Below are 56,164 nucleotides of genomic sequence, written 5' to 3' on the forward strand. Positions count from 1 at the left end.
CCGGCGGGCGCACCCGCCCGACACGCCCGCCGACATGCCCATCGGTACGGCTCCCGCACCGCCGACCGGGCGCTTAACCGCCTCTGCAACGTCCCCGGCCGGCCGGTTAAGCGCCGCGCGGCGCCTCCTTGAGGAGATATTTAAGAGGTGAGCGCCACTTAATTGGATTTAAAAGAGCCTTAATCTTGATTAACCGCGCGAACCACCCCTAAAATGGGACTTTGGTTTATACATTTCGTAAGGAGAAACGCCATTTCACGTGCAGACGCATCGCCGCTGGTGGTATCGGTTACTAACCTGATTCACCGCCCCGGCACCATGGAAACCCTCACCGAGGTCGTGCCCGCACCGGCAGACCTGGGTAACACGCTCATCGGCGTGGAAGAGGGTTCGGATATTGACCTCGATATTCGTATGGAGTCTGTTGTTGATGGTATCCTAGTTACCGGCTCCGTTGTCGTGGATGTACACGGCGAGTGTAGCCTCTGCTTGGATCCGATTGATTACGAGATGTCGGCCAATATTCAAGAGCTTTTCGTCTTTGAGAAGGCCCCGGCTGGCGGCCCCGAAGATGAAGTAGATGAGCAGTACGCCGTTGAGGATGATTCGATCGACCTTGAACCGGCTCTGCGGGACGCAGTAATCCTTCAACTGCCGTTCCAGCCTGTTTGTAGGGACACCTGCCAGGGTCTGTGCGCCGATTGCGGTGCGCGCCTGGAGGATGACCCCGGGCATCATCACGAGGTGTTGGATCCGCGCTGGTCGGCCCTGCAGGGCCTGCTCGGCGCAGATACCGAAAACTAAATTGTTGTTACTAGAGATTGTGAGATAGCTGTGGCTGTTCCCAAGCGCAAGATGTCCCGCGCTAACACCCGCGCACGCCGTTCCCAGTGGAAGGCATCCGTGCCCCAGCTGGTTAAGACCGTTGAGAACGGTCGCGTGACCTACAGCCTGCCCCACCAGGCAAAGGTTGTAACCGACGCTGCAGGCAACGCCCTGTTCCTGGAGTACAAGGGCCGTAAGGTTGCAGACGCCTAAGAAGCGGTGAATCCTTATGACTGAATTTCCTAGTGTTGATACTAGGGAGTTGCGTAAACGTCTCGGAGTCGATATCGACGCCGAGACGTTTTTGCTATCCCTAACCCACCGCTCCTACGCCTTCGAGAACCCCGGGGTGGAGCACAACGAACGCCTGGAGTTCCTGGGCGACTCCGTGCTCTCCCTGGCCATCGCCGAGGAGGTGTACCGCCGCTACCCCGAGCTACCCGAGGGTGAACTCGTGAAGCTGCACCACGTGGTGGTGTCCACCGTGGCGCTGGCGAAGGTAGCGCGCGACCTGGACCTGGGCCGGTACATTCGGCTCGGCAAGGGTGAGATTCACACCGGCGGCGCCGATAAGGACTCGATTCTTGCCGACACCATGGAAGCGATTTTTGGCCTGACCTACCTGCAGTGCGGTCGCGAGGCAGCCCGCGAGCTGGTTCTGCGGCTAATCGCGCCGCTGCTCGACGACGAGAAGGTGCTGAACTCCGGCCGCGATTGGAAGACCGACCTGCTGAACCTCGCCACCGCCCGCGGCTGGGGGGACGTCAGCTATGAAGTCACCGGTGAGGGTCCCGACCACGCGCGCGTGTACACCGCGGTCGCAATCGTGGCGAACCAGAAGACGGGCACCGGCGTGGGCCCGAGCAAGAAGGAAGCGGAACGCCTGGCCGCCGAGCAGGCCTACCGGGTTCTGGTGTAGGGTGCTCGTCTAAGTACCCTGTCTAGGCTTCTCGTTGAGTTATCTCAGCTGAGCCTGCCCCTGTTGAGCCTGTGCTGATTGGAGGGAACCATGCCCGAACTGCCCGAGGTAGAAACCGTTCGCGCAGGTCTAGCCGACCATTCGCTGGGCCGCCCCGTGCAGGCGGTGCGCGTGCTGGATGCACGTTCGCTACGTAGACACCTGCCCGGTCCCGCCCACTTCGAGGCGGCGCTCACCGGCAGGACGTTGCGCGGCGCCTACCGCCGCGGCAAGTACCTGTGGCTGACCCTGAGCGAGCCGGACGGTGCGCTCGCCGATGAGGCGCTCGTGGTGCATCTGGGCATGAGCGGTCAGCTGCTCGTGCGCGATGAGCCGGGCGATGGTTCCGGTAGCGACTCGGGTAATGATTCGGAGGCTCGCGCGGCCTTTGATGAGCAGCCGCGGCACCTGCGCGTGGCACTGGAACTGGGGCCCGCGGAAGCCAGGCCCGAAGAAACCTCCGAGGGGGAGGGACGCACCGGGCAGCGCTTGCTCTTCGTGGACCAGCGCATCTTCGGCGGCATGTTCCTCAGCCCGCTCGTGCCGGATGTCCCCGCGGCGGTTGCAACGAATGAAGTAGCGCCCGATGAAATGGGGCAGAGCGAAGTACCGGAGCGTTTTCTGGTCCCCGAGGCAGTCAAGCACATTGCCCGCGACCCGCTGGATGAGTTCTTCGACCCCGTGGCGGTGCGCCGCAAGTTTTTGCGCACCTCCAGCGGCATCAAGAAGGTGCTGCTGGACCAGTCGGTAATCTCCGGGGTGGGCAATATCTACGCCGACGAGGCGCTGTGGCGTGCGCGGCTGCACTACGCGAAGCCCGCACGCGCCCTCAGCGCCGCGCAGACCCGCGACCTGCTGGAGGCGGTCACCCAGGTGCTCCGCGAGTCCCTGGCGGCGGGCGGCACAAGCTTCGATGCCCTGTACGTGAACGTGCTCGGGGAGTCGGGGTACTTCGAGCGCTCGCTGAACGCCTACGGGCGGGCGGGGGAGCCCTGCCACCGTTGCGCGGAGGCGGGCCGCACCTCCCTGATCGTGCGAGAGCCGTTCCAGAACCGCTCATCCTACCGTTGCCCGCACTGCCAGCGGGCGCCGCGTTCTCGCTAACCCTGCACGTCCGATAGTCCTTTCTAAGACGGACGACATGGAAATGACGAGTACATATACACCAAAATATTAATTGGTGTACGCTAAATATAAACGGACGGCTGGCAGAGCATACCGCCCAGATTATCTAATATTTTTGAACTTCAGCGCCGAAAGGATGTGAAAACCATGCGCTCTGTTTTTGATGTCTCACTCGACATTCTAAAGGTCTCCGGACAGGAGAGCCTGCCGACGCTCACCCTGCAGAAGCTGGTCTTCTACACCTACGGGTGGTACGCTCACCTGACCGGTTCACGGCTTTTCGAGCAGTCTTTCTACGCAATGCCCAAGGGGCCCGTGGTAGGTGAGTTGCTGACCGCTCACGCTCGTCGGCTCGATGTTGACCGTGATGTTTTAGAGATGGGTCGGGAACTTTTGGAGGACGAGCCTCAGCCTGAAGATCCCTACTACATCCAGATTATTGAGGCCGTCTGGGGGTACTACGGTAAATTTTCGCGTTGGCAACTGGTCGATATGACCCATGAGGAGCAGGTTTGGCGGGACGCTTGGGATTCACGACGTGAAGGCTCCCGACGTGCTCCTCTGGAAGCGACGGATATTATTGATTACTTTGCCTTGAAGCGCGATATTCCTGAAGCCCTGCGTGCCCAGCTACCTGATCCCCTCGTTGAGCGTCTTACTGAGAGTGAATGGGAACATCTAGAAGCCGTTCCTGTCGTCGCTCACGCCCCCTTCTTTGAGCGTCTCATGGCGCGAGTTAACTAACGACGAGCGTCATGAACTACTCCGTTAGAAAGCTTGACGAGGAACACTATCTGGAATTTTTTGAGACTACCACGAGCTCGGGAGAAGGCACGGAATTAGGCGACTGGTTGCAAACCAAAGCTCGGGAGTACCAGAAACTCCACCGGAGCGTCGTATGGATCATGGGGGACGCAGATGATCCGGAGGACGTGATTGGATACTTTACGCTAAGTGGTTACCAGATTACAGGTGGGTCCCTCACGAAGCGTTTGCGCTCTGGCATTGAGCCGAGCCAGACCCATCCCGCACACCTTTTAGGAAAATTCGCCCTACGTACTGAGGGTCAAGGTAAAGGCATGGGGGAATTGCTCATGCTGGAGGTCTTCCGTAAATATCGTGATGTGGTTGCTATCTCTGGAAGCCGCTTCCTTTGCTTACACGTGCGGAATAAGGAACTCGAAAAGTACTACGACGAGCGCTATGGATTCAGCACGGTAAGTGATGGAGACGGATACCCGAAACTCATGGTGATAAGCACCGAAGCGGTGCTGGACCTACTTTGCAGGGTTGAAGAAGGTAGTAAAGAAAACTACCCGAGTTAACTAATACTGGCCGCGGGAGTAGCGGTCCCCGTAGAACAAGCCCAGGCGCTCGTAGCCCTCCTCAATCGACACGGCGGGCTCCCACTGTAGCAGCTCGCGGGTGCGGCGCTGATCGAACCAGTGTGCCGTCGAGAGCTGCTCGGCGAGGAACTCCGTCATGGGCGGCTCATCGCCGGCCGTCACGTTCTTCGGCAGACGCTCCCACACGCGCTCGATTACGCGCCCGGCCAGGGCCGCAACCTTCGCCGGCACCGAGAAGCGCGGGGCGGGAACGCCCACCGCCTCACAGAAACCACCGAGTAGCTCAGCGATAGTGCGCGGCTGACCGTTCGTGACCACCAGCGCCCGGCCCGCAAAGGCGTCGAGGCGCTGATAGCCGCGCACCAACGCATCCGCGGCGTTATCAATGTAGAGCGTGTCAATTAGGCCCGTACCGCCCGAAAGCAGCGGCAGGCGCCCGGCGGCGGAACGCTCCAGAATACGCTCCACCAGCTGGGTATCGCCCGGACCCCACATCAGGTGCGGGCGCAGCGCGCCGGTGTGCATGACCCCGCCCGAGGGCAGGGGCGTGCCGTTCGCCTCCAGAACCAGCAGCTCGGCGGCCGCCTTGGAACGGGCGTAGTTGCCGCGCGCGTGCTCCGGGGACGCCACGCCGGCGCCGTCACCCACGATGGAAGATCCCGCGTGCGCCACCGAGGGCGAAGAAATGTACAGGAAGGTGCGCACCGAGTGGTTCACGGCGGCCTGTAGCATGACGCGGGTTCCGCCAATATTAATGCGCTCGTAGTCGGCCCACTCGCCGCTGACCGAAACCTTCGCGGCCGCGTGCACCACGCCGTCCACGCCGGTCATGGCCTCGTCGACGACCTTTTCGTTCGTGATGTCGCCGCGCACCTGCTCAAAGCGGGGGCGAATCGAATCGGGTAGCAGGGCCGCGATGCCCGAGTCGCCGCGCTGCAGAACGCGCACATCGTAACCGACGCGCAGCAGCTCCAGCACGCTCTCACGACCCAGCAGGCCCGACGCGCCTGTGAAGAGGATGCGCTCGCCAATACGCGGCGCGAAGTCCGACTCCTCGACGGCGCGCAGGGAACGCGGCGCGGGGTCGCTGTAGCGGGCGGCCAGGGGGCGCGCCGGCTTACGGAAACGAGCCGTGGGGGAGGCCGCCGTGTGCGCGGTCGACAGGCGGGACGCAGCCTCGCGAGAAGAGGACCCGCGCGAAGAATGAGGGGACATCATGCTCCTTAGAAAGTAAAGACCCGGCGGATTTACGCCCCGGCGAGGACCTTTGCCGCCCACTCGCCCAGGGCGGGGCGGTCAATCTTCGAATTGTGGCGAATATCGGTCGGATGCTCGTGCACCACCAGCACAGCGGCCACCTCCACACCGGTATCCTCGGCGACCTTTCGGCGCACCAGCTGGGAGAGCTCGAAGGGTGCCACGCCCTCCGCGATGGGGAAGCGGCCCACGCCGGGCACGCGGTCGAGCAGGGCGCGCTTGAACGCGGAGGCCGACTGGCGCGCCTCCAGTACGGCAGTATTCGCGGACGCCTCAATGACCAGCACCGGGGCGGCAGTACCTGCAGGACCCACAGCGACCAGGGCGGCGCGGCGCACCTCCGGCAGCGACTCGGCGGACTGCTCGGCGGCCACCGGGGTCAGCACGCCCTGGGAGGTCAGCAGCACGTGGGCGAGGCGGCCCTCAACCCACAGGCGACCCGAAGCGTCCAGGTGACCGACATCACCGGTGTGATGCCAACCAGGGGTGCTAATGGACTGCTCCTCGGTGACCCACAGAGTGTCGTAGCGGTCCTTCACGTGCGGTGCCGAGACCAGAATCTCGCCGGTCACACCGGGCTCGTGGGTCATTTGCGAATCGACCGAACCGTCCTGCAGCAGCGGTGCAATAGCCACCGCCGCACCGTACACCGCGAAGCCCACGCACACGCCGTCGCGGGCGAACGGGTCGAGCACCTCACCGGCGGCGTTCGGGGTGCCCTCGGCAATCGCCTGGCGAATCATTTCGAAGGACACATCGGTCACCGGCAGGCCCTCGGTCATGCCGTACGGGGTGTGCAGGGAGGCGTTCGGCACCAGGGCGGACAGCGCCTCCAGCAGGGGCACGGGGATCGGGGCGCCAGCACTCAGCACCGTCTGAACCTTAGCCAGGGCCGCGCGCTGCTCAGCGTTCAGCTCGTCGGCGGTCGCCACCACGTTCACCAGGGCGGCGGGGGAGGCGAACACGACCGAAGCGTCGATGGCCGCCGCGGCCGAGGCCAGGGCAGAGGCCGTCAGGGTCTTCGGGCGGGTCACATCCATCGTCGGGGTCACGCTGGTAGCGCCCAGCGCCGGGCCCAGCAGGGCAAAGGGCGCGAAGCCGGCCACCAGGCCGCTACCGGGCGCGAAGCCGTAGGTGTTCGCGATGGCGTCGCGCATACCCGCCAGCTGCCGCTGCGTGTACACCACGCCCTTGGCCGGGCCGGTCGAACCGGAGGTGTACAGCACCGCCGCGTCAGCATCCGGCACGGGGGAGGGGAACTCCACCACGGTCGGGGTGGGGATGGGCTCGCCGAGTCGTCCCTCGGCGGAGGCGGCGAACACGGAACCGGCAACGCCCAGCAGCTTCTCCTGCGCGGCACCCAGCGGCTCCGCCGAGATGCGCTTGCCCGGCCAGAGCAGGGTGCGGGCGGCGGTCAACGCGGCGGGAATACCGATCAGGAAGCTCGGGTTGGCGCCCTTCAGCGCGCGGGTCAGGCCCGCCAGGCCCAGGCCGGTATCGGCCACGACGATGACCGCGCCGAGCTTCAGGCAGGCGTAGATCAGGGTGGTCAGGCGTGCACCGGGCGGCACCATGAGGTTCACGCGGTCGCCCGGGCGCACGCCCAGGGCGTGAAGGCGGGCCGCGGCGGCGTTGACCTGGCGGTTCAGCCCGGCCCAGGTGAGGGTCACGCTCACGGTGGTGCCATCGCCCTTGGGGTCCATGTCCACCACGGCCACGGAGGTGTCATCGGCGCGCTCGGTGAGGGCCGCGAGCATGGGGCGGAACGCCTCGGGAACAGCGCCCTCAGCAGCGGTACCCTCGCCGGCGGCTCCCGCCGAGATTTCGGCGTCCAGGCCGTGGCGGTGCGCGCGGGCGGCGCGGTGCTCGGCCTCAGCGTTGCGGGCCGGAACCAGGGAACCGTCCTCACCGCGGGTTCCGAAGGTTTGCGCGAGCCAGGACATGATCGGCGCGGCGATATCGTAATCCTCGGCCACCAGGTGCGAGGCCTTCTCGTAGCGGTGCACCTTCGCCTGCGGCATGCGCTCCATCAGGTCGAAGAGGTAGCGGCGCTGGAACACCGGATCCTTCGTGCCCCACTGGAAGAACGCGGGCACGTCCAGGTCACGAATCTGCTCGGCAATGCGCTGCATGGGCGCGTACGAGGGCACGTCGGTGCCGGTCGGAATATCGCCCACGAAGTTGCGCACGCCCTCGCGCCAGGCCGGGTGGGCGTAGGGGGCGCGGTAGGTGCGGTAAATCGCCTCGTTCAGCGGGCTCGGGTACAGGCGCTTGGGCTGCTTACCCATCGGCTGCGGCAGGGGACCGCCCGCGGGGCCGGCGCCGGGGGTTCCGGGCTCGGGCAGGCGACCCTCGTTCTGGGCCAGGCCCAGGGTCACATCAATAAACGCGGTGGAATCACGGGTGCCCAGCTCGTGCACGCCCAACGCCAGGCGCAGTGCGGCGGGAATGTTCTCAATGCCGTCGTGGTACACCGCGGTGTTGGTCAGCAGCACGCCCGAGAGAAGGTCGCGGTGCTCCAGGGCCCAGCCAAAGGAAATGAGGCCGCCCCAGTCGTGGGCGAGGGTCACGACCGGCTGATCGGTCTGATCCAGGCCGAGGGCCTTCGTAAAGTCGCCCAGGTCGGCGATGCGGTCCTCCAGGCTGCGGCGCTCGCCCTCCAGGTCCAGGTGGGTGCGCTCCGAGAAGCCCATGTCAATCTGGTCGACCGCCACCACGCGCCACGGGGTGCGCTCGTTCACGCCCGCATCCAGCACGGTGCGCCACAGGTATGACCAGGTCGGGTTGCCGTGCACGCACAGAATCGTGCCGATGGGCTCCAGGCCGCGTTCGGCGAGCACCGGTAGGTTGTCCAGGTAGTGCCAGCGGCGCGCGTCCGCCTGCTTTGCCCGCCGCTCAATGGGGGCGGTGGTGGGCACCTCCAGCCGGTGGGAGTAGCGCGGGTCCACGCCCGCCCACTCCTCCGGGTTGTAGGGAGGCTGGGTCTTGGGGAAGTTCAGGTGACGCATACTGGGGGTCCTTCCGGCCGAGGGCTTCGGCGGTTAGCGGAATCGGTGAGGGGATGCCGGGTTGGGGGCGGCGAACGGGCCGAAGCGCCCGCGGGGGTGAGTCGCTACCACTGAATCTCGAGCAGGGCGGTGTTCAGGCCCGAACCCACGCCCATGCACAGAATACGGTCGCCCTCCCTATAGGTGGGGGCGCACTCGGCCAGGGTCATCGGCAGCGCCGCGGCGGCCACGTTGCCCCACTTCGGGAAGGTCAGGGGGATACGGTCGCGCTCGATGCCGACCGCCTCGATAATGGCGTTCGTGTGGGCGTTCGAAATCTGGTGGGTCACGTAGGAGGTCATGTCGTTCCACTCCCAGCCGTCCTCGTGCGCCTGCTCCCAGGCCTGCGCCACGAGCTCCAGGCCGTGCCTGAGCAGCCCCTCGGCGTCGGTGTTCATGCCCTGATCGGCCTCGCCGCCGATGCACAGGTTGCGGTGCTCGGTGCCCGCGCGGGACACCGAACCGATGATGCGGTGGCCCTCCGGGTGGCGGTCAGCGCGACCAATCACGGCCGCCGCCGCACCCGAACCGAGGGTCAGGGTCGCGAACTGGGCCAGCACATCCTCGCGGGTCGAATCGGGGTTGTTCAGGATGCGCACCGCGGTACGGTGCCACGGGGAGGGGTCCTCACCAGCGACAATCAGGGCGTAGTCGATAGCGCCCGCATCAATCATGGTGGAGGCGACGGTCATCGCGTTCACGAAGCCCAGGCATGCGTTCGTAATATCGAAGTTTAGGGCGTGACGCGGCAGGTCCAGGCGGTCGTGCACACCCACCGATACGGCGGGCTCGAAGTTATCACGCGTGACCGAGGCGTTAATCAGCAGGCCAATCTGGGAGCGGTCAATACCCGCCTGTTCGATAGCCTTCTCTGCGGCGGCGACCACGCCGTCCTCGAAGGTCTGGCCCTCGGCCCAGCCGCGGCGGGTGCTAATGCCGGCAAGGCGCTCGAGCAGGCCCTTGGGCATCTTCAGGCGCTTGTAGGTACCGGCCAGCTGCTCATCGAAGTAATCGCTCGTGACGACCTCCGGAGGCAGCTCATGGGTAATAGACAGCAGAGCTGCATTAGCGTGGCGAATGTCAGAGTTCGTGCCGACCTTATCGGCGGATGCATTCAACAATGGTGTGGCCCTTGAAAATAGAAGTCAGTGGGATACATAGAAAAACGCGGGGATGCGAACAGCGGCCCCGCAGAATTCGTGATGCTCATTCCAATCTACCGCACCGACCGGGCGAACCCGTATCCGTAGACCCAATATGAACGCGCCCGTTCACCCCGCGCGTAAGATGATGCACAATGAGGAACTTTGAACCCTTTTCACCCCGTGCACGTTCACGCCGCCCGCCCGCCGCACCGCGTACACTAGAGGGATGCCGCCCACACACCCGAAAGGCCCGACCTGCGGGTTCGAGCTGCAGGTTCGAGCCGATGGGCTTCGCCGCGGCGGCGCTCCGATTCCGGCACCTTCCTCTGCAGAAAGGCCCCTTGTGCACCTGATGTCGCTGACCCTGCGCGGGTTCAAGTCTTTCGCCTCGGCCACGACCTTCGAGTTCGCCCCCGGCATTAACGCCGTGGTGGGTCCGAACGGCTCCGGCAAATCCAACGTGCTGGATGCGCTCGCCTGGGTCATGGGCGAGCAGGGCGCCAAGAGCCTGCGCGGCGGCAGCATGAAGGACGTCATCTTTGCCGGCTCGGGCGACGGCGTGCAGCGCGCGCCCCTGGGCCGTGCCAAGGTGACGCTGACCTTCGATAATTCGGACGGCACCCTCAGTATTCCCGCTGATCGGGTGCAGATTTCGCGCACCATGTTCCGTTCGGGCGGCAGCGAGTACGAGATTAACGGTTCCCCGGCGCGCCTGAGCGATATCCAGGACCTGCTGTCGGAGGCCGGCCTGGGTCAGGACATGCACGTGCTCGTGGGCCAGGGCCAGCTGGATGCGGTCCTGCACGCAACCTCGCAGCAACGCCGCGACATGATTGAGCAGGCGGCCGGAGTGGTGAAGTACCGCCGCCGCCAGGAGAAGACCAGCCGCAAACTGGAGTCGGTGGCCTCTAACCTGACGCGCCTGAGCGACCTGGCGAGCGAGCTGGACTCGCAGCTTCAGCCGCTGAGCGACCAGGCCGAGTCCGCCGCGACCGCGCGGCAGCTGCAGGGGCGCATCCGCCAGCTGGAGTCGGTGCTTTTGGCCCGTCAGCTGGGTGTTCTGCGCTCCGAACAGGAACAGGCCGCCACCGCCGAGGCGCAGGGCACCCGCCGCGCCGAGGGCCTGAGCGAACGACTGCAGGCGGCCCGCGAGGCGGCCGAGGCACACCGCGAGGGGCAGCTTCGGCTCACCGCAGAGGTGACGGCGGCCCAGGCCGCGGTGTCTTCCCTGCGCGAGTCTGCGGCGCGCACCCGCTCGGTGCAGTCCATCGCGGCCGAGCGCGTGCGCACCTACCGCGTGGAGCTGACGGAGGCGACCGCCGCCGCCCGCGCCGGGTACGAGCGCGCCCTGGAGGCGCTGGAGGAGCGCCGCGAGGAGTCCGAGCGCGCCACCGAGCAGTACGCCGGCTTTGAGGAGCGCTACGCGAAGGCCCTCGCCCGGGTGGAGCATGCCGCCGAGGCCGTGGAGCGTTGCGAGCGGAGCACCGGGGAGGCAGCGCACCGCCGGGCCCGCGCACAGGAACAGCTGGATGCGGCCCGCGCCGAGGCCGTGGAGGCGACCCGCGCCTACGCGGCGGCCTCCGAGCGTGCCGCGACCCTGCGTGAGGCGCTGGGGCAAAGCCTGGGGGAGGATCCTGCCGGGGATGCCGCGTCGAATGTTGTCGCTCCGGGCGAGGACGAGTTCGATCCCGAAACCGGCGAGCTACTGGAGCGCGCCGAACCGGCCGACTCCGGGGCGCCCGCCGCGGGTGCCCTGCGCGTGCTCAACGCCGTGCAGATTGACCCCGAGTACGCTCGCGCGGCGGCCTGCGCCCTGAGCGCCCTGGCCACGGCCGCGCTCACCGAGTCCTCCGCTGCCCCCGGCCGTTCCCACCTGCGCGGGGAGGCCCCCTCGCACGAGCGAGTCCCCGCCGCTTCGCTTCCCGAGCCTCACGCGGAGCGCCTGGCCGAGCTGGGCGTGCGCGCGGCCCTCGAGATCGTCGAGCCCCTGAACGAGGAGGCCGCCGCGCTGAGTGGCATTGACGGCGAGACCCTGCGGGTTGTGGTTGCCGCCCTGCGTGAGCGCCTGGCCGGGACCCTCTTCGCCCCGAGCCCCAAGGCGGCCGAGGCCGCCCTGCGCCTGCTGACCGCCGAGTACCCCGAAACCCCCGAAGACTCCAACGACTCCGAAAACCTCGAAAGCTCCGAGAGTGACACCTCGACCCCCGAGGGAGAAACCGCTGGTCGGGACGTTTTCTGGCGCGTCTTTGACGCGCGCGGAGTCGAGTACACCCGCTACAGCCTGCTCTACCCGGCCGAGGGCGTGAGCGCCCTGGAGCTGGCCGCGGCCCACCGGGAGGCCGAGCGCGCAGTGGCCCTCACCCGTGCCTCCCTGGACGATGCCGAGGCCGCCGTGGCCCGCGCCCGCACCGCATCGGAATCCGCGGTCGAGGACGAGCGAGAGGCCGCCAAGGCAGCCGGCGTGGCCGCCGCCGACCACGCCCGAGCCCGCGCTGAGGCCGAGTCTCTGAAGGACTCCGCGCTGAACGTTCAGAACGAGCGCGCCCGCCACGTCGAGCGCCTGGCCGCCGCCGAGCGTGCCATGAGCGAGGCGGAGTCCGCCTACCGCGCCGCCCGCACCCGCGAGGACGAGTATCTGGCCGGCACGGGGGAGCAGGCCCCCGCCGCCACGGTGGAGCGCCGTGCCCGCCGACTGCTCGAGGTGCTCTCCGCCGAGGTGACCGAGCGCGAGGGGCAGCTGCGCGAGCTGAGCGCCGAGCTGGAGAAGACCCGCGAGAGCGCCCTCGCCGCCGATGAGGAGGTGCGCGACCTGCAGTCGAGCCACGCCGCGGCCCTGACCCTGCTGGCCCGCACCCAGACCGAGGCGGCCCGCGTGCAGGAGCGCCTGCAGGCCCTGGCCGAGCGGGTGCGCCTGCAGACGGGCGTGAGCCTGGAACAGCTGGGGGAGGACTACTCCGAGCAGCTGCCCGTGGACATCTCCGAAAATATCGAAAGCTTCGCGGGGGCGCCCGAAAATACCGCAGAAAAGGAAGCGCCCGAAAATACCGAAAGCGCCGCAAAGAATGTAGAAAATGCCGACGGCGCGGAAAACCCCGAGGACGAGCCCTCCGAACGCGAGATCCCCACCGCCGTTGTGCGCGCCCGCCTGGAGGCGACCCGCGCCGAGCTCACCGCCCTGGGCGCCATCAACCCGCTGGCCCTGGAGGAGTACGAGGCCCTCTCTGAGCGCCATGCCTACCTGAACCAGCAGATTGACGACCTGAAGGCGACTCGCCGCGACCTCAACACGGTCATGGACGAGGTGAGCTCCCACATCGCTGAGGTCTTCACCGCCGCGCTGGAGGATATTAACACCCACTACCGCCGCATCTTCGCGACGCTCTTCCCCGGCGGCGAGGGCCACCTGGAGCTCGACGACCCCGCCGACCCGCTGAACGCCGGCGTGGAGATTCACGCTCGCCCGGCCGGCAAGAAGGTCAAGCGACTCTCCCTGCTTTCGGGCGGCGAGCGCTCGCTGGCCTCGCTGGCCCTGCTGATTGCGATTTACATGTCGCGCCCCTCGCCCTTCTACGCCCTTGACGAGGTGGAGGCCGCCCTGGACGACCGCAACCTCTCGCGCCTGCTGCAGGTGCTGGGCGAGCTGGGGGAGCGCTCCCAGCTGATTGTGGTGACGCACCAGAAGCGCACGATGCAGATGGCGCAGACCCTGTACGGGGTGTCGATGCGCGAGGGTGTCTCCGCCGTGCTGTCTCAGGATATGGAAGAGCTGCGCGAATTGCTCTAGGTTTCCTTCGGAATGGACCCGCTTGGGGCTTTATCACGCCCCTCGGCGACATTCGGGCAGGCGCGCCCGGGGTACTATTGAAAATTATGGGTGAACACCCGCCGGCACGCTTTCTTTAAGCATTTCGGATTTTTTCCGCGCATTTCTTAAAACGGCGCGGGAAAACCCGTACATGCCAGCCGGGCTCGCCCCGTTCAGGCCCGATGCGCCGCCCCCGCCCCCGCGGACCCGCGAGATTCGCGCATCCGGCATCAACCATCCAGGGAAGGAATAGTGATGAGCGAAAACCTGGCAGATGCTTTCCTCAACGGTAAGTCGTTGAAGAACGCCCCCGGCCCCTACTTTGGTGAGTACGGCGGGCGGTGGATGCCCGAGTCGCTGATTGCCGCCATGGATGAGCTGGAAACCACCTTTAACGAGGCGAAGAACGATCCCGAGTTCCTGGCCGAGTTCAAGCGCCTCTCCGCCGAGTACTCGAACCGTCCGTCGCTGCTGACCGAGGTTCCGAAGTTCTCGGAGCACGCCGGTGCCCGCGTCTTCCTCAAGCGCGAGGACCTGAACCACACCGGTAGCCACAAGATCAACAACGTGCTGGGCCAGGCTCTGCTGGCCAAGCGCATGGGTAAGACCCGCCTGATTGCTGAGACCGGTGCCGGCCAGCACGGCGTGGCCACCGCGACCGCCGCAGCCCTGTTCGGCATGGAGTGCGTGGTGTACATGGGTGAGGAAGACACCGAGCGCCAGGCCCTGAACGTTGCCCGTATGCAGTTGCTGGGCGCGAAGGTGATTGCGGTGCAGAACGGCTCCCGCACCCTGAAGGACGCCATTAACGAGGCGCTGCGCGATTGGGTTGCGAACGTCGAGAACACCCACTATCTGCTGGGTACCGCCGCCGGTGCGCACCCGTTCCCGGCGATGGTGCGTTTCTTCCACGACGCCATCGGCACGGAGGCGCGCGAGCAGATTCAGCAGCTAACCGGTCGCCTGCCCGACGGCCTGGCCGCCTGCGTGGGCGGCGGTTCGAACGCGATTGGCCTGTTCCACGCGTTCCTGGACGACCCTTCGGTCGAGATTTACGGCTTTGAGGCCGGCGGCGACGGCGTGGAGACCGGCCGTCACGCGGCGACCATCACCCTGGGCCGCCCGGGCATGCTGCACGGCGCGATGACCTACCTGATGCAGGACGAGGACGGCCAGACCATCGAGTCCCACTCGATTTCGGCTGGCCTGGACTACCCGGGTGTGGGCCCGGAGCACTCGTACCTCTCCGATATTGGCCGCGTGACCTACGAGCCGGTGACCGACACCGAGGCCATGGATGCGCTGAGCCTGCTCTGCCGCACCGAGGGCATCATCCCGGCGATTGAGTCTTCGCACGCCCTGGCCGGCGCACTGCGCGTGTGCCAGCGCTGGGCCGCCGAGGACCCGGAGGCCGCCCGCGAGAAGACCATGATTGTGTGCCTGTCGGGCCGCGGCGATAAGGACATGGAGACCGCTCAGAAGTGGTTCGGCCTGGGTAAGGCCATCCCGTCCTCGACCCTGATGACCGGTAACAAGGAGGCCGCCGCCTCCGCTGAAAAGAACACCCAGATCGAGAGCGAGGCTAAGTAATGAGCTACCAGGACTTCATTCCCCACGCCGCCCCCTACGAGGTGGTGGACGGTACCTTCCCTCCCGCTAACTCCGATTCGCCCCTGGCTGCTCGTCTCGCGCAGTGCGAGGCCGAGGGCCGTGCGGCCCTGATTGGCTACCTGCCGGTGGGTTTCCCCACCCTGGAGGAGTCCATTGACGCGGCGATTGCCCTGGGCAACAACGGCGCCGACATCATCGAGCTGGGCGTTCCCTACTCCGACCCGGTGATGGACGGTCCGGTGATTCAGAAGGCGACCGGCCAGGCCCTGGAGAACGGTTTCAAGCTTTCCCAGCTCTTTGAGGCGGTCCGCCGCATTACCGAGGCCACCGACGCGGTGGTCGTGGTGATGACTTACTGGAACCCGGTGCTGGCGTACGGCGTGAAGAATTTTGCGCGTGACCTGGCGGCTGCCGGTGGTGCGGGCATGATTACCCCCGACCTGGTGCCCGATGAGGCGTCGGCATGGTTTGAGGCGTCGAACGAGTACGGTCTGGATCGTATTTTCCTGGCCGCGCTGTCCTCCTCGCCGGAGCGTCTGGCAACCGTGGCGAAGGCCTCGAGCGGCTTCGTGTACGCGGTGTCGGTCATGGGTGTGACCGGTGCCCGCACCTCCGTGTCGGAGGCGGCCCGCACCCTGGTGGCGGATATCAAGGCCGCCGGCGCCAAGCGCGCGTGTGTGGGCCTGGGCGTTTCGACCCGCGCTCACGTGGAGGAGATTGGCGCCTACGCGGACGGTGTGATCGTCGGTACCGCGCTGGTGAAGGCCCTGGCCTCCGGCGGCGTGGATGCGGTAGCCCGCCTGACCCGCGAGCTGGCGGGGCGTGAGGCTTAATGTCGGTCCTGCTTTCGGCGGTGGCCCTGCCGGCGCTGTCGATTCCTTCCCCGAGCGTCTCGTACCTGCAGCTGGGCCCGTTTCGTGTGCATTTCTACGCTCTGTGCATTCTGACCGGTATGGCGGTGTGCTTGTGGCTGGGCGCCCGCCGTTGGAAGGCGGCGGGTGGTTCCCCTGAGCGCGTCTTTGACGTGGCGATGTGGGCCATCCCGGCCGGCATCGTGGGTGCCCGCGCCTACCACGTGCTGATTACCGACCCGGGCAGCTACTTCGGCCCGAATGTCGCTGATCCGTGGGCCTTTCTGAAGATTTGGGAGGGCGGCATCGGCATCATGGGTGCCGTGTCGGTGGGCGCGCTGGGCGCCTGGTACGGTTGCCGCCGCTACGGCATGAATTTCCCTGCTTTTGCGGATGCGGTGGCCCCCGGCATCCTGCTGGCCCAGGCCTTTGGCCGCTGGGGCAACTGGTTCAACCAGGAGCTGTTCGGCAAGCCGACGACCCTGCCGTGGGGCCTGGAGATTAGCACCTCGAGCGGTAATTTCCCCTCGCAGTATCCGGCCGGCACGCTGTTCCACCCGACGTTCCTGTACGAGTCGCTGTGGAACCTGCTGGGCGTGGCCCTGTTGCTGTGGCTGAGCCGTAAGGGCGTGCTGAAGCTGGGTCAGACCCTGTGGCTGTACGTGTTCTACTACGGTGTGGGTCGCCTCTTCATCGAGATGTTCCTGCGCATCGACACTTCGGAGATGCTCTGGGGCGTTCGTATTCACGTGTGGACGGCCCTGCTGCTGGTGCTACTGGGTGCCGCGGGCTTTGTGGTGGCCGGTCGTCGCGCGGCGGCGAAGGCCGCCGCGGGTGTTGAGCCCGGCCCCGTGGAGGTTGCTCCGAAGCGTTCGGGGAAGAAGGCCGATGATGCCGAGGACTCTGCGAGCGCCGAAGACTCCGACGATTCCGAGGGGAAGTCGGAGGCCGCCGAAAAGGCCGAAAAGGCCGGGAAGTCGGAGGACACCGCGTCCAGCTGATGCTCTCGGTAACCGATAATTCATGCTGAAAACCGCCGGATGGGGGAGCACCCCGTCCGGCGGTTTTCTGTCTTTCAGCTTCCGTGCCTGACCCCGTTTTGGGCCCCGTGCCGGCGTTCTGCTCTCGTGGAGTTCCCAACTCGGCTTCCACACCGCAGAGGGTTTTCGGCGACTTGTGAAAACAGGGGCCTGAGAAGGCATAATAGAGGAACCACGGTAATACGTGCTCGCGTGGGGCATAGCCTCTGGGAATCGGCCCCTTCCGCGCGGCACGCACCGCGCTCAGAATTATTCACTCAACTACAGGACACATATCGTGAGCTCTTCTTCCGGCGATTCTTCACGCCCAATTTCTCCCTCCTCCCGTTCGGGCCTGACCCGTCGTCGTCTCGTGGCCGGTGCGGCCTGGGCTGCCCCCGCCGTCGCGGCTTCGACCCTGGTTCCCGCTTTTGCCGCCTCCCCCGAGGAAGGCGAATGTACCGGCCCCTACGAGGATTCCACCCTGATTACCGCCGGTGACGGCGTGAAGAAGGTTGCCGTTCTGACCGTGCCCGCGGGTGCCCGACGCATGCGTTTCACCGTGATTGGCGGCGCCGGCGGCACGAACTACGCCGTTGCGGACGCCGGTTCGGGCGCCCTGGTAGAGGGATCCATGCCGGTGCGCGGCGGCCAGGTGATTACCCTGACGGCCGGTTCGGGCGGCATCGGTAACGGTGAGCTGACCCCGGCCGAGGGCGGTGACGGCTACGGCGTGGGCGGCTCCTCGAAGGCTTCCTCCCCGGTCCCTGCGGATGTGGTCGCCGCGATTGAGAGCCTGACCGGCCGCACCGGTGGTGTGATGGGACATGGCGGCATGAACGCCGTGCTTTATTCCTCCTCGGGCGGCGGTTCTTCCGCGATTGAGGTGGACGGCGTGCCGATGATTGTCGCCGGCGGTGGCGGCGGCGCGGGAACTCTGGCCACGTACGCGACGGATCTGCCGAGCCCCGCGAAGCCGGGTGCGCTGCAGGCGACGGCTTACTACTCCCTGGATAGCTCCGGTGGCCGTCACCAGTTCAGCACCGGCGGAGGCGCCGGTTCCAGCGACGGCGACGGTTCCCCGGGTTTCGTGGGTTTCACCTCGTACACGGCGCAGTCGGTGCCGCTGCTGAAGGTGAACCCCGGTTCGGGCGCTATGAACGGCATGGGCGGTGGTGGCGGTGAGAAGCTGGATCCGCCGACTTCCGACGGTTCCGTGATTGGCTTCTCGAGCACCTCCACGCAGAAGCTGGTGAGTAGCGCGGCGGCGGGCGAGACCGGCCCGAGCGGTTTCCGCGCGAAGGGCGCGGACGGCGTGGTCAGCTATTCTTACCAGTGGGACCAGACCCCCGCGGGCACCGACGCGTCCCCCTCGAATGCGGGCGCGATGTTTAACGGCTACCAGTCGGTGGTATCCGGAGGCGGCGGTGCCGGGTACGGCGGCGGCGGTTCGGGTGCGGCGCTGAGCGTCTCGGCTCGCGTGGTTTCGCAGAAGTGGAATAACGATCCGGCTCGTTCCCGCTACGCGGTGGGTACGGTGCAGCTGGCCGGCGGTGGTGCAGGCGGTGGAACCTACATGGATACGACCGCGTACGTGAGTGACCTGGGCTGGGCCATGAACGCCCCGAGCGCCTCGGGTGAGCGCGGTGCCGGTTCGGTCGAGGTTGCTTTCTGCTTCTAAGATGCCGCTAGGAACCGTATAGGTGTAGATTGGACCCTTTCTTTAGGGTGGTGTGCGCCTCAAACTTAATATTTAAATTTTTTTCTGAGTGCCTCCCAAACCGCTTGTTTGGGAGGCACTCTCATCTTCTGTGTTGTTTCGTCATAGCGTCATATATCAACATTTGGCAGTTTAACGCATTGGTCGGAATGGATCTTATCGAAAGATCACCCTTGCTCGTGAGAATGATTCTAACTAACCCCTCTGTCATATTCGGGGAAGGTTCTTTAGATTGGCGGCTCATCATGTTATGGTGAAAATGTGATGTAAAGAATATGCGCGCCCACCCCGCTAGGTTACAAAGCGCAGATTGCAGATTGCAGATTGTAGCTTGCGGCTTGAGTGCGGCTACCAATGACTAAGGAGTTTAGATCATGTGCAAGGAAGCCATGAAGGCTGTTGTTGTCCCTGAGAAGGTTGACGGTTCGGTTGAGGTTCGCGAGGTTCCCGTTCCGGCTGTCGGTCACGGCCAGGCGCTCGTGAAGATTGAATACTCGGGCGTGTGCCACACTGACCTGCACGTGGCTGCCGGTGATTTCGGTGAGATGCCGGGTCGTATTCTGGGACACGAGGGCGTCGGTCGTGTCGTCAAGGTCGGCGAGGGTGTTGAGTCCCTGAAGGTGGGCGATCGCGTGTCGGTGGCTTGGTTCTTTGAGGGCTGCGGCCACTGCGAGTACTGCACCTCGGGCCGCGAGACCCTGTGCCGTTCGGTGAAGAACGCCGGCTACACCGTCGACGGCGCCATGAGCGAGTACACCCTGGTGCCCGCTGATTACGCTGTGAAGGTTCCCGAGGGCCTTGACCCGGCGCAGGCTAGCTCCATTACCTGCGCTGGTGTGACCACCTACAAGGCAATCAAGGAGTCGCTGGTTCGCCCGGGTCAGTGGCTGGTTGCTTACGGCGCTGGCGGTTTGGGCAACCTGGCTGTTCAGTACGCTAAGAAGGTTTTCGGTGCCAAGGTTATCGCTGTTGATATCAACGACGACAAGCTGGCTCTGGCTCGTAAGATCGGTGCTGACCACGTCATCAACGGCCGTGAGGTTGAGGACGTTCCGGCTCGTATTCGCGAGCTGACCGGCGGTGGCGCTCACGCTGCTGTGGTGACCGCTGTGTCGAAGGTTGCGTTCAACCAGGCTATCGAGTCGGTTCGTGCGGGCGGTTCCGTGGTGGCTGTTGGTCTGCCCTCGGAGATGATGGAGCTGTCCATTGTGAAGATCGTTCTGGACGGCATCCGCGTGGTGGGTTCCCTGGTGGGCACCCGTCAGGATTTGGCGGAGGCGTTCCAGTTCGGTGCTGACGGCCTCGTGGTTCCGGTGGTTCAGCTGCGTGAGGTTGACGAGGCACCGGCTGTTTTCGAGGAAATGACTGCTGGTAAGATTACCGGCCGTATGGTTCTGGACTTCGCTAGCCTCTAGGAGGTGCGAGCCCGGTGCGTGCGGCGTGAGCCGCGGCTGATCGGGCGATGAAGCGTCTAGGGCGCATCCCGTGTAGCGGGGGAGTAAGGGTACTTTCTCGCGGTGCATACGGCACGGGGTGCGCCCTAGTGTGCGTTGCGCTCCGGGCTTTCCGCAGCCTGTGGCAAAGGTTTCCGTAAGAGAGATTTCTGGATGGAAAAGCTCGGCGTTACCGCTGAGAGTGCGAAACACCTAAACGTAATATATCCATAAAATTATTTTGAAATAATCGAGGATTATCTCAAAAACTCCAGTAAATCACCCGAAAAATATGCACTATTAGACATCCAAAGAATCCAAAATATATTTTTATCAGGTAAACTTTCAATCAACGGTTGAGACGTAATATTTTCCGAAATGATGGGCGGAAAGCCCTCCTTCGGCCTATCCTTGAATGAGGGACACGGCGTGTGAAGGAACCGCCCTCCTAGATATCGGTTCCTTCCCCGGAACGCCGCATCCCGGGTGAATTTCGGCATCTTCGTACCGTGCCGTCATTCGCCATGAGTCCTACTTCCGGTCAGGCTGCCCCTCTAGACACCTCCTGGGACTAGGCCTCACAGCGGTTAGTGTGGGCCCCACGGACGTAGTCAAGGGCGATTGCGTTTGCCACACTAATCCGGGGCCCGCCTCGCGAGATGACTCAACTACCTTCTCGGGTACGACATAAACTTACCTGCCGGCACGGGTAACATAGCCGGGTTTCTCTACTCACTCGGTAACCCACACCGCTCGCGGCAGCGTGTAACCCCTCTGCCCACACTCGGCAGAGGCTTAGCATCCTCGGAGCGGAAACGGCGAGGGGCACCTTCTGTGGCAGAAGGTGCCCCTCGTTCTCTATATCCGTGATGTTTGCTAGGGCGTAGGCCTAGTAGATGCCGCGCTGAGCGGTCCAGCGGATTGTGCCGCGCTCAAAATCCATGTAGTACACCCCGTTCGCGTAGGACTCGTTGCCGCGAGCCGCACCGTAACGAGCCGTGTTGCGAGCCCAGTGGTTGTAGATCGCGCCGTTACCGTTGGTCTCGTAGGCGCCGTACGCATCCGACCAGAGCAGCATCTTGCCGGAGGCGAAGCGTACCTGCGCGCCCGTGGAGTTAGCGGTCTCGTCGGTCGCCGGGGCACCCCAAGCATTGCGGTGCTCCAGGAAACGGTAGTAGAACGCGCCGCCGGTACGCAGAAGGTGGGTGCCGGTCTTCGCGCTCCACACGAAGGTGCGACGGCCGGAGAACTCCTGCTTGGCGATGCCGCCGCCCAGGTTCTCCTCATCCGTGGTGGGTGCACCCTGGGCACCGGAATTGCGCCAGGCCCAATAGATGCCGCCGCGCTCGTTGAGCGTATGGGTTCCGGTGCTCTCGGTCCAGTAGGCGCCCTCCCCGTTGGCGAAAGAGACCGCCACGGTCTGGAAGCGTCCCCCCTCATCGGTGGTCAGGCCGCGGTAGCGGGCCACGTTAGAGCGGAACTTGTGATCGAGGCCGCCGTCGGTCACCACCCAGTGGGCCCCGTTCGCGTTCGTCCAGTAGATGGTCTTGCGGTTGCTGAACTTCTGGGCGTACACGCCGTAGCCCAGGCTATACTCGCCGCCGACCGGGTTGCCGTAGAAGCTTCGGTTACGGTTCCAGGCCACGCCAATGCCGGTGCGAATATCAATCGAACCGGTCGGGGTGACGACCATGTTCGGGTTCTGGGTCGGCTGGCTGTCCTTGGCCCAGTTGCGGTGTTCAGCCTTCGGGTTCTTCGCCAGAACCTTCAGGTCCTCGACGCTGCCGGGGAAGAAGTTAGAGTCACCCACGAACGGGCCCGAGTCGGTGAACTGCCAGATGTCATAACCGTTCCAGCCGGCGGGAATACGACCCACGACCGTGGAGTAGCTGGCCAGGTGCAGCGGCAGGGAGCCGAACTCCTGCGAGCCCACGCACTGGGACCACCAGGAGGTTGCGGTGTACACCATGGGCGCGCGACCGGTCAGCGCGCGGTAGGTGTCCACGAAGTCGCGGATCCAGGCGGTCAGCTGCGCCGCGGTCATGTTGTAGCAGGTGTTGCCGTAGGCGGGGTAGGGGTTGAACTCGATGTCCAGCAGGCCCGGGAGAGTCTTGCCGTCGTCGGTCCAGCCGCCGCCATTCTGCACGAAGTAGCGGGCCTGATCGGCACCGGAGGAAGTGCGGGGGTTAGCGAAGTGGTAGGCGCCGTGCACCATGCCGACGGAGGCCGAGCCGCTGTACTGCTGCCCGAAGTAGGGGTTGGTGTAGTACGCGCCCTCGGTGGCCTTCACGTAGGCGAATCGGGAACCGGCCGCCCAGGCGCTTGCCCAGTCCACGTTCTGCTGGTGCGAGGAGACGTCCATGCCGAGGGTGCCGCCGCTCGGGGTCCAGGCGGAGCGGCCCGGGGCCAGCGCCTGTGCTGAAGAGCTACCCGCAGCGAGCCCACTCAGGGTTGCCGTGGGGGCGGAGGTCGCGCCGGTGCGGGCGTTCGCGGTGCCCATGCGTTCGCGCTCGCCGGCACCCATGGCGGGGTTGTCGCGTTCAACCTGTGCGGGGTCCGGGGCGGGTGCGTAGGTGAGGTCCTCGTACGAGGCGTTCGCATCGACGGACTGCACGCTGGCGGTAGCCGCGGGGCTTGTGGAAGCCTCGGGGGTCGCGAAGGCCGCGGGAACTGCGGTCAGAGAGGATGCCAGGAGGGAGAGAGCACCGGCCGATGCCATGAGGGAGCGGGCTGCCGCGGGGCGCCCGGCAGTCTGGAATATCTTCATATTTATGCCTGTGTTTGAGTTGACTGTGAATGGTGCGGTTCCGGCGCGCGGTGGAACGCGTTGATGCAGGACGAACGGGTCGTTCTGTAGTGGGCGTTCGGGTACGGTCGCCGGTGATGTGAATGAAACAGCGGCCGCGTTCGGGCGCGACAATCCGTTGAGGGCACACTGGTCCCTCGTGGATTCGTGGTTGGATTTTGCCACCGGAAGAAGATGCGCCACCGCGGGGTGGCTGGCCGGTGATGGGGTGGCAGGCGCCGACGGGCACAGCTAAAAGGGTACGGTACGCGCGCCGCGAAACGCAACGTTTCCGAGGGGTTTTGGACGGTTATTTTTTCGTCCGTGCGCATTTTTCGGTGTCGTGCGGAGGAGGGGGTACCTCGGGCCGGTGGAGAGGGCATGAAAGAAGGGGTGGGCCGCACACACAAAGACCCACCCCTCGGTTTCCGGGTACTGTCTTTGGCGCGGCCTCGCACCGGTACCCGGAGTTTCATGGTCGATGCAGGAGAGATGAAGTCATCGACCACTCTATGGTGCCAATCGGCACGTTTTGAATCGCGTATCCCTCACCCGAACGCATCCGTCTCAACCGTTGAACGGGATACCCGGTGCGTTCGAGCGGGGTACACACGAAAGCTAAGCGATTCCTCAGAACGGCTACGTTAGCGCAATCCTAGAGGAACTTGGCAATGTCCTCGACCAGAGGCTTGAGGCTCTCGCGGTCGATATACTCTGCCTTACCGGTCTTGTAGCATTCGAGCATCTGCTTAATGCCCTCGTTGGGGTTCGGGTTCGCCATGAGCCATGCGCGGACCGGGCCCTTCAGGGCGGTCTTGTGAGCCAGCGAAATCTTATCGAAGTCGATGCCGCCACGCAGGTGGTAAACGGGACGACCCTCGGTCAGCTCGGGGGTGTAGCTCTTGGCTACGGCCTTGTCCAGCAGCTTCTTCGAGTACTCGCCGGTGAAGGACACGGTGAAGAACGCGGTGCGGTTCTTCTTCGGGGCGATGACCGGCAGAATCTTCTTGCGTAGGGCCGGGGCACCGTTGAGGAATCCACCGTAGTCGCTACCGGCAATCACGAAGGCATCGAATGCCTCTGCCTGCTCGGGGGTGACCTTGGAGGCGGGGACAGTCTCAACTTCGGGGGCCTGCGGGAGTGCACGCAGATCTTCTGCCAGCCAGGTGGCGTACTGCTCGGTGTAGCCGTAGGTGGAGCCGAAGATAATCAGCACGCGAGTAGTCATCTGTGAACCTTCCAGATATATTTCGCATTTCAAATACTAATTATTGCTTCCAATATATGCCAGGCGCGCGAAAATGTGAAATCGCCTAGCCTTGGAAGCCTCATATATTTTCTCATAGGTCCTCACAAGAAGGGACCCTGAGCTCACAAACACGCCCGAAGGTTAATGGGCGTGACCAATTGTTACATTGCTTATCTTCTCTTGGTGGGGAGTGCCTCAAATGCCGTATACCGCGACTTTGCGCGGAAGGGATGCCGGGGGTGTGCGTGAGAAGATTTTGGGGTGCGAGGTGAAACACTAATTCCCCGGCAGAAAGACCGAAATAGGCATACCCAAGAGGCTGTAAAACCCCTATAATTGAGAAAGAATCCTACGCCTTCGGCATGTTCCATTTTGTTGGAAAGCGTGGGAATGAGTGGGAAATCAGTAGTGACCTTCCCCGAAAAACCGGCGTTTCCCCTCATGGGGCGCGCGAAACAACACACAAAGGTTAGGTACATGAGGCGCGCAAAAATCGTTGCAACCATCGGTCCGGCAATCGAATCTCCCGAGAAGATCTCCGAGGCAATCAAGGCTGGCCTGAACGTCGCCCGTCTGAACATGAGCCACGGTGACCACGCCGAGCACCAGGCACGCTACAACACCATCCGCGAACAGTCTGCAAAGCTCGGTAAGGACGTTGCTATCCTTGCCGACCTGCAGGGCCCCAAGATTCGCCTCGAGCGCTTCGCAAACGGTAAGGAATACCTTGAGCCCGGCGCCGATTTCACCATTACCTCCGAAGACGTTGAGGGTACCGCAGAAATTTGCGGCACCACCTACAAGGGTCTGCCTGGCGACGTAAAGCTCGGCGACAAGCTCCTGCTCGACGACGGCAAGATTCGCCTCGAGGCTATCGAGGTGACCCCCACCCGCGTGCGCACCCGCGTCATCGTGGGCGGCCCCATCTCCAACAACAAGGGCATCAACCTGCCTGGCGCTGCGGTCTCTCTGCCCGCACTGACCGAGAAGGACGCCAACGACCTGCGCTTCGCCCTGAAGATGGGTGCGGACATCATTGCACTCTCCTTCGTCCGTACCGGTGCAGACGTTGAGCCCGTCCACAAGATCATGGAGGAAGAGGGTATCCGCGTACCCGTCATCGCCAAGATCGAGAAGCCCCAGGCAGTGGACAACCTGCAGGACATCATCGACAAGTTCGACGGCATCATGGTTGCTCGTGGTGACCTCGGTGTTGAGCTGCCCTTCTCCGAGGTTCCCCTCGTTCAGAAGAAGGCTATCGACATGGCACGCCGCTGGGCAAAGCCCGTCATCGTGGCAACCCAGGTGCTCGAGTCCATGACCGACAACCCTGTCCCCACCCGTGCAGAGGTTTCTGACTGCGCTAACGCAATCCTCGACGGCGCAGACGCCGTGATGCTCTCCGGTGAGACCTCGGTCGGTAAGTACCCGATTCTGACCCTGCAGGCCATGGCCGCAATCGTTCAGGACACCGAAAAGGGCGGCCTGTACCGCGTGCCCGAGCTGGATCGCAAGCCCCGCACCCGCGGTGGCGCAATCACCCGTGCTGCAGTGAACATTGCCGACCAGCTGGATGCGAAGCTCATCGTGACCTTCACCCAGTCCGGTGACTCCGCACGTCGTCTGGCACGTCTGCGTCCCGAGACCCCCGTGGTTGCATTCACCACCAGCTCGAAGGTTCGTTCCTTCCTGTCCATGCTGTGGGGTGTTGAAGCTGAGCAGGTTGAGATGATTACTGATCAGGAAGCTATCTTTACCTTCGTGGACGAGTACCTGCTCAAGAACGGCCTGGCAGAAGCCGGCGACCTGGTCGTCGTGGCTGCCGGTGCTCCCGCGGGTCGCGCCGGTACCACCAACATGGTTCAGGTACACCGCGTCTACGGTGCTGAGGGCGAGCGTGAGACTCTGCGTCCTTACGAGGAGAACGAGGTCAAGCGCTAAGCCGCTCACCAATCTTTTTCGATGCGTAGCTGAGGGTAATCCTCAGCCTGTACACCCGGTGCATAGAGACCACCGCCCGGTCGTGAACTATCACGGCCGGGCGGCGGTTTTGTTATGGGGATTAGGTAGCTTGCGCGGCAACGCTGGGATGCGCGGGTATAGAAAAAGCAGCGGGAAAGCTTCAAACTTTCCCGCCGCTTTTGCGTTGGTGCCCGAGGTGGGACTCGAACCCACACTCCGAAGAACCTGATTTTGAGTCAGGCGCGTCTGCCAATTCCGCCACTCGGGCGCATCGCACGCGGAGCGCGACACTTCTAAGATTCTAACCCAGGCGGTCTAGAAAATCTAATTATTAGCGGGGTGCGGAGGGAGTGGAAAAGAGTAGCCCCGACCTCATTGCGGGCAGCCCTGAGCGCCGGGTGAACGTCTGGCAACCCGCACGCCGAAGACGGATTCGGATGCGCTCGCCGGCGGCCCTTTGCTGAGCTCGCGGTGAACCCCGCGCGTTATCCACAGGCATAAGCGGGGGAGAAAGCGTGCATCCTGTATCCTTAAAGACTGACTAACCATCCCCGCACGCCCCCGCGGTGGGGCCACCTCAACGTTAAGAAAGTGATCACGGATCGTGTTCAATTCTCTCTCCGACCGCTTGACGGCAACCTTTAAGAACCTGCGCGGCAAGGGCCGCCTCTCCGAGGCAGACATTGATGCAACCGTCCGCGAAATCCGTCGCGCCCTGCTCGACGCCGACGTCGCGGTGCCCGTGGTCCGCGAGTTCGTCGCCCACGTGAAGGAGCGCGCCCTCGGCGCGGAAGTTTCCGAGGCGCTCAACCCCTCCCAGCAGATCGTCAAGATCGTGAACGACGAGCTGGTGAGCATCCTGGGCGGCTCTACCCGCCGCATCAATATGGCCAAGAGCGGCCCGACCATCATCATGCTCGCGGGTCTGCAGGGCGCCGGTAAGACCACCCTGGCCGGCAAGCTGGCCTATTGGCTCAAGGGCCAGGGTCACACCCCCATGCTGATTGCCTCCGACCTGCAGCGCCCCAACGCGGTGACCCAGCTGAAGGTCGTCGGCGAGCGCGCGGGCGTGCCCGTCTACGCACCGCACCCCGGTGTGACCAGCGAGTTTGACGTGCCCACCGGCGACCCCGTGCAGGTGGCACGTGACGGTGTGGCCGAGGCTCGCGCCAAGCTGCACGACGTGGTGATTGTCGATACCGCGGGTCGTCTGGGTGTTGACGCCGAGCTCATGCAGCAGGCACGCAATATCCGCGACGCCATTGAGCCGAACGAAGTTCTGTTCGTCATCGACGCGATGATCGGTCAGGACGCCGTGAACACCGCCAACGCTTTCAACGAGGGCGTGGACTTCACCGGTGTCGTCCTGTCCAAGCTGGATGGCGACGCCCGCGGTGGTGCGGCCCTGTCGGTGGCTTCGGTGACCGGCAAGCCGATTATGTTCGCCTCCACCGGTGAGAACGTCACTGACTTTGAGCAGTTCCACCCGGACCGTATGGCAAGCCGCATCCTGGATATGGGTGACATCCTGACCCTGATCGAGCAGGCCGAGGCTCAGTGGGATAAGGCCGAAGCCGACCGCATGGCGAAGAAGTTCATCGACCAGGAAGACTTCACCTTCGAGGACTTCCTGGCTCAGATGCAGCAGATTCGTAAGCTTGGCTCCATGAAGAAGCTGCTCATGATGATGCCCGGCGCGGCTCAGATGCGTCAGCAGCTCGAGGCCTTTGACGAGCGCGAGATTGACCGCGTGGAGGCGATTGTTCGCTCCATGACCCCGCACGAGCGCGTGGCTCCGCGCATCATTAACGGTTCCCGCCGTGCCCGTATCGCTAAGGGTGCGGGCGTGACCGTGTCTGAGGTGAACCAGCTGATGGAGCGCTTCGCCCAGGCTCAGAAGATGATGAAGAAGCTCGCTTCGGGCAAGATGCCCGGCATGCCCGGCGGTATGCAGATGCCCGGTATGGCGGCAGTGGCGGGTGGTGCTCGCAAGAACGCGAAGAACAACAAGAAGAAGAAGGCCCGCTCCGGCAACCCGCAGAAGCGTGCGGCCCAGGAGGCGGCAGCAGCTAAGGCGCAGCAGGCACGCGCCGGCGCTGCCTTCGGTCAGCAGGCTCAGAACCAGGAAATGGATCTGTCCAGCATGAACCTGCCGAAGGGCTTTGAGAAGTTCCTGCAGTAGTAGCAGACGCAACCCCGCAAGGGGCGGTACGGGTGCGCATCGACTTTACGGTGCGCACCCGTACCGGTATGGCGCCCGATGAGGGAGCCGAAGGGAGGGACAATGACTCAGAACGAGCAGAACGGGGAGCGCGAGAACCCGCGTACCGGCGAGACTCAGCACGATGAGACCCAGTACGGCGAGATTCAGCCTGACAAAGCCCAGCACGGCGAGGTGCGAGGACTGTCTGGCGGAGGCTCCCTGCCCGAAAGCGTCCCGGCTCGTGATACCGCGGGGGAGGTCGCCTCGGACGAGACGGAGTCGGAACTCGGAGCGGTGCTCGAGCCCTCGTTTGACGGCCACGACGAACAGCTGCCCGGGCTCCCCGGATACGTTCCTCTCTGGGTGCGTCTTGCCCTGGACTACGGTGAGAACTCCGCCGACGTCACCGGCGATCTCGTTTACTCCAGCGAGAGCGACGAGCCGGCCGTCGACGACGTGACCGCGACCCTGCTGAGGCTTATCCGCGAGGCTCGCAGTATGCACGGAACCAACCGGGACTCTGCGGCGGACTCCTGGCAGGACCGCAGCCGGGTAGACCGTATCGCCGCCGACCTGGAGAGCGAGGAGTGGACCGTCGACAAGCTCTCGGGCCTGTGGGATAGCGCCCCCGCGCCCTCCGACCCGGACGAATCCGTGAGCCCTGAACGCTCGGGCGAGGGCGGCGAAACCGAACCGCGGGGCGAGGAGCCTAGTGACCGGAACCTTGAGCTGGAGGAAAAGATTCAGCGCCGCCGCATCATGGCGCGCTCCACCACTGATGAGGAGCTGATTGCCGCCCTCATCGAGGCCACGGCCGGCGACTCCGAGCTCATCGCCTACGAGCTGGGGGAGACGCAGGTGCAGCTCCACGTGCTTTGCGCGGTGGACTCCGAGGGGTACCTGAACGTTCTGGAGGTGGCAGACGGCACGCTGAGCCTGGGCGCCCCCATCGAGGATTACGTGGCCCAGCTGGTTGAGAAGCTCCCGGTCACCGGTGCCGCTATGGAGGGCGAGGCGACCGAATGGGAGGCGCTGCCCGGCACCGTGCAGGAGCTGGAGTTCTACGTGGACGGCGACGCCGCCATGCTCGTCGACCTGCCCATCGACATGATTACGGGCCTTCTCCTGGCCTACCTTCCGGCCGGTACCCGGCAGGTGGTGGCCGCCCCGGCGGGGGAGTGGACCCTCATCTCGGCCGACCCGGTGGACCTTATGGCCCTGCTGGGGCTGCTGAGCTGCAACGCCCTGATCGTTGAGGGTAACGTGAACCAGCAGCACCTGGTGGTCTGCGAAGAACCCGCCCTCGAGCCCTACTCCGATGACGAGTGGTACCTGGAGGCTTTCGGTGAGCCTCGCGAGAGCATCGTGGAGGAGTTCCGCTGGCAGCGCGTGCCCAAGCGCCTGAACCGCGCCTTCAGCGTGGAGGAGCTGGCCCGTTACGACGGCCTGCTGGAGGATTTGCTCGCGGGTCTTCCCGGAACGGCTCCGGAGCTTGCCGGCTCGAAAATTTTTGGTTCCGATGAGGAAGAGCTTGCGCAGAGCATCGCCAATGTGATGGCAATGTTCGGTGTTGAGGCTGAGTCTACGACCGGCCGCCGCCTGAACGCGTACCTTCGCGATACGAGCAACACCCTGGCTCTGGAATCGGTCCTGCAGCTTCTGGGCGTGCCCACCGAGCTGGCGCTGGTGCCGACCGCCGGCTTTGACGTGGCCTCGATTAGCACGGCCCGTATCTTCGGCTCCGAGGATGAGGAGCTCGCACAGCCCGCCGGTTCTGCTGAATCAGCTGATGCGGCTGAAGCTACTGATGAGGCGCAGGCATCTGAAGCTGTGGACGTTACCTTCCCGCTGGAAGACTCCGTTGCCGAGGCTACCTTCTCCGAGAACACTATCTCTGGGAGCCCTGTCTCTAAGGACACTGCCGCGGAGGATGATTCCTTCGAGGACGACGAGGAGATTGAACCCTACCCGGATGGCTACACCTCGCCTCTGGAGCGTAGCTATCAGCTGGTGGCGACCGGTCGCCGAGTGACCCTCGCCGAGTGGATGGACGCCATCAATAACGGGCACATTCCCTACGAGTACACCCATATGGGTTCGCCGGAGGGATCGGCCCCGGACTCTTTCGTGGAGGCTGAAGAAGGACGCTTGTCCCTCGACAGCACCCTGCGCGAGGCCGACCCCGTGTCGCACGAGGAGCCGCACGAAGCATCGGTAACCCAGCGGGCTTCCGAGGGTTCCGCCGCGCTCGCGAATGATGCCGCGGCGAGCGATGAGCCTGCGCCGAGCACACCCCAAGACCCGGCGCCCCAGCCCCCTGCGCCGCAGGGCCCTTTCGTACAGGGCTCTGCTCCGCGTTCGCGCCGCAAGCGTCTGACCCCGGAGCAGATTCGCGCGAAGACCCGCCGCGTGGGGCTTGCCCTGGGTGCGGACGTTACCGCTCAGAGCGCTATCGCCATGACCCTGGCGGCCGTGGCGCGCCGCCGCCGCGCTCAGGGTAGGGCGAGCCGCAAGTTCTCGGTGGCTGCGGCACTCTTTGCCCTGAACGCCACGGTTGAATCCGCGCTGATTCCGGCCGTCGTGCGTTCCTTCGAACGTACCCAGCTGGAGAAGCACGGCCACGAGGGTCGCCCCGCCGCGACCCCCGCGGAGGTCGTGCATCCTGGTGAGAGCGGGCGGGAACACCACCCCGCCAAGCGCACCCTGATTGACGAGCTGCGCGAGGGCAACTACCGTACCGCGGAAGAACCCGGGGAAGAATCGAGCCCGAACCCGAGCCTGCGCGAGCGAGTCCGGAACATGGTGCGTCGCGTGCGCGCGCCGAAAGAACGTTAAGGAGAACTACGATGAGGGATACCTACCTGAGCGATGAAGAGCTGAAGGCTTTTATCGCGACCCTGCCCACGCGCCGCCTGGCGGCTGGTGCTCTAATCCGCAACGAGCGTGGCGAGATGCTGCTGGTCAAGCCGAACTATAAGGACGGCTGGATTCTGCCCGGCGGCACCGTGGAGGCTGGCGAGGCCCCCAAGCCCGGGTGCGAGCGCGAAATCGTGGAGGAGCTGGGCCTGGACCTGAAGCTGGGCCGCGTGCTGCTGATTTTCCACGGCTTGGCCCTGGGCGTGTGGGGTGACTCCACCTACTACATGTATGACGGCGGCGTGATTGCAGCGGATACGAAGATTACCCTGCAGGACGCCGAGCTGGTGACCTACGAGTGGGTGGCCCCCGAGAACCTGGAGGGCTACGTGCGCCCCTCGATGGTGCACCGCCTGCGCGAGTGCTACCGGGCCCTGGAGACGGGGGAGACCCTGGAGATGAGCAACCTCGACTAGCGGGGCTTGCGGGCCCCTCCGTCAGCCTTTTGCGGGCAATGGAGGGGCCCGCGGCGATTAACTGCAATTAAATGTGCACGGCCGCTAGCTTAAAATCTCGGGCTCTGATACCCTAACTGAGTACCCGGCGACGCGCGACCCCTCTCTTCGCGCGCCGTTGTGTCCATAGAGGCGCCGTGAATGGCCCGCCCCACGGGTGCTGAACCGTGTGCCTCGCACCAAATTATGAAACAGGAGTAACCACTAAAGTGGCTGTTAAGATTCGTCTCAAGCGTATGGGTAAGATCCGCGATCCTCGTTACCGCGTTGTGGTCGCTGATTCGCGCGTCAAGCGCGACGGTAAGACCATCGAGGAGATTGGTATTTACCACCCGACCGAGCACCCCTCGCGTATCGAGATCAACTCTGAGCGTGCTCAGTACTGGCTCTCCGTCGGCGCACAGCCGACCGAGCAGGTTCTGGCTCTGCTGAAGCTCTCGGGCGACTGGGCTGCATTCAAGGGCGAGAAGGCAGAGTCCAAGGTTCTGCCCGTCGAGGCTAAGGCCGAGTTCGTTGTTCCCGAGAAGGGTTCCGTGATTCTGCCCGAGGCTATCACCCCCAAGGCTGAGAAGGCTGAAGAGGCTGCTGAGGAAGCAGCTCCCGAGGCTGAGGCTGAGGAAGCAGCTGAGTAATCATGTTGGCTGACGCACTCGAACACCTGGTTCGAGGGATTGTCGATCGTCCGGAGGACGTGAAGGTGCGCCTGCGCACCCAGCGTCACCGCGAGACCCTTGAGGTTCGCGTGCATCCGGATGACCTGGGCCGAGTCATTGGCCGGTCCGGTCGCACCGCCAAGAGCATCCGTCTGGTGATGGACGCTATTTCTGATGGCGAGCCGATGCGTATCGACATTATCGACACCGACAAGAAGCGACGCTAGCTCGTAACGTTTGAAGCGCCCCCGCTTCCGGATTTCCGGAGGCGGGGGCGTTCGCGTACCCGGACTCTGTTCGCGAGCGCTCGCCCCGGTCGCCGCGGGAGGGGGAGCGAGGCGGCAGAGTGCGTCCGCCCGGGGGGCCCGGTAGAATAGTGGGAGCCGTGCAGACGCGCGGCATAGGTTCGACTTGTACCCAGCGGAGGAAAATTATGCAGGTTGTGGTGGCTCGTATCGGTAAGCCGCACGGTATTCGCGGCGAGGTGACGGTTCAGCTTTTCACCGACGCCCCGCAGGAGCGTTTTGCCCGCGGTGAGGTGCTCGGTATCGAGAATTTCAAGCCCGGCTCTGCTGCCGCTTCGGTGGCCCCCGCCGGCGAGCTGACGGTTGCCGGTGCCCGCTGGAACAAGAAGATTCTGGTGGTCCGCTTTGACGAGGTGACCACCCGCAACCAGGCGGAGGAGCTGCGCGGCACCCGCCTGGTCTACGAGGTTCCCGAGGACGACGGCGAGGAAGAGGGCTTCTACGAGCAGGAGCTCGTGAACCTGCCCGTGTACCTGCTGGCGGATGTGCCCGAGGGTGAGAGCCCCGTGGATAACCCGGCCGTGGGCGAGCCGCTGGGCAAGGTGACCGGGCTGCAGACCATGCCGGTCCAGGACCTGCTGCTCATTAAGCTGGCTCGTTCGCCGCGCCTGGCCTCCGGCGCGGGCGAGGAAATCATGATTCCCTTCGTCGAGGAGATCGTGCCCGAGGTGGTTCCCTCCACCGAGGAGGAGCCCGGCTTCGTGCTGTTGACCCCTCCGGCGGGTCTGATTGACCTGGTTGAGGAAGCCGAACAGGCCACCGAACGGGCGGGGGAGTAGTCCGTGCGCTACGACGTGGTCACGATTTTCCCCGAGTACCTGGAACCGCTGAAGCTGTCCCTGCTGGGTAAGGCGCGCGAGAAGGGCCTGGTGGACCTGCACCTGCACGACCTGCGCGATTACACCTTTGACCGTCACCGCACGGTGGATGACACCCCGTACGGTGGTGGCGCGGGCATGGTCATGAAGCCCGAGCCGTGGGGCCTGGCACTGGACGAGGTGCTGGCCGCCTCCCCGCTGCAGACTGCCACCGAAGACTCTGCTGAGGGTGCCGACCCCGCCGCGGATACCCGCCCGCTGCTCATCGTTCCGTCCCCGGCGGGTGCCGTCTTCGACCAGGCGATGGCGTACGAGCTGGCGGAGGAGAAGCATATTGTCTTCGCCCCGGCGCGCTACGAGGGCATTGACGAGCGTGTACTGGACTGGGCGCAGGAGGGCTTCCGCGTGATGCCTGTGTCCCTGGGCGACTACGTGCTCTACGGCGGTGAGGTCGCGGTCATGGCGATGATTGAGGCCATTACTCGACTGATTCCCGGCGCGATGGGCAACCCCGCCTCCCTCGAGGAGGAGTCGCACACGGGCGGTCTGCTGGAGTACCCGGTGTACACGAAGCCCGCCGTGTGGCGTGACCGCGAGGTGCCGGAGGTGCTGCTGTCGGGTAATCACGGCGCGATTGCGCGTTGGCGTCGTGACCGCCAAATTGAGCGAACCCTGGAGCGCCGCCCGGACCTGCTGGAGGCGTACCCGGTGGAGCAGTGGGATAAGAAGGACCGCCGCTTCCTGGCCGAGCGCGGGGTGCATTTTGCGAACCCCGCGAAGACGGCTCAGAAGAAGACGAAGCAGCAGAAGGACGCCGCCGAGGCTGCCTCCTCGGAGCCCGCATCGTCTGAGGCTTCGGCTCCCGAGGCGGGCGCCGCATCCTAGCCCGGTTGCACGGAGTGCACCCGAGCGGCGGGTTTTTGCGGGCCGTCGGCACCCGGAGTGCGGAGGCGCTTATCGCGGTAAAAGCCCAGGTCAAGGCTTGATTGAGGGAATAATCAACGTATGACGCGAGAAAATCAACCGAGTTGATATACGTTCAACGAAAGATTCCGTGAATCCTCAATCAAAATATGACACTTTAATGCAAAAAGGTTATGATTATCCCGAGAACAGACTTCTCCCGTGCCGGTAGTGCGGGCGAAGCATGTAATCCCCACTCGGTCGAACTGCATGATTCGGCTGAGTTTCACCTCGGGGGTAGATGACGCCATCACGCGGGTGCATCCTCTGCATGGGATGCCCGGTCTGAGAACTTCATTCATCCCAGTGTTAATCAGTGGTGCATGGTATAAGCACCCCGCACTTTATGGGATGGGAGCTTGGTGGTTCGAGCGTTCATCGTGGTTGATGACCCTCCGTCGCGCGGGTAAAAGTACCTATGCTTACGGGTGGGCATCCAATGGTCCGGATTGGATGCCCACCCGTTCCGCTTTTTAAACCCTCCGCTTTACCCCGCGCGCGCCCGGTTGCCCAGCACGCGCATCCGGCCGTCAGTGCTTTTCGGGTACGGGGCGCTCGCGAAATTCGATGGGGCGCTTCGACTTGGGCAGTGAGTACATGACGCGCAGGTAGGCATCCTCGACCAGCTCCTCCAGCACCCGCTCGGTGACACCCTCGCCGGCACCCACCGAAATCCAGTGTCGCTTGTTCATATGCCATGCCGGAATGATGGAGGGGTAGATGCGCCGCAGCACCTCGGATTCTTCCGGGTCGGTTTTGAGGTTCACGATGGGGTAGCCGATGCCCTCCGTGTACATGGCGAACATCTTGCCGCCGATGCGGTACACCGTGTGTTCGGGCCCGAACGGCTGGTCGGAGGTTGCCAACGGCATGGCGAGCGCGAGGCGGTGCAGAACCGGCTGAAGGGACTCGGCGGTGAGCTCTCCACCTGCTCCGGGGGCTCCGAAGGTTTCGGGCTCCCCGGGGACGGAATCCGTGCCCCCCTCCGGGGTGCGAGCGGGGGAGCGGTCGATGCTCTCGGGGCGATGCTGTCGGGTACTCATACTTTCGAGTCTAGTACCCTTCGCCAAATCTCTCGTAACGCCCGGCGAATCCACGCTAAAATAGGTAACTATGGCTGAATTTATTTATCAGATGATCAAGGCCCGCAAGACCGTGGGCGACAAGGTCATCCTTAACGACGTGACGATGTCGTTCTTCCCCGGCGCCAAGATCGGTATGGTTGGCCCGAACGGCGCGGGTAAGTCGACCATCCTCAAGATTATGGCTGGCCTCGACCAGCCCTCCAACGGCGAGGCACGCCTGACCCCCGGCTACACCGTGGGTATCCTGCTGCAGGAGCCGCCGCTGAACGAAGAGAAGACCGTTCTGGGCAACGTTGAGGAGGGCGTGGGCGAGATTAAGGCCAAGCTCGACCGCTTCAACGAAATTTCCGCCCTCATGGCTGAGCCCGACGCCGACTTCGACGCCCTCATGGAGGAAATGGGTCAGTTGCAGGAGGCTATCGACGCCGCCAACGCGTGGGACCTGGACTCCCAGCTGGAGCAGGCTATGGAGGCGCTGCGCTGCCCGCCCGCCGACATGCCCGTCACCCACCTCTCCGGTGGTGAGCGCCGCCGCGTGGCACTGTGCAAGCTGCTGCTGCAGAAGCCCGACCTGCTGCTGCTCGACGAGCCCACCAACCACCTGGACGCAGAGTCCGTGCTCTGGCTGGAGCAGCATCTGCAGTCCTACGAGGGCGCCGTCATCGCCGTGACCCACGACCGTTACTTCCTCGACCACGTGGCCGAGTGGATTGCCGAGGTTGACCGCGGTAACCTCTACCCCTACGAGGGTAACTACTCCACCTACCTGGAGAAGAAGCGCTCCCGCCTTGAGGTTCAGGGCAAGAAGGACGCCAAGCTCGCCAAGCGCCTGAGCGAGGAACTGGACTGGGTCCGCTCGAACTCGAAGGGCCGCCAGGCCAAGTCGAAGGCTCGTCTGGCCCGCTACGAGGAGATGGCTGCGGAGGCTGAGAAGACCCGCAAGCTTGACTTCGAAGAGATCCAGATTCCGCCGGGACCCCGCCTGGGTAACGTGGTTATCGAGGCTGAGAACCTGCAGAAGGGCTTCGATGGCCGCTCCCTGATTAACGGCCTGTCCTTCTCCCTGCCCCGTAACGGCATCGTCGGTGTGATTGGTCCTAACGGTGTGGGTAAGTCCACCCTGTTCAAGACCATCGTGGGCCTGGAGCCCCTCGACGGCGGCACCCTGAAGGTCGGCGAGACCGTGAAGATCTCGTACGTCGACCAGAACCGTGCCAACATCGACCCGGAGAAGACCCTCTGGGAGGTCGTCTCCGACGGTCTGGACTACATTCAGGTCGGCAACGTTGAGATGCCCTCGCGTGCGTACGTTTCCGCGTTCGGCTTCAAGGGCCCGGACCAGCAGAAGAAGGCGGGTGTGCTCTCCGGTGGTGAGCGCAACCGCCTGAACCTGGCGCTGACCCTCAAGCAGGGCGGTAACCTGCTGCTGCTCGACGAGCCCACTAACGACCTGGATGTTGAGACCCTCGCATCCCTGGAAAATGCGCTGCTGGAATTCCCCGGCTGCGCCGTGGTCGTCTCTCACGACCGTTGGTTCCTGGACCGCGTGGCAACCCACATCCTGGCGTGGGAGGGCACCGATGAGAACCCGGATCAGTGGTACTGGTTCGAGGGTAACTTCGAGTCCTACGAGAAGAACAAGATTGAGCGCCTCGGCCCCGAGGCCGCCAAGCCGCACCGCGTGGTGCACCGCAAGCTGACCCGATAGGGTTTGGTGGTGAGCCCCGCCTCCTGCGCTGTTGAAGCGTGAGGAGGCGGGGCTTTGCTGTGTCTGCTGGGGAAGGGGTATAGTCCTGCTATCTCACGTGTTGTTCCGCTACGTGGTGGGTTATTCGTCGGTAGAAATAGTTCGCTCAGTGGCGACCGATATATCGTGGCGGACTTCATATTTACGGTTTATAATGGGTATGTGCGTAAGTACAACTGACACATGCGATTACGAAGAGAAGAGCATTATGCTTTCAAAATATAACTGGATGTCCCTAGTCACCGGTCTGTTGCTGATTGCAGCGGCAATCTACATGTTCGCCAATCCCGCTATTCCGCTGGTAGTTCTGGGTTATGTGTTCTCCATTTCGGTGTGGCTTGGTGGCGTGTTTGAACTGGTACGTTACTTCGGCACGCCAAAGCAGGCACGTACCGGCTGGGACCTGGTTGACGGCATCTTGACCGTGGTGGCTGGCCTGATTCTGCTGACTGCCTCGGTGGGTGCACAGGCAACCTTCATCCCGACCATTGTGGGTACGTGGATGATTATGTGGGCGCTGATTCGTCTGATGACTGCCCAGGGCGTGAAATACCTGAGCTACGCCGCCGGACGCCACCTGCAGCTCTCTGCTATTGGTACCCTTATTCTGGGCTTGCTCGTGGTGCTGTTCCCGATAATCTACGGCGTGGCGGCAGTATGGATGGCAGCACTGGGTCTTCTGGTGACCGGTCTGGTATTCGTGGGTGACTTCTTTGTTTCCCGCCGCACCAAGAGCACCGTGCACATTTCCCCGGACGGTGTGATTGACGGCGAAGCTAAATAAGAGCTTCCAAACGGCTTCTAGACCGTACACTAGAACATAAGAAAGACCGTGTGAGACAACCACCTCACACGGTCTTTCTGTATGCTCTGCCAGGTTCGCCTGACGCCTTCCGGTAGTCCTAGCGGTGCTCTGCTTTATCGATATTCCGGCAGGCGGAACATCATTTCCTGCGCCACGGTCGCCACCAGCTCACCGGAACGGTTGAAAATCGAACCCTGCGAGAGCATACGGCCACCCTGCGCGCTCGGGGAATCCAGCACGTACAGCAACCATTCGTCCGCGCGTGCCGAACGATGGAACCACATCGCGTGATCCAGCGACGCACTCTTCAAACCCGGCTCGAGCCAGAACTTGCCGTGACGGCGCAGAGCGGGCTCCAGCGGCAAGTAGTCCGAAGCGTAGGCGATTGCGGCGCGGTGCTCCGCATCCGAAGCCTCGGAACCATCAGCGTGCACCAGGCGGTCAAAGGTCTTGAACCACACGCAGGCACGCGGCTCCGTCGAGGAGGAATCCGGCTGAGTGTACAGCGGCGCATCCACGTGGCGCATATCAATCGGGCGCTCCCACGCCACCGCCTGCGCAATCGGATGCGGCAACTCGCCCAGGTAGTCGCTGACCTTCGGCAGGGACTCGGGGTCCGGGATATCAGGCATGGTCACCGCGGTGTGCTCGGGGCCGCGGCTCTCAGCCTGGAAAGACATAATCGCCGAGAACATGGGCGCCTCATCCTGGAACACCTGCACGCGGCGGGTCGAGAAGGAGCGGCTATCGTTCAGGCGCTGCGTGGAGAAGAACAGCTCCCGCTCAATATCGCCGGGGCGCAGGAAGTACGCGTGGATGGAGTGCAGAGCCTTCCCTTCAACCGTACGGTCGGCGGCAATGATCGACTGGGCGAGCACCTGGCCGCCAAAGGTACGAGGCTGCTCGCGGGTGAGCGTCACGCCGCTGAGTACCTCATCGCTGCCGAAGGAGGCGGGGGCCGCCTCGACGGGGGAGAGGTCCAGCATTCGCATGAGGTTCTGAGTCACAGTGGGCTTAGTCATGCTTTCATTTTCCCACGTTTTCAGAGGGGCCGAAGGTGGCGTAGAGTGGGAAGGCACACTCTGAGACGCGCTCGGCCTGCACCGACCGCCTCGGAGCGAAGAGATAGAGAATAACCCAAGGAGCTACGATGAGCACCCCGTCCGAGAAGAATCCCGCACCCGCCGCTGAAGACGGCACCCGCGCCCCCATCGAGCTCAAGTACAACCCCCACGAAGGCGTGGAGGAACCCTACCTAATCCTGCCCGGAGGCGCGCACGGCGCCGCCGTGGTGAAGGACCTGGCCACCTACATCTCCCGCGCTCTGGCCGTAAACCCGGATGCGGCGATCCGCCTGACCGCCCGCGGCCGCGTGCTGGCCGTCTTCGCCTGCTCCCTAGAGCCCGAGGACGCTTCCTCGACCGCACCCGTCATCATGGGGATGCGCGCCTTGCACCTCGCCGCCGAATCCGCCCTGGACATGACGGTCCAGGCCCAGGCCCTGCAGGAACGTCTGGCTCGGCTGCAGAAGCAGGCCGAACAGCAGGGAGCCGAGCAGCAGAGCGCCGAGGGGCAGCAGAACCCCGAGCTCGTGCTCTATATGCCCCCGGTGGCCGTCAACGCCGGCTGGACCGGTAAGGCAGCCCCCGTGCGCGGCTGGTCCGAGGTGGGCACCGTGCCGGTCGAGGAGTTTGCCCGAGCCACCGCCGAGGGCCTGGAGGCCGTGGACCGCGCCCTGCCCGAGAACCCGGGGGCTGCGGTTCTGACGACGGTGCGCTCGCGCATCTGGTCCTCGCCCATGGTGCTGGAGTACCTGCCTGCCTTTGACGGCGTGCAGGTTCCCACCGGTGCCGCCTTTGCCCTGCGCGTGTACGGTTTCATCCCCGAGGGCTTTACCGGTGAGCTTCCCGTCTTCGCCGCCCGTGTGGGCTCGGACGAGTGGCTGCGCATCGTGGCGCCGGCCGGTATGGTGCTGGTGCGCCGCGGCTCCGGTTCCCTGCTCTAGTTCCTCGCTCTAGGGCGCATAATCGTCGTATTCGGGCCCGTCTCGCCCGCTTCTGTCCTTCACCCCCTCGCGGACCCCGGTCTGCAAGGGGGTGAGATGCGTCCAAAAAGCGATCAGCACGGCTTAATATATGATCGCTGACGAGACAAAACTTTACGGAAAGAGGTAATCTAGAAAGGCTACACCCGCACCGGGGTGTGGTAAACGCACCGATAAACCAGCCACACCGCACGGGAATCTTCCGCCGCGCCGTCACCGGGCGCATCCTCCCGCGCGGGTTGAAAGTGAGACCCCTCATGGACCTGATTGCAGTCGATATTGACGGCACTCTTGCCAGCAACCGAGACCAGATGGACAAGTATCTGAGCGGTTTCTTCACCAGCTACCGCCGCTTTTTCAAGGCCATCCGCCACGCCACCGTGAACGTTGAGGTGGCCGATAGCGTACGCGATATGGCGGAACAGACCGGCGCTCAGATTGCCGTGATTACCGGCCGCGACGGCACCTATATGAAGGAACTGAACGAGTTCATCGCCCGCGCCGACATCAACCCCAAGTACGTGATTGCCAAGCCCGGCCGCGACCAGTCCGACACTGCCGCCTGGAAGAGTTCCATCCTGGATTCCCTGGAGGCAGACGGCCACCGCATCATCCACGCCTTTGAAGATAACGAGCACGAGGTGTACCTGCGCCGAGGCATCCCCGTGACCTGGGTGGCCCCGATTCGCGACTACGTGGGCGAGTGGCATTACGAGCCCGTGGGCATCGACCCCGTCGCCTGGGCCGCCGAACAGCGTGAGAAGCAGGCCGCCCGCGAGCGCCAGCAGCGCCGCCTGGCCGACGGCGTGCGCGCCCACGAACGCGCCGAGGCACAGAAGGACCAGCGCCTGGCTGCGTAGACCTCCTCGGTTTATAGGTCTCGGCCATAACCCGGACGCATCGGAGGGCGGCTCCTGACGAGCCCTGCATGAACCCTCCCAATAATTGACCGTAGCGTGAGGCGCCGGAAAGATAGGTTCTTTCCGGCGCCTCATGCTATGCAAAAGAAGATGCGGGGTTAGGAAGCCAGCAACTCGCGTATCCGCGCGGCGAAGGGGGCCGCCATCTTGTACTGGGTTTCGTCCTTCAGGTGCAGGCTGTCGGCCATATCGCCCTCGGCCAGGTACAGGGTCAGCCAGTCCGAGGTGTCCATGAAGAGCACGCCGGTCTGCTGAGCCACGACCTTCGCCGCCTCGTTGGCCGTGTGACGCTTGTGGGCCTTTTGCGGATCGGGCGCGGCGGATTCGCTCATCGACACCACGCCGCCGAGCACAATCTTCGAGGAGGGGTACATGCGTTGCAGCTGCTGGATGACCCGTGTCTGGCGGTCCTGCGTCTGCTCCGTAGCCTTCGCCTCATCCTCGTCGACGTACATGTCGTTGCCGGACGCATCCAGGTAAATCACGCCGGGGGCGCCGCCGGGCAGGGCCCAGACGCTCTCCATCACGCCCTGGTAGTAGGAGGGGCAGGCGCCGGGGCGGGAGGCCACGAAGCCAACGCCGCCGCACCGGAACATGTGGGAGGTGAAGCCCGCCTCGGAAAGGCCCAGGCCAACCCACGAGGTCGGCAGAACCTGCGAATCACCGATGACGAGGGCGTCCTGCGCGCCCAGGGCCGTGGTGCTTCGGGGCACGTTCATCGCGGTGTCCCAGTAGAGTTCGGCCTTCTCGAAGGTCGTGTAGATGATTCCGCTCTCGGAGCGCCAGCCGGTCGGCAGCCCTTCGAGGCCGGCAAAATCGCTGTACTCGCGCTGCTTCCACCAGTGCGCGTAGACGCCGGAGTGCATGGCCACCGCGCCATGGGCTGCGGTATGCATGACCACGCCGCCCTGGTACTGCTGCACCGTGACGTCGGCGGCATCCTGGGAGGTGGTAAAGGGCTTCTGCGCCTCGCCCACCGGGTGCGCGCCCTCCGCCCCGAAGGCCTCCTGCGCGACCCGGTCCATCTGCTGCGCCACGGTTTCGGGGGTGGGTTCCGCCGAGGGGCTCTCGGTGGGGCTTGCCACCGGGTCCGTCGAGGCGACGACCGGGGATTCCGGGTTGAGCGCGTGGGCGGTGGCCGCGGATGCGTTGGGGGTGCTGGAGCCCTCGACGGCGTAGAGGCCGAGGGAACCTAATGCGAAGACGCCGAGGACGGCGCCTACCGTGGTGACGCGTTTGAAATGGGGCCGGGTAGAAGACATACCTACAGTGTACGGTAGGTTCAACCCCAAGTGGAGAGCTTTTCTGAGGGGTTTAAGCAAAAACACTGAAAAATATGCACCCGAGTGCCGATAATTTGTGTGCCCCGGTTTCGGCTCCTTCCCGATCCGAATCCAATCGGCCCCGCCCCGTTTCCCGGCTCGGTGCCGGGAGCCGACGCTCTCTCGGGCATATCTCGGGCACGGAAACACCCCCTCCGCCCCGGCATCGTGCGGATGCCTGAGGGAGAGGGGGTGTCTCGGGTGCGGCGTGCATCGAGCGACTCGGGGAGCCGCTCACGCGCACCGCCGCGCCAACGGGTCGATGCCTAAAGCAACGCCACTAGATATCGGCGGCCTGAACCTTCAGTGCACGAGCCACGCCGTCGCGCGCCTCCGCAATCTGACGGTACAGAGCCGCAGCATCCTCGGGCAGAGAAGCCAGGTACGCCTCGGTACGCTCCAGCAGCTCAGCGGTCGGCACGCTCGGGTACATGCCACCAATGATCTGCATCGAAATCTCGTGCGAACGCGAACGCCAAATGCCCTCGATCTGCTCGAAGTACGGCTCATCGTACTGGGCAATCAGCTCAGGCTTGCCGGACTTGAAACCGGAAATAGCGTAACGCTGAATCATGTTCGACAGCTCGCCGGTCACCATGATCTTGTTCCAGTACTCGGCCTTAGCCTCGGCGGTCGGAATCGATGCGTACGCCTGGGCTGCGTACTGCTGGCCGTTCGCGGTGTTGTCGTTCTCCAGCTCCTCGGCAATCTGCTCGGCGGAGAAACGGCCACCGGTTGCCAGTCGGCACACCAGGTTCCAGCGCAGGTCGGCGTCAATGTCCAGGCCCTCAAGGGTCAGTTCGCCCTCGAAGAGGCGCTGCACGTTGTCGTACTGCTCCTCGGTGCGGGTCTGGTTGATGAACGCCTGCAGCAGCTGCAGCTGAGCATCCGAGTCGGGCTCAGCGGCCTTGGCCAGCTCCCAGAGACGGTCAGCGGCACGGTGGCGGGTCTCCTCGCGAGCCTCGGGGGCCACGAAGGAGTGCAGGGTAGCGGACAGGTTGTTAATCTGGGTGCGCAGGGCGGTGGAGTTGGTCTCCTTGCCGATGTTGTTCAGCACCAGGTCAACGTACTTGCGGGCCGGCATCTGGGCGTCACGCACGGTGTCCCAGAGCGAACCCCAGACCACGCCGCGAGCCACGGAGGAATCGATGTCGCCCAGGTGCTTGATAGCGGTCTCGATGGAACGCTCGTCCAGGCGAATCTTGGCGTAGGCCAGGTCCTCATCGTTCAGCAGCAGCAGGTCGGGGCGCTTCTTGCCGACAGCCTCCTCGACCACGGTCAGCTCGCCGTCGATGTCCAGCTCGATGCGGTCGGTGCGGGTCAGCTTGCCGTCCACCAGGTTGTAGAAACCGATCACGGCGCGGTGCGGGCGCAGGGTCTCGAAGCCCTCGGCGTAGGACTGGCGGATACCCAGATTCGAAATGTTGCCGGCCTCGTCGTTCTCAACCTCAACGGCCAGGGTGTTCACGCCGGCGGTCTCAAGCCACTTGGCGCTCCACGCACGCACGTCGCGGCCGGAGGTGCGCTCCAGCTCAACCAGCAGGTCGTCCAGCACGGTGTTGCCCCAGCTGTGCTTATCGAAGTACACCTTCAGGGCGGCCATGAAGTTCTCCTGACCAACCCAAGCCACCATCTGACGCAGCACCGAAGCACCCTTCGCGTAGGTGATGCCGTCGAAGTTCACCTGAACGTCGGCGAAGTCGCGAATCTCGGCCACAATCGGGTGGGTCGAGGACAGCTGATCCTGGCGGTAGGCCCAGGTCTTCTCCGAAGCGGAGAAGGTAGCCCACGCCTCCTTGGCATAGCGGGTGTTCTCCGCGGCGGCCAGGGTAGACATGAACTCCGCGAAGGACTCGTTCAGCCACAGGTCGTTCCACCACTTCATGGTGACCAGGTCGCCGAACCACATGTGGGCCAGCTCGTGCAGAACGGTGATGGCGCGGCGCTCACGCAGAGCCTCCGCAACCTTGGAACGGAAGACGTAGGTCTCCAGGTAGGTCACGCAGCCCGCGTTCTCCATCGCGCCGGCGTTGAATTCGGGCACGAACAGCTGGTCGTACTTCTCGAAGGGGTAGGGGGTCTTGAACTGCTCTTCGTAGAACTCGAAGCCCTGGCGGGTCAGCTCAAACATGTCCTCGGCATCAACGAAGGGCATGAGGGACTTACGGGCGTACACGCCCAGCGGAATCACGCGACCCTCGGAGTTAGTCAGCTCGCTCGTGATCTTCTCGTAGGGGCCGGCCACGATTGCGGTGATGTACGAGGACATGCGCGGGGTCGGCTTGAAGTACCAGGTGTTGGCGCGGCCGCAACCGCAGTCCTTCGGCTCAACCTTCACCTCGGGCTGGTTCGACACAACCACCCAGTGCGAGGGCACGCGCACCTCAAACTCGAAGGTGGCCTTCAGATCGGGCTGCTCGAAGACGGGGAACACGCGGCGGGAGTCCGGCACCTCAAACTGGGAGTACAGGTAAATCTCGCCGTCGGCGGGGTCCACAAAGCGGTGCAGACCCTCACCGGTGTTGGTGTAGAACATCTCGGCTTCGATCTTCAGAACGTTCTCGGCGGCCAGGTTCGGCAGCTGGATGCGCTCGCCGTCAGCCAGGTCGGTGCTGAGCTCTTCGCCATTGAGGTTAATGGACTTGACCGAGGAGGTGATGGCGTCGATAAAGGTCGAGGCACCTTCCTGAGCGTCGAAGCGGATTTCAACGTTCGAGGTGAAGACATCCTGATCGGTGCGCAGGTCGAGGAAGATATGGTAAGAGTGAACGCGCTTGATAATGGATGCGCGCTCAATCGCCTCATCGCGGGTTAGGTTTAGGCCGGGCATTGGATTCCCTCTCCATAGAAGTGACACGGCGGACGGTGGCGCGGCGTGCCGTCCTGACACGCCGACGCGGTGCCCGGGCGTGCGCATCCGCCGCGCCGTTGGACTCGCTCAATGCTGTCGGGGCTTGCCGGGGTTGCGTCTGAGCGCTGCGGGTGGTGTTTTCTCGCGGGCGCTACGCATTGGGACACCGCAAAGTGCCATATCCCACAGTTTACCGTATGCGGGCGGTGCGGGCGGGGTTCCCCATTACCCGAACCCGCGCGAATTCGCTACAGTTAGTAGGTACAGACTAAGAGAAACCCCGAACCGAATCGGGGGAAAACATCCCAATTGAGGATGCGAGGCGTGCCTCGGCCCGGCCATTGCCGCCCCGAGCAGCACGCAACACCACACCAGGAGAGCACCATGCGCGTACACATCGCAACCGACCACGCAGGCCTCGAACTGAGCCACTACCTGATCGAGTCCCTCACCGCCGAGGGCTACGAGATGATTGACCACGGCCCCGCCGACTACGACCCGCTGGATGACTACCCCTCGTTCTGCATCAACGCCGCCCTGGGCGTGAAGCGCGACCGTGAGGCCGGCCTGGACTCCCTCGGCATCGTGCTGGGCGGCAGTGGTAACGGCGAACAGATGGCCGCCAACAAGGTGGAGGGCATCCGCGCGGCCCTGGCCTGGAACCACGACACTGCGGCCTTGGCCCGCGAGCACAACAACGCGCAGGTCGTTGCTGTGGGCGGCCGCCAGCACAGCAAGGAAGAAGCACTGGAAATCATCAAGGTCTTCCTGGTTACCCCCTGGACCAACGAGGAGCGTCACGCACGCCGTATCGGTCAGCTGGCCGAGTACGAGCAGACCGGCGCGATTGCCGGTAAGCAGATCGACGCCGCCTAAAGTTTCGAACGCCTTTGGTGCATAGCTCAGGCTATGCGCCAAAGGCGTTTTCACGCCCCGTTTTTCACGACCCCCGATTTCTATCGGGCCCACCCGCACTATTTCTAGCCGACAAGTTTTCGAGGAGAACCCGTGCCCGAAGGCCACTCCATCCACCGCATCGCCCGCCAAATCAGTGACGTCTTCACCGGCGAGCGCGTGCGCGTCAGTTCCCCGCAGGGACGCTTCACCGACGGGGCGGCCCTGCTGGACGGTCACACCATCACCGGTGCGTATGCGCACGGTAAGCACCTGTTCGTGACCTTCGAGAACGACCTGACCCTGAACGTGCACCTGGGTATTTACGGTAGCTGGAGCTTCGGCGGGGATGAGACGTTCACGGGTGCTTCGAGCATCGGCGCGCCCCGCAAGATTGGTGAGAAGGAATACGCGGCGGGGGAGGAGCAGCCCTACGCCGGTCCTCCCGAACCGAAGAGCACCGTGCGTTGCCGCATCGTTTCGGAGCACGGCTGGGCGGACCTGGTGGGCCCGACTATCTGCCGCACCCTCACCCCGGAGGAGGTGCGCACCGTCCGCTCCAAGCTGGGCCCGGACCCGCTCAACTCCGACGCGGACCCCGAACGCTTCTACCGCGCGGCCCGCAAGAGCGGACGCCCCATCGGCGTGATCCTCATGGACCAGGCCGCCATTTCGGGCGTGGGCAATATCTTCCGCGCCGAGTCGCTCTACCGCCAGGAAATTGACCCGCTGCGCCCCGGCAAGAGCCTGAGCGACGACGAGCTCAAGCGCCTCTGGGAAGACAACAAGCACCTGCTCGTCATTGGCGTGCGCGTGGGTCGCATCATCACCACCGAGCCCGAGGACCGCCCCGGTATTCCCGAAACTGAGGCCTGGCCCGAGCACGCGAACTACGTGTACAAGCACCAGGGTGAGGCGTGCCCGCGATGCGGCACCACCATCCGCATGGAAGAAATCGCCGGACGCAAGCTCTACTGGTGCCCCGGCTGCCAGGTCTAAATTCTGTGCTGCCAGCGCTAATGTCTGAATATATCGAGCCCCTGAGAAGGTTCTCGGAGGCTCCGAGCGCGCGAGGGAATGCATTTTCGCCCGTAAGCGATTCCCGGCATCCCCGGAATGCAAAAAGGCCCCGGCGCTTGCGTCGGAGCCTTTTTCATGGAGGGGATGACGGGAATCGAACCCGCGTAATCAGTTTGGAAGACTGAGGCTTTACCATTAAGCTACATCCCCGCATGGAACCTGACCATAGTATCGGTGTGGGGTGGAGCCTGTCAAACCCGGGGCGGGAGAGTTGTTGCTTGAACCCGCGCCCGCATCCGCCGTTCTGTTGGGCATTTAGCGGGAAAACAGGTAAACTAGGACATTGACTGTGTTAAACGCTCCGGTGTTTAACGCGGTTAGTTTCACGGGGCGTGGCGTAGCTTGGCTAACGCGCCTGCTTTGGGAGCAGGAGATCGCAGGTTCGAATCCTGTCGCCCCGACGTGAAACGGTTGCCGCGACGCTACAGGGTCGTGGCGCTCTTTCCACTAAGCAACAGCGGCACGCCCGAGACCCGTGCCGTACCGAACGATATGAGGAGATCACGGACGTGAAGACCGCCGTCGAGAAGCTCAACCCGACCCTCGCAAAGATCGAGGTCGAGGTTCCCTTCGTAGAATTCAAGCCCTACCTGGACCGCACCTACAAGAACCTGGCTGGCCAGATTAGCGTTCCCGGCTTCCGCAAGGGCAAGCTGCCCAAGCAGCTCATCGAGCAGCGCGCGGGCTTCGACTACATCGTTGAGGCATCCCTGAACGACGCCCTGAACGACTACTACGCACAGGCACTGGGCGAGAACGACCTCTCCCCCCTGGCACAGCCCGAGCTGGACGTTCAGTCCCAGCCCACCACCGAGGACCGCGAAGCTGACATCAAGCTGACCATCACCGTGACCGTCCGCCCCGAGATCGAGCTGCCCAACTACGAGGGCATCGAGGTTGAGGTGGACGAGGTCGAGGTGACCCCCGAGGACGAGGTTCAGGCACTGGACGCTCTGCGCGAGCGCTTCGGCACCCTGAAGACCGTCGAGCGCCCCGCCGCCGACAAGGACTTCGTGACCATCGACATCGCCGCAGAGATCGACGGCGAGCAGGTGGACGCAGCTAACGACCTGTCCTACCAGATCGGTTCCGGCACCATGCTCGAGGGCATCGACGAGGCCCTGACCGGCCTGTCCGCTGGCGAGGACGCAACTTTCGAGACCAAGCTCTCCGGCGGCGAGCACGCCGGCGAGGAAGCCGTCATCAAGGTCAAGCTGACCGCTGTCAAGGAGCGCGAGCTGCCCGAGGCTGACGACGAGTTCGCACAGCTGGCTTCCGAGTTCGACACCATCGAAGAGCTGAAGGAAGACATCAAGAAGCAGGTTGCCGAGGCTAAGGTTGCCGAGCAGGGCACCCAGGCACGCGATAAGGTCCTGACCAAGCTCGTTGAGCTGGTCGAGGTCCCCGTCCCCGAGAAGGTCATCGAGGATCAGCTGGAGCAGCACTTCAACGCTCCCAACGCTGAGCCCGGCCACGACACCGAGGAGCACCGCGCCGAGGTTCGCGAGAACACCGAGACCGCCTTCAAGAACGAGATGGTTCTGGACGCCCTCGCCGACGCTCTGGAAGTGACCGTCGACCAGGCCGAGATGATTAACTACATCATCACCATGAGCTCTCAGTACGGTATGGATCCGAACCAGTTCGCACAGATGCTGGACGGTTCCGGCCAGGCTGGCGCACTGGTCGGCGAGGTTCGCCGTTCCAAGGCTCTGGCTGAGGTCCTGAAGACCGCAGTGGTCAAGGACTCCAAGGGCAACACCGTTGACCTGTCCAAGTTCCTGGGCCAGGGTGAAGAGGCAGCTGCCTAATCCCTCCCACGAATAGCTTGCGCGTGGCGCTTGCGGGGTAGCCTCCGCGGGCGCGTTGGCGCGCATATCGCATCGCCTCGGCGGGTGCTCACCGGTTTCGGTGGGTGCCCGCCGAGGCGTTTCTGCGCCTGCCCCGCAATCGTGTGCTTCCCGCGAGCGGCCTCGGGGCGGGCCGGTTACCGTCCCGGCAGGTGTGAGCTTCACCCCCTGGCGAACGGGCGACGCGCGGGGAGCGGGGGAGAGGCAACTATCGGTAAGGTAGTAGCAACGAAACTTTTCGCGTGCGCTTCGGCGCGCACTGTGCGCAAAGATGCCGCGAAGTCCCTAAGAGAAGAAGAGGAAGAATGTCCAGCTACATGCCTCTGCCCATCGGCGCCTCCCAGGCGGCCGGCGTGGCGCCCTCGCCGTCGATGGCAACCCCCATCGTTGGTGCCCAGGAAGATTACGTGTACAACAGCCTCCTGAAGGAGCGCATCATCTGGCTCGGCTCCGAGGTGCGCGACTCGAACGCTAACCTCATCTGCTCGCAGATGCTGCTGCTCTCGGCGGAGGACCCCGAGGCGGACATCTACCTGTACATCAACTCGCCCGGCGGCTCCGTGACCGCCGGTATGGCAATCTACGACACCATGCAGCTCATCCCGAACGACGTGGTGACCGTGGTGACCGGTATGGCGGCCTCCATGGGTCAGTTCCTGCTCACCGCGGGCACCATCGGCAAGCGCTACGCCACCCCGAACGCCCGCATCCTGATGCACCAGCCCCTCGGCGGCATCGGCGGTACCGCGTCCGACATTCGCACCCAGGCCGAGCTGATTCTGGACATGAAGAAGCGCCTGGCAGAGATTACCGCGGAGCGCACCGGTAAGAGCCTGGAAACCATCCTGAAGGACAACGACCGCGATAACTGGTTCAACGCGGAAGAAGGCCTGGAATACGGCTTCTTCGATCACATTGCCACCACCGCCGGTAAGCTGCCCGAGTCGAAGAACGCATAAGGGAGATGCACATGAACTACCTGCCGAACGATATCACCACCTCGGCGCCGGCTATGCCGAGCAACCGCTACGTGCTCCCCAGCTTCGAGGAGCGCACCCCCTACGGTTACAAGCGTCAGGACCCGTACGCCAAGCTGTTCGAGGACCGCATCATCTTCCTGGGCACCCAGGTGGACGACGCCTCCGCAGACGACATCATGGCTCAGCTGCTCGTGCTGGAGGCGCAGGACCCCGAGCGTGACATCACCCTGTACATCAACTCGCCCGGCGGTTCCTTCACCGCGATGACCGCCATCTACGACACGATGCAGTTCATCCGCCCCGAGATTCAGACCGTGTGCCTGGGTCAGGCGGCTTCGGCTGCGGCCGTGCTGCTGGCCGCCGGCACCCCCGGCAAGCGTCTGGCACTGCCGAACGCTCGCGTGCTGATTCACCAGCCGGCCCTGAGCGGCCAGCAGGGTGGTCAGGCCTCCGACATCGAGATTCACGCGAACGAGGTTATGCGTATGCGCGAGTGGACCGCCCAGACCCTGGCACTGCACTCGGGCAAGACCTACGAGGAAGTTGACCGCTCCATCGAGCGTGACAACATTCTGACCGCCGCCGGTGCGCTGGAGTACGGCCTGGTCGACAAGGTCCTGGAGTCTCGTAAGCTGCGCAAGCCCGCGACCAACACCGCTATTTCCCACACCTAAGCCGCCACCGGGCTCGATGGCTCGCCGAGCGAGTATCGGGCGCGATGAACGGTAACCGCTGTGAGAGAGGGACGGAACGGTTCCCGAAACCCTAACGCCGTGCAGGCGTGGGGGTTCGGGCGCCGTTCCGTCCCTTAGCTTTATGCGACGCATTATGACGGATACCGCAACGTAACACGGGGATGCTTTTAAGCCGTTGAGCGGCTCCTCTACCCCCGCCGAAACCCCCGCGCAACGGGGTCGGTCAAGGAACGCCCCTAAACGTCATATTTGACCCGGTTCGTCATATGGGTACCGACTGTCTTCTTCGGGGGTCGTAATTCTGAGTTCCGGGGTGAACTCCGGTAGCCTAGAGAGGTAGAGATCATCTCTCACCGTGAAGAGCGCCCGGCCCCTCCGTGCGCTGCTCCGAGAGACGACCACACGAATGAAAGGGGATTCTCGTGGCAACAGACATTACTTTGCCCCCCGAGCCGCCCAACGCCAGCATGCGGTGCTCCTTCTGCAAGAAGACGCGCGCACAAGTATTCAAGATTGTGCTCGGGCCGAATGTCTCCATCTGCGATGAATGTGTGGAGCTCTGTGAAGAGATTCTGGCCGACGAGCGTCTGAAGGCAAACGCTCCGGTGGCCCCCGCATCCCCCAAGCAACTAGCCACCCCGCGCGAGATTTATAGCCACCTCAACGATTACGTCATCGGTCAGGACGCCGCGAAGCGCACCCTGGCGGTGGCGGTGTACAACCACTACAAGCGTATTCACGACCTGGACAACCCGGTGCTGACCTCCCGCACGCTCTCGGCGACGGCGGGGGAGCAGGTGGAGCTGGGCAAGTCCAATATTCTGATGCTCGGCCCGACCGGCTGCGGCAAAACCTACCTGGCGGCAACCCTGGCGAAGAAGCTGGACGTGCCCTTCGCCTTGGTCGACGCAACCACCCTCACCGAGGCGGGTTACGTGGGTGACGACGTGGAAAACATCCTGCTGCGCCTCATCAACGCCGCCGACGGTGATGTGGCGAAGGCTCAGCGCGGCATCATCTACATTGACGAGATTGACAAGATTGCTCGCAAGGGTGGCGAGAACCTCTCCATCACCCGCGACGTATCCGGTGAGGGCGTGCAGCAGGCGCTGCTGAAGATTATTGAGGGCACCGTGGCGACCGTACCGCCGGAGGGCGGACGCAAGCACCCGGCCCACGCGAATATTGAGATCGATACCTCCAATATTCTCTTCATCGTGGCTGGTGCCTTCGACAATATTGACGACCGCATCGCGGCCCGCGTGGGTTCCGGCGGCATCGGGTTCGGGGCCGAGCTGGGCGGTACGGTGAGGGACCCGCTCGAGCAGATTATGCCCGAGGACCTGGCCCACTACGGCATCATCCCCGAGCTGATTGGCCGCCTGCCGGTCATCTCGACCCTGAGCGAGCTCAACGAAGAAGAGCTGGCTCGAGTGCTGACCGAGCCGAAGAACGCACTGCTCAAGCAGTACCGCCACCTCTTCGCCCTGGACGGCGTGGAACTGATTATTGACGATGCGGCAATCGCAGCTATTGCCCGCCTTGCCGCCGAGCGCGGCACCGGTGCCCGCGGTCTGCGCTCCATGATGGAGCAGATCCTGCAACCGGTCATGTTCGAGATTCCGGACCGCACCGACGTGGTATCCATCGTCATCGGTGAGGACACCGTACTCAACGGCGCGGAGCCCCGTTACGTGCTGCAGGCCCCCGACCCGGGAACCGAGACTACCCGCACCGCGAAGGGGGACGCGAAGACCGCCTCCCTGAAGGCCGCGAAGGCCGGGCGCAAGGTGGCCTAATCGAATACTTCCGGCCGAAGAGGCCAGGGAATAAAGAAGCCGTCGCCCCGGTTATACGGGGTGACGGCTCACTAGCAGGTGCCGCGCTCAGAAACCGCGGGCCTGGCTGGTGCAGATATCAAAGGTGAACACAGGATGCCGGACCGCACGGGCGGTACGCGCATCCGTACAAGAGAGGAACACCCATGGCTGAGAACGCCCCCGCACAGGTTGATTTCTGGTTCGATCCGATTTGCCCCTGGTGCTGGATTACCTCCCGTTGGATTGGCGAGGTGCAGAAAGTCCGTAATATTGAGGTGACCTGGCGTCCCTTCTCCCTGTCCATGCACAATCAGGGCCGCGAGCTGCCCGCCGACTACCAGGCAGCGATGGACCGGTCCTGGGCGCCGACCCGCCTCATTACCGCTGTGCGTGAGCTGCACGGCAACGAGGTCATCAAGCCCCTCTACGACGCTCTGGGCGAGCAGATTCACCACAACAAGAACAAGGCTGATTCCTACCGCGACGCAATCGTCAAGGCGCTGGAAGAGGTCAACCTGCCCGCAGAGCTGGCGGATGTGGCCTTCACCGACAAGTACGACGAGCAGATGCGCGCTTCTCTGGACCTCGCCCTGAAGACCGTGGGCGGCACCGATGTAGGTGTTCCGCTGATTTCCATTAACGGCACCGCCTTCTTCGGCCCGGTCATCTCCCCGAGCCCTGCCGGTGAAGAGGCCGGTAAGCTCTTCGACGGCGCCCTGGCGCTGGCTTCCTACCCCGGCTTCTTCGAGCTGAAGCGCCCCCGTAACGTGGGCCCGATTTTCCACGGCGAGGACGGCGAAGCCTAAACACAGCGGGAACTGAGGCACGAAACACCGAGGCTCGAACCGCCAAGGCCCGAAACCCCGAGCTCGGCAGAGCCCCTCGGCGATAGAGCCTCAACAGAGCATAAAAGTACCGCCCGGTCACACTGACCGGGCGGTACTTTCTGTCTAACGGTGCCGAATTGCCGGATGCGGGTCAGGCTTGGCGGCTTCGGTTTTCAGAAGCCGTCTTTCGTGCTTTCGAGCCTTGCGCTGAGCCCTGCGCTCCAGAACCTTCGGGTGCGTTGCCCGCTGCACGATTTTCGTATCGCGCATGTGGAAGGTGCGGGTCGCGGTGTACTGGACCGCCGCGTCCGAGGTGAACGCCAACATTGCGAACACCGCAACGCCCAGCTGGAAGAAAATCGTGGACAGCAGCAGGGAGTGGTGCCCCCACAGCACGCCGCCGGTAATCGCCGCGAAGTTCAATGCCGTCAACAGCAGAGCCAATCGACGAGCCTTGGAGGAGCCGCGCAGCGTGCTCCACAGCAGGAAGAGGTGGACCGCAGAATAGACGGCTACGAAGCCCACCAACACCGCGCTGGTGATGGTCAGCAGCACGTCGCTATCCACCTGATCGAATAGGCTCAGCAAATCAAGATCGTCGCCGGATCCTTCCTCGAGGAGCTTGGCTCGCAGGGCCGGTCGGCTGAGCGCCAGAATGACGCTGTTGACAATATCGGCGAGGGTCACGGCGATGAGCATACCCGAACCGACCAGCAGACTCAGCGGCATGCGGTACGCCAGGTCGTGCGCGCTGGAGAGGTGAATTTCTTCCTGCTCCTGCGGCTCCAGTCCCTCATTGTTCAGCACGATGACCGGGAGCGCTCCGTCCGTGTGGATCGCGTCGCCGCCGCCGTTACGGGCGTGGTAGCCGGAGGAGAAATCGTGCAGAATCTCAACGTGAGTTTCCGGGTGAGCGTACTGGATGGACTCCACGATGTAGTCGCGTTCAAAGTCGGTTTCACCGTCAATGCGGTGCGTGACCTGCAGGGTGAAGAAGCTGAAACCCACACCGGAGTCGTAGGTGCCCGCCGCTAACCAATCCACCTGGTGACCGCCAGGCAGAAGCCAGCCGTCAGGGGTTTTCCAGAAGCGCACGTGGTGGCGTTTCTCGGGGTTGCCGTCCACTTCCTTCTGGTAGGCGAAAGCCTGCGTCTTGCCAAAAATTTTCAGCGGGGAGACGGGCGCCTCCGCGTAGGAACGGCGGGTGATGGTGGAGATAATAATCTTCCAGGAGGAGACGAGGGTGACGTTCTCAGCGCGGGTCCAGCCGGCGTCCTGCATGACCTGATGAATCTGCTCCTCGGTACCAATCAGACCGATATTGACCGGGTCACCGAGCCGACCGTCCGGGGTGCGGGTGCGCCCAATAAAGTAGTCGGGCACGTATATGCGGGTCATGATCGCATGAAAACGCGGTAGCGTCAGGTACGCGGTGACTGCCCAGAAAATGAAGGCAATAGGGAAACCCCAGAAAGAATGGCCAACCGTATTCGCCAGAATCATGAAGGTCAGCACGACGGAGGCCACACCGGCAAAGATGAAGAAGAGAGTGTCCCAGAAATCGACCCACAGGCTGCGAGGGACGAGGTTTTGCGCCGTGCCGCGCGCGTCAATATCACCGCGGTAGACGGGCGGCGAAGTAACCGGCGGCGCAACTTCGCTACGCGTGGGACGTAGGATGCGTTTTTGGTGGGACATTCCCGCCCTTTCTGTGCGCTGAACTGGTGCCAGAAAACTATACCAAAAGCTCGTTGCGCGGGAGCCCCGGTCGCGGAAGGCCCACGGAGGAGAATGGCCCGAGGTCTTTTCTGGGGGGGCTAGTTGAGGGGGAAGCCGTCCTGCACAATTGCCCGGTCTGCGGCAATGGTTGTCTCGTGGTGCAGCATGTCTCGACCCTCACGCATGAGGCGCACCCACTTGCGAGTTAGCTCCTCCAGCTCGGCTGCGTTCAGAGCACCGGAGGAGATACTGGCCTCATCAGCGGCGGCGGAGTAGGTGATGTGTTCGTGCCAGAGCTCATAGACCTCGTTGGTGTAAGAATCGTGGAGCGTCTGAGCGTGTTCGCGTGCCTGGCGGATGTATTCGCCGAGGACGGAGAGGTAGTGCTGGAGCTGGTCCTGGCTCGGGGTGTCGGTTGAGGGGGCGTCAGCCGTTACCGGGGTGGGAGAGCTCTGCCTCGCGGGTGAGGGGGCGGAGTAGTTCGCCTGCCTCGCAGGGGTGTGTTCTGATGCTGAATGGGGAATCATGAGCGGTCGTACGCGCCAGCCATGGCGCGCGGGTAGGGTCGGGATGCGACATCGCACCCCGGCGGTGGGTAGTGGTGTGGCTGGTCGGCTTATTGGCTCGTACCGGTGGCGTGCGCTCGCTGAAGTGAAGTGAATTGAGGGGAACCCTCGCAAACCATCATACAAAAAAGTGACCGTCAATCTAATAAGGTTGATTAGCGGTTGGGGAACCCAAAAAATATGCACACAAACGCAATAATCTGCAATGAGAGGGTTTCAACCCCACATAATAGGGAGGGGAGAAGGGCTATCTGGGAGATAAATCCCCAGGTCCAGGGGATTCGGCGGGGGATTCGGGGGTGTTATAGCTGAGGCGCACGGAGCCGGAAGGCCTGCATTGCGAGTGGTCGTTGAGAACGAGATTTTATGCATGAAAAAATAACAAATTTCCTTTCGGCTGAAAGAAAAGAATAGAGCAATAGGGGCTCCGCTGGCATCGGTGCCCACCGGAGTTGCACGGAGTGTAGATAAGCGAGGCGGGGAGGTACCGAAATTACGGTACCTCCCC

Annotated in this window: 42 protein-coding genes and 3 tRNA genes; 32 read left to right on the forward strand and 13 right to left on the reverse strand. The window is 63.7% G+C overall.

The window, feature by feature from the left end:
* Nucleotides 1-213: 213 nt before the first annotated feature.
* From HMPREF2630_RS06320 to HMPREF2630_RS06345, 6 genes are all read left to right on the forward strand, one after another.
* The gene (locus HMPREF2630_RS06320; protein WP_083298902.1) at nt 214-804 is read left to right on the forward strand and encodes a YceD family protein; all 591 of its coding nucleotides are present in this window, start codon (nt 214-216) and stop codon (nt 802-804) included.
* Between the two features lie 30 nt (nt 805-834).
* Nucleotides 835-1,038 carry a 50S ribosomal protein L32 gene (rpmF, locus tag HMPREF2630_RS06325; protein ID WP_005505656.1) on the forward strand — a complete coding sequence of 68 codons (204 nt, stop codon included), beginning with the start codon at nt 835-837 and terminating at the stop codon, nt 1,036-1,038.
* Nucleotides 1,039-1,054: 16 nt separating this feature from the next.
* Entirely contained in the window at nt 1,055-1,744 is a 690-nt protein-coding gene (rnc, locus tag HMPREF2630_RS06330; protein WP_070483950.1) for a ribonuclease III, read from the forward strand.
* A gap of 90 nt (nt 1,745-1,834) precedes the next feature.
* A complete protein-coding gene (gene mutM / locus HMPREF2630_RS06335; protein ID WP_070483952.1) occupies nt 1,835-2,887 on the forward strand; it encodes a bifunctional DNA-formamidopyrimidine glycosylase/DNA-(apurinic or apyrimidinic site) lyase in 1,053 nt (350 codons plus the stop codon).
* Nucleotides 2,888-3,055: 168 nt separating this feature from the next.
* Nucleotides 3,056-3,652: a Panacea domain-containing protein gene (locus HMPREF2630_RS06340; protein ID WP_070483954.1), complete on the forward strand. Its 597-nt coding sequence runs from the start codon at nt 3,056-3,058 to the stop codon at nt 3,650-3,652.
* Between the two features lie 11 nt (nt 3,653-3,663).
* Nucleotides 3,664-4,233: a hypothetical protein gene (locus tag HMPREF2630_RS06345; protein ID WP_070483956.1), complete on the forward strand. Its 570-nt coding sequence runs from the start codon at nt 3,664-3,666 to the stop codon at nt 4,231-4,233.
* Here HMPREF2630_RS06345 and HMPREF2630_RS06350 read toward each other — a convergent pair whose 3' ends face one another.
* From HMPREF2630_RS06350 to HMPREF2630_RS06360, 3 genes are all read right to left on the reverse strand, one after another.
* Entirely contained in the window at nt 4,234-5,469 is a 1,236-nt protein-coding gene (locus HMPREF2630_RS06350; protein WP_070483959.1) for an NAD-dependent epimerase/dehydratase family protein, read from the reverse strand.
* A 32-nt stretch (nt 5,470-5,501) separates the two neighbouring features.
* Nucleotides 5,502-8,519, reverse strand: a complete 3,018-nt coding sequence (locus HMPREF2630_RS06355) for an alpha/beta fold hydrolase (RefSeq protein WP_070483961.1) — start codon at nt 8,517-8,519, stop codon at nt 5,502-5,504.
* A 104-nt stretch (nt 8,520-8,623) separates the two neighbouring features.
* A complete protein-coding gene (locus HMPREF2630_RS06360) occupies nt 8,624-9,679 on the reverse strand; it encodes a 3-oxoacyl-ACP synthase III (RefSeq protein ID WP_070483963.1) in 1,056 nt (351 codons plus the stop codon).
* A 376-nt stretch (nt 9,680-10,055) separates the two neighbouring features.
* Here HMPREF2630_RS06360 and HMPREF2630_RS06365 point away from each other — a divergent pair, with 376 nt between their 5' ends.
* The 6 genes from HMPREF2630_RS06365 to adhP all read left to right on the forward strand — a co-directional run bounded on the left by HMPREF2630_RS06365 (nt 10,056) and on the right by adhP (nt 20,124).
* Complete coding sequence (locus tag HMPREF2630_RS06365) at nt 10,056-13,487, forward strand: chromosome segregation SMC family protein (protein ID WP_210389022.1); 3,432 nt, start codon at nt 10,056-10,058, stop codon at nt 13,485-13,487.
* A gap of 276 nt (nt 13,488-13,763) precedes the next feature.
* Nucleotides 13,764-15,098, forward strand: a complete 1,335-nt coding sequence (gene trpB, locus HMPREF2630_RS06370) for a tryptophan synthase subunit beta (protein WP_049343827.1) — start codon at nt 13,764-13,766, stop codon at nt 15,096-15,098.
* Nucleotides 15,098-15,952: a tryptophan synthase subunit alpha gene (trpA, locus tag HMPREF2630_RS06375; protein ID WP_049331386.1), complete on the forward strand. Its 855-nt coding sequence runs from the start codon at nt 15,098-15,100 to the stop codon at nt 15,950-15,952. The genes trpB and trpA overlap by 1 nt, the downstream gene beginning before the upstream one ends.
* Entirely contained in the window at nt 15,952-16,971 is a 1,020-nt protein-coding gene (gene lgt / locus HMPREF2630_RS06380) for a prolipoprotein diacylglyceryl transferase (RefSeq protein ID WP_053090118.1), read from the forward strand. Before trpA ends, lgt begins: the two co-directional genes overlap by 1 nt.
* Nucleotides 16,972-17,287: 316 nt before the next feature.
* Nucleotides 17,288-18,670, forward strand: a complete 1,383-nt coding sequence (locus tag HMPREF2630_RS06385) for a hypothetical protein (protein WP_049343823.1) — start codon at nt 17,288-17,290, stop codon at nt 18,668-18,670.
* 428 nt (nt 18,671-19,098) lie between these two features.
* The gene (gene adhP / locus HMPREF2630_RS06390) at nt 19,099-20,124 is read left to right on the forward strand and encodes an alcohol dehydrogenase AdhP (protein WP_049343841.1); all 1,026 of its coding nucleotides are present in this window, start codon (nt 19,099-19,101) and stop codon (nt 20,122-20,124) included.
* A 907-nt stretch (nt 20,125-21,031) separates the two neighbouring features.
* Here adhP and HMPREF2630_RS06395 read toward each other — a convergent pair.
* Both HMPREF2630_RS06395 and HMPREF2630_RS06400 read right to left on the reverse strand, forming a co-directional pair.
* The gene (locus tag HMPREF2630_RS06395; RefSeq protein ID WP_049343821.1) at nt 21,032-22,909 is read right to left on the reverse strand and encodes a lysozyme; all 1,878 of its coding nucleotides are present in this window, start codon (nt 22,907-22,909) and stop codon (nt 21,032-21,034) included.
* Nucleotides 22,910-23,582: 673 nt separating this feature from the next.
* Nucleotides 23,583-24,155 (reverse strand): flavodoxin domain-containing protein, encoded by a 573-nt coding sequence (locus tag HMPREF2630_RS06400; protein WP_049331378.1) that lies wholly within the window; start codon nt 24,153-24,155, stop codon nt 23,583-23,585.
* Nucleotides 24,156-24,653: 498 nt separating this feature from the next.
* Between HMPREF2630_RS06400 and pyk the strand changes: the two genes are divergently transcribed.
* Complete coding sequence (gene pyk / locus HMPREF2630_RS06405; protein WP_049343820.1) at nt 24,654-26,117, forward strand: pyruvate kinase; 1,464 nt, start codon at nt 24,654-24,656, stop codon at nt 26,115-26,117.
* Between the two features lie 206 nt (nt 26,118-26,323).
* Here the strand turns inward: pyk and HMPREF2630_RS06410 are convergent.
* A tRNA-Leu gene (locus tag HMPREF2630_RS06410) sits at nt 26,324-26,406 on the reverse strand.
* Nucleotides 26,407-26,742: 336 nt separating this feature from the next.
* Here HMPREF2630_RS06410 and ffh point away from each other — a divergent pair.
* The 7 genes from ffh to trmD all read left to right on the forward strand — a co-directional run bounded on the left by ffh (nt 26,743) and on the right by trmD (nt 34,373).
* Nucleotides 26,743-28,320 (forward strand): signal recognition particle protein, encoded by a 1,578-nt coding sequence (gene ffh / locus HMPREF2630_RS06415; RefSeq protein WP_049343817.1) that lies wholly within the window; start codon nt 26,743-26,745, stop codon nt 28,318-28,320.
* Nucleotides 28,321-28,422: 102 nt separating this feature from the next.
* A complete protein-coding gene (locus HMPREF2630_RS06420) occupies nt 28,423-31,176 on the forward strand; it encodes a hypothetical protein (protein WP_070483967.1) in 2,754 nt (917 codons plus the stop codon).
* An 11-nt stretch (nt 31,177-31,187) separates the two neighbouring features.
* Entirely contained in the window at nt 31,188-31,673 is a 486-nt protein-coding gene (locus tag HMPREF2630_RS06425) for an NUDIX domain-containing protein (RefSeq protein ID WP_049343813.1), read from the forward strand.
* Nucleotides 31,674-31,921: 248 nt separating this feature from the next.
* Entirely contained in the window at nt 31,922-32,344 is a 423-nt protein-coding gene (gene rpsP / locus HMPREF2630_RS06430; protein ID WP_049358453.1) for a 30S ribosomal protein S16, read from the forward strand.
* Nucleotides 32,345-32,346: 2 nt separating this feature from the next.
* Nucleotides 32,347-32,592, forward strand: a complete 246-nt coding sequence (locus HMPREF2630_RS06435) for an RNA-binding protein (RefSeq protein WP_005505691.1) — start codon at nt 32,347-32,349, stop codon at nt 32,590-32,592.
* Nucleotides 32,593-32,798: 206 nt separating this feature from the next.
* On the forward strand, nt 32,799-33,449 hold the full coding sequence (gene rimM, locus HMPREF2630_RS06440) for a ribosome maturation factor RimM (protein ID WP_070483970.1): 651 nt from the start codon (nt 32,799-32,801) through the stop codon (nt 33,447-33,449).
* A 3-nt stretch (nt 33,450-33,452) separates the two neighbouring features.
* Nucleotides 33,453-34,373 carry a tRNA (guanosine(37)-N1)-methyltransferase TrmD gene (gene trmD, locus HMPREF2630_RS06445; RefSeq protein ID WP_070483972.1) on the forward strand — a complete coding sequence of 307 codons (921 nt, stop codon included), beginning with the start codon at nt 33,453-33,455 and terminating at the stop codon, nt 34,371-34,373.
* A 608-nt stretch (nt 34,374-34,981) separates the two neighbouring features.
* Here trmD and HMPREF2630_RS06450 read toward each other — a convergent pair.
* Entirely contained in the window at nt 34,982-35,494 is a 513-nt protein-coding gene (locus HMPREF2630_RS06450) for an MmcQ/YjbR family DNA-binding protein (RefSeq protein ID WP_246822761.1), read from the reverse strand.
* Between the two features lie 70 nt (nt 35,495-35,564).
* On the opposite strand from HMPREF2630_RS06450, the gene ettA reads away from it, so the two are divergent.
* The gene (ettA, locus tag HMPREF2630_RS06455) at nt 35,565-37,244 is read left to right on the forward strand and encodes an energy-dependent translational throttle protein EttA (protein WP_070483974.1); all 1,680 of its coding nucleotides are present in this window, start codon (nt 35,565-35,567) and stop codon (nt 37,242-37,244) included.
* Between the two features lie 247 nt (nt 37,245-37,491).
* Entirely contained in the window at nt 37,492-38,067 is a 576-nt protein-coding gene (locus HMPREF2630_RS06460; RefSeq protein WP_135007788.1) for an HdeD family acid-resistance protein, read from the forward strand.
* A gap of 134 nt (nt 38,068-38,201) precedes the next feature.
* Here HMPREF2630_RS06460 and HMPREF2630_RS06465 read toward each other — a convergent pair whose 3' ends face one another.
* On the reverse strand, nt 38,202-39,110 hold the full coding sequence (locus HMPREF2630_RS06465; RefSeq protein WP_070483978.1) for an acyl-CoA thioesterase: 909 nt from the start codon (nt 39,108-39,110) through the stop codon (nt 38,202-38,204).
* A gap of 128 nt (nt 39,111-39,238) precedes the next feature.
* Here HMPREF2630_RS06465 and HMPREF2630_RS06470 point away from each other — a divergent pair, with 128 nt between their 5' ends.
* Nucleotides 39,239-40,093, forward strand: coding sequence for a DUF8185 domain-containing protein (locus HMPREF2630_RS06470; RefSeq protein ID WP_070483979.1), 855 nt, complete (start codon nt 39,239-39,241; stop codon nt 40,091-40,093).
* Between the two features lie 296 nt (nt 40,094-40,389).
* On the forward strand, nt 40,390-40,992 hold the full coding sequence (locus HMPREF2630_RS06475; protein ID WP_070483980.1) for a phosphatase domain-containing protein: 603 nt from the start codon (nt 40,390-40,392) through the stop codon (nt 40,990-40,992).
* 158 nt (nt 40,993-41,150) lie between these two features.
* Here HMPREF2630_RS06475 and HMPREF2630_RS06480 read toward each other — a convergent pair whose 3' ends face one another.
* Both HMPREF2630_RS06480 and pepN read right to left on the reverse strand, forming a co-directional pair.
* Entirely contained in the window at nt 41,151-42,314 is a 1,164-nt protein-coding gene (locus HMPREF2630_RS06480; RefSeq protein WP_070483983.1) for a GDSL-type esterase/lipase family protein, read from the reverse strand.
* A gap of 340 nt (nt 42,315-42,654) precedes the next feature.
* A complete protein-coding gene (pepN, locus tag HMPREF2630_RS06485) occupies nt 42,655-45,204 on the reverse strand; it encodes an aminopeptidase N (protein ID WP_070483985.1) in 2,550 nt (849 codons plus the stop codon).
* Nucleotides 45,205-45,609: 405 nt separating this feature from the next.
* Between pepN and HMPREF2630_RS06490 the strand changes: the two genes are divergently transcribed.
* Both HMPREF2630_RS06490 and HMPREF2630_RS06495 read left to right on the forward strand, forming a co-directional pair.
* On the forward strand, nt 45,610-46,101 hold the full coding sequence (locus tag HMPREF2630_RS06490) for a ribose-5-phosphate isomerase (protein ID WP_070483988.1): 492 nt from the start codon (nt 45,610-45,612) through the stop codon (nt 46,099-46,101).
* Nucleotides 46,102-46,233: 132 nt separating this feature from the next.
* A complete protein-coding gene (locus HMPREF2630_RS06495) occupies nt 46,234-47,118 on the forward strand; it encodes an Fpg/Nei family DNA glycosylase (protein ID WP_070483990.1) in 885 nt (294 codons plus the stop codon).
* A gap of 157 nt (nt 47,119-47,275) precedes the next feature.
* On the opposite strand, the gene HMPREF2630_RS06500 is transcribed toward HMPREF2630_RS06495, so the two are convergent.
* A tRNA-Gly gene (locus tag HMPREF2630_RS06500) sits at nt 47,276-47,349 on the reverse strand.
* A gap of 176 nt (nt 47,350-47,525) precedes the next feature.
* Here HMPREF2630_RS06500 and HMPREF2630_RS06505 point away from each other — a divergent pair.
* The 6 genes from HMPREF2630_RS06505 (at nt 47,526) to HMPREF2630_RS06530 (ending at nt 53,350) form a co-directional block, all read left to right on the forward strand.
* Nucleotides 47,526-47,600 (forward strand) — tRNA-Pro (locus HMPREF2630_RS06505).
* 108 nt (nt 47,601-47,708) lie between these two features.
* Nucleotides 47,709-49,010 carry a trigger factor gene (tig, locus tag HMPREF2630_RS06510; protein ID WP_049331341.1) on the forward strand — a complete coding sequence of 434 codons (1,302 nt, stop codon included), beginning with the start codon at nt 47,709-47,711 and terminating at the stop codon, nt 49,008-49,010.
* A gap of 344 nt (nt 49,011-49,354) precedes the next feature.
* Nucleotides 49,355-50,008, forward strand: coding sequence for an ATP-dependent Clp protease proteolytic subunit (locus HMPREF2630_RS06515; protein WP_049331339.1), 654 nt, complete (start codon nt 49,355-49,357; stop codon nt 50,006-50,008).
* A gap of 5 nt (nt 50,009-50,013) precedes the next feature.
* On the forward strand, nt 50,014-50,703 hold the full coding sequence (locus HMPREF2630_RS06520) for an ATP-dependent Clp protease proteolytic subunit (RefSeq protein WP_083298903.1): 690 nt from the start codon (nt 50,014-50,016) through the stop codon (nt 50,701-50,703).
* Between the two features lie 488 nt (nt 50,704-51,191).
* Complete coding sequence (gene clpX, locus HMPREF2630_RS06525; RefSeq protein WP_049346479.1) at nt 51,192-52,523, forward strand: ATP-dependent Clp protease ATP-binding subunit ClpX; 1,332 nt, start codon at nt 51,192-51,194, stop codon at nt 52,521-52,523.
* A 185-nt stretch (nt 52,524-52,708) separates the two neighbouring features.
* Nucleotides 52,709-53,350, forward strand: coding sequence for a DsbA family oxidoreductase (locus HMPREF2630_RS06530; RefSeq protein WP_070483993.1), 642 nt, complete (start codon nt 52,709-52,711; stop codon nt 53,348-53,350).
* A 144-nt stretch (nt 53,351-53,494) separates the two neighbouring features.
* Here the strand turns inward: HMPREF2630_RS06530 and HMPREF2630_RS06535 are convergent, their stop codons facing one another.
* Nucleotides 53,495-55,069 (reverse strand): LssY C-terminal domain-containing protein, encoded by a 1,575-nt coding sequence (locus HMPREF2630_RS06535; protein WP_049346472.1) that lies wholly within the window; start codon nt 55,067-55,069, stop codon nt 53,495-53,497.
* A gap of 119 nt (nt 55,070-55,188) precedes the next feature.
* Nucleotides 55,189-55,617, reverse strand: a complete 429-nt coding sequence (locus HMPREF2630_RS06540) for a hypothetical protein (RefSeq protein WP_070483994.1) — start codon at nt 55,615-55,617, stop codon at nt 55,189-55,191.
* Nucleotides 55,618-56,164: the final 547 nt, after the last annotated feature.

This window comes from Rothia sp. HMSC072B03, from assembly GCF_001809565.1.
Taxonomy (GTDB): domain Bacteria; phylum Actinomycetota; class Actinomycetes; order Actinomycetales; family Micrococcaceae; genus Rothia; species Rothia mucilaginosa_A.

Excerpts from the sequence above, each read along its gene's own strand:
- HMPREF2630_RS06320 (WP_083298902.1), top strand. The coding sequence starts at position 214 with ATGGGACTTTGGTTTATACATTTCGTAAGGAGAAACGCCATTTCACGT.
- rnc (WP_070483950.1), top strand. The coding sequence starts at position 1,055 with ATGACTGAATTTCCTAGTGTTGATACTAGGGAGTTGCGTAAACGTCTC.
- mutM (WP_070483952.1), top strand. The coding sequence starts at position 1,835 with ATGCCCGAACTGCCCGAGGTAGAAACCGTTCGCGCAGGTCTAGCCGAC.
- HMPREF2630_RS06340 (WP_070483954.1), top strand. The coding sequence starts at position 3,056 with ATGCGCTCTGTTTTTGATGTCTCACTCGACATTCTAAAGGTCTCCGGA.
- HMPREF2630_RS06345 (WP_070483956.1), top strand. The coding sequence starts at position 3,664 with ATGAACTACTCCGTTAGAAAGCTTGACGAGGAACACTATCTGGAATTT.
- HMPREF2630_RS06350 (WP_070483959.1), bottom strand. The coding sequence starts at position 5,469 with ATGTCCCCTCATTCTTCGCGCGGGTCCTCTTCTCGCGAGGCTGCGTCC.
- HMPREF2630_RS06355 (WP_070483961.1), bottom strand. The coding sequence starts at position 8,519 with ATGCGTCACCTGAACTTCCCCAAGACCCAGCCTCCCTACAACCCGGAG.
- HMPREF2630_RS06365 (WP_210389022.1), top strand. The coding sequence starts at position 10,056 with ATGTCGCTGACCCTGCGCGGGTTCAAGTCTTTCGCCTCGGCCACGACC.
- trpB (WP_049343827.1), top strand. The coding sequence starts at position 13,764 with ATGAGCGAAAACCTGGCAGATGCTTTCCTCAACGGTAAGTCGTTGAAG.
- trpA (WP_049331386.1), top strand. The coding sequence starts at position 15,098 with ATGAGCTACCAGGACTTCATTCCCCACGCCGCCCCCTACGAGGTGGTG.
- lgt (WP_053090118.1), top strand. The coding sequence starts at position 15,952 with ATGTCGGTCCTGCTTTCGGCGGTGGCCCTGCCGGCGCTGTCGATTCCT.
- adhP (WP_049343841.1), top strand. The coding sequence starts at position 19,099 with ATGAAGGCTGTTGTTGTCCCTGAGAAGGTTGACGGTTCGGTTGAGGTT.
- HMPREF2630_RS06395 (WP_049343821.1), bottom strand. The coding sequence starts at position 22,909 with ATGAAGATATTCCAGACTGCCGGGCGCCCCGCGGCAGCCCGCTCCCTC.
- HMPREF2630_RS06400 (WP_049331378.1), bottom strand. The coding sequence starts at position 24,155 with ATGACTACTCGCGTGCTGATTATCTTCGGCTCCACCTACGGCTACACC.
- pyk (WP_049343820.1), top strand. The coding sequence starts at position 24,654 with ATGAGGCGCGCAAAAATCGTTGCAACCATCGGTCCGGCAATCGAATCT.
- HMPREF2630_RS06420 (WP_070483967.1), top strand. The coding sequence starts at position 28,423 with ATGACTCAGAACGAGCAGAACGGGGAGCGCGAGAACCCGCGTACCGGC.
- HMPREF2630_RS06425 (WP_049343813.1), top strand. The coding sequence starts at position 31,188 with ATGAGGGATACCTACCTGAGCGATGAAGAGCTGAAGGCTTTTATCGCG.
- HMPREF2630_RS06435 (WP_005505691.1), top strand. The coding sequence starts at position 32,347 with ATGTTGGCTGACGCACTCGAACACCTGGTTCGAGGGATTGTCGATCGT.
- rimM (WP_070483970.1), top strand. The coding sequence starts at position 32,799 with ATGCAGGTTGTGGTGGCTCGTATCGGTAAGCCGCACGGTATTCGCGGC.
- HMPREF2630_RS06450 (WP_246822761.1), bottom strand. The coding sequence starts at position 35,494 with ATGAGTACCCGACAGCATCGCCCCGAGAGCATCGACCGCTCCCCCGCT.
- ettA (WP_070483974.1), top strand. The coding sequence starts at position 35,565 with ATGGCTGAATTTATTTATCAGATGATCAAGGCCCGCAAGACCGTGGGC.
- HMPREF2630_RS06460 (WP_135007788.1), top strand. The coding sequence starts at position 37,492 with ATGCTTTCAAAATATAACTGGATGTCCCTAGTCACCGGTCTGTTGCTG.
- HMPREF2630_RS06465 (WP_070483978.1), bottom strand. The coding sequence starts at position 39,110 with ATGACTAAGCCCACTGTGACTCAGAACCTCATGCGAATGCTGGACCTC.
- HMPREF2630_RS06470 (WP_070483979.1), top strand. The coding sequence starts at position 39,239 with ATGAGCACCCCGTCCGAGAAGAATCCCGCACCCGCCGCTGAAGACGGC.
- HMPREF2630_RS06475 (WP_070483980.1), top strand. The coding sequence starts at position 40,390 with ATGGACCTGATTGCAGTCGATATTGACGGCACTCTTGCCAGCAACCGA.
- HMPREF2630_RS06480 (WP_070483983.1), bottom strand. The coding sequence starts at position 42,314 with ATGTCTTCTACCCGGCCCCATTTCAAACGCGTCACCACGGTAGGCGCC.
- pepN (WP_070483985.1), bottom strand. The coding sequence starts at position 45,204 with ATGCCCGGCCTAAACCTAACCCGCGATGAGGCGATTGAGCGCGCATCC.
- HMPREF2630_RS06490 (WP_070483988.1), top strand. The coding sequence starts at position 45,610 with ATGCGCGTACACATCGCAACCGACCACGCAGGCCTCGAACTGAGCCAC.
- HMPREF2630_RS06515 (WP_049331339.1), top strand. The coding sequence starts at position 49,355 with ATGTCCAGCTACATGCCTCTGCCCATCGGCGCCTCCCAGGCGGCCGGC.
- HMPREF2630_RS06520 (WP_083298903.1), top strand. The coding sequence starts at position 50,014 with ATGCACATGAACTACCTGCCGAACGATATCACCACCTCGGCGCCGGCT.
- clpX (WP_049346479.1), top strand. The coding sequence starts at position 51,192 with ATGCGGTGCTCCTTCTGCAAGAAGACGCGCGCACAAGTATTCAAGATT.
- HMPREF2630_RS06530 (WP_070483993.1), top strand. The coding sequence starts at position 52,709 with ATGGCTGAGAACGCCCCCGCACAGGTTGATTTCTGGTTCGATCCGATT.
- HMPREF2630_RS06535 (WP_049346472.1), bottom strand. The coding sequence starts at position 55,069 with ATGTCCCACCAAAAACGCATCCTACGTCCCACGCGTAGCGAAGTTGCG.
- HMPREF2630_RS06540 (WP_070483994.1), bottom strand. The coding sequence starts at position 55,617 with ATGATTCCCCATTCAGCATCAGAACACACCCCTGCGAGGCAGGCGAAC.